The sequence below is a fragment of the Marinobacter sp. DSM 26671 genome (assembly GCF_900112835.1).
GTDB classification, from domain to species: Bacteria; Pseudomonadota; Gammaproteobacteria; order Pseudomonadales; family Oleiphilaceae; genus Marinobacter; species Marinobacter flavimaris.
The window spans coordinates 56,016-112,687 of record NZ_FONF01000006.1; the positions used below are offsets into that span (position 1 = coordinate 56,016).

The 56,672-nt window shown below is 58.9% G+C and carries 56 protein-coding genes (1 of these 56 only partly in view); 23 read left to right on the forward strand and 33 right to left on the reverse strand.

The features are described 5' to 3' along the window. The first annotated feature begins 11 nt into the window (after window positions 1-11). From BM035_RS08420 to BM035_RS08450, 8 genes are all read left to right on the forward strand, one after another. A complete protein-coding gene (locus BM035_RS08420) occupies window positions 12-623 on the forward strand; it encodes a TorD/DmsD family molecular chaperone (RefSeq protein ID WP_092031116.1) in 612 nt (203 codons plus the stop codon). A 41-nt stretch (window positions 624-664) separates the two neighbouring features. Next, window positions 665-856, forward strand: a complete 192-nt coding sequence (locus BM035_RS08425; protein WP_008177284.1) for a twin-arginine translocation signal domain-containing protein — start codon at window positions 665-667, stop codon at window positions 854-856. A 90-nt stretch (window positions 857-946) separates the two neighbouring features. Beyond that, entirely contained in the window at window positions 947-3,832 is a 2,886-nt protein-coding gene (locus tag BM035_RS08430) for a formate dehydrogenase subunit alpha (RefSeq protein ID WP_092031118.1), read from the forward strand. 15 nt (window positions 3,833-3,847) lie between these two features. After that, on the forward strand, window positions 3,848-4,456 hold the full coding sequence (gene fdh3B / locus BM035_RS08435; protein WP_008177277.1) for a formate dehydrogenase FDH3 subunit beta: 609 nt from the start codon (window positions 3,848-3,850) through the stop codon (window positions 4,454-4,456). 87 nt (window positions 4,457-4,543) lie between these two features. After that, window positions 4,544-5,716, forward strand: coding sequence for a formate dehydrogenase subunit gamma (locus BM035_RS08440; RefSeq protein ID WP_008177275.1), 1,173 nt, complete (start codon window positions 4,544-4,546; stop codon window positions 5,714-5,716). After that, on the forward strand, window positions 5,713-5,838 hold the full coding sequence (locus tag BM035_RS23130; RefSeq protein WP_264752631.1) for a hypothetical protein: 126 nt from the start codon (window positions 5,713-5,715) through the stop codon (window positions 5,836-5,838). Before BM035_RS08440 ends, BM035_RS23130 begins: the two co-directional genes overlap by 4 nt. Beyond that, window positions 5,831-6,070 (forward strand): sulfurtransferase TusA family protein, encoded by a 240-nt coding sequence (locus BM035_RS08445; RefSeq protein ID WP_053113861.1) that lies wholly within the window; start codon window positions 5,831-5,833, stop codon window positions 6,068-6,070. Before BM035_RS23130 ends, BM035_RS08445 begins: the two co-directional genes overlap by 8 nt. 403 nt (window positions 6,071-6,473) lie before the next feature. After that, window positions 6,474-6,725 (forward strand): hypothetical protein, encoded by a 252-nt coding sequence (locus BM035_RS08450; protein WP_092031119.1) that lies wholly within the window; start codon window positions 6,474-6,476, stop codon window positions 6,723-6,725. Here the strand turns inward: BM035_RS08450 and BM035_RS08455 are convergent. After that, window positions 6,722-7,336 carry a hypothetical protein gene (locus BM035_RS08455; protein WP_092031121.1) on the reverse strand — a complete coding sequence of 205 codons (615 nt, stop codon included), beginning with the start codon at window positions 7,334-7,336 and terminating at the stop codon, window positions 6,722-6,724. The genes BM035_RS08450 and BM035_RS08455 overlap by 4 nt on opposite strands. A gap of 273 nt (window positions 7,337-7,609) precedes the next feature. Between BM035_RS08455 and BM035_RS08460 the strand changes: the two genes are divergently transcribed. From BM035_RS08460 to BM035_RS08475, 4 genes are all read left to right on the forward strand, one after another. After that, complete coding sequence (locus tag BM035_RS08460) at window positions 7,610-9,535, forward strand: methyl-accepting chemotaxis protein (RefSeq protein WP_008177264.1); 1,926 nt, start codon at window positions 7,610-7,612, stop codon at window positions 9,533-9,535. A gap of 126 nt (window positions 9,536-9,661) precedes the next feature. Then, window positions 9,662-11,236 carry an NADH-quinone oxidoreductase subunit L gene (locus BM035_RS08465; RefSeq protein ID WP_053113858.1) on the forward strand — a complete coding sequence of 525 codons (1,575 nt, stop codon included), beginning with the start codon at window positions 9,662-9,664 and terminating at the stop codon, window positions 11,234-11,236. After that, complete coding sequence (locus BM035_RS08470) at window positions 11,236-13,599, forward strand: YbcC family protein (protein WP_092031122.1); 2,364 nt, start codon at window positions 11,236-11,238, stop codon at window positions 13,597-13,599. Before BM035_RS08465 ends, BM035_RS08470 begins: the two co-directional genes overlap by 1 nt. A gap of 13 nt (window positions 13,600-13,612) precedes the next feature. Further along, on the forward strand, window positions 13,613-14,602 hold the full coding sequence (locus tag BM035_RS08475) for an L-threonylcarbamoyladenylate synthase (RefSeq protein ID WP_092031124.1): 990 nt from the start codon (window positions 13,613-13,615) through the stop codon (window positions 14,600-14,602). Here the strand turns inward: BM035_RS08475 and nei are convergent. Next, a complete protein-coding gene (gene nei / locus BM035_RS08480; RefSeq protein ID WP_008177258.1) occupies window positions 14,599-15,441 on the reverse strand; it encodes an endonuclease VIII in 843 nt (280 codons plus the stop codon). The genes BM035_RS08475 and nei overlap by 4 nt on opposite strands. A 170-nt stretch (window positions 15,442-15,611) precedes the next feature. On the opposite strand from nei, the gene BM035_RS08485 reads away from it, so the two are divergent. After that, window positions 15,612-15,998 carry a hypothetical protein gene (locus tag BM035_RS08485; protein ID WP_092031125.1) on the forward strand — a complete coding sequence of 129 codons (387 nt, stop codon included), beginning with the start codon at window positions 15,612-15,614 and terminating at the stop codon, window positions 15,996-15,998. A gap of 30 nt (window positions 15,999-16,028) precedes the next feature. Here the strand turns inward: BM035_RS08485 and BM035_RS08490 are convergent, their stop codons facing one another. Continuing rightward, window positions 16,029-16,316: a hypothetical protein gene (locus tag BM035_RS08490; RefSeq protein ID WP_175497368.1), complete on the reverse strand. Its 288-nt coding sequence runs from the start codon at window positions 16,314-16,316 to the stop codon at window positions 16,029-16,031. A gap of 89 nt (window positions 16,317-16,405) precedes the next feature. Next, complete coding sequence (locus BM035_RS08495) at window positions 16,406-16,894, reverse strand: hypothetical protein (protein WP_254775439.1); 489 nt, start codon at window positions 16,892-16,894, stop codon at window positions 16,406-16,408. 298 nt (window positions 16,895-17,192) lie between these two features. On the opposite strand from BM035_RS08495, the gene BM035_RS08500 reads away from it, so the two are divergent. Continuing rightward, entirely contained in the window at window positions 17,193-17,513 is a 321-nt protein-coding gene (locus BM035_RS08500; RefSeq protein WP_008177254.1) for a hypothetical protein, read from the forward strand. Between the two features lie 11 nt (window positions 17,514-17,524). On the opposite strand, the gene BM035_RS08505 is transcribed toward BM035_RS08500, so the two are convergent. The 6 genes from BM035_RS08505 to BM035_RS08530 all read right to left on the reverse strand — a co-directional run bounded on the left by BM035_RS08505 (window position 17,525) and on the right by BM035_RS08530 (window position 24,160). After that, a complete protein-coding gene (locus BM035_RS08505) occupies window positions 17,525-19,327 on the reverse strand; it encodes an AMP-dependent synthetase/ligase (protein WP_092031129.1) in 1,803 nt (600 codons plus the stop codon). Continuing rightward, on the reverse strand, window positions 19,324-20,133 hold the full coding sequence (locus BM035_RS08510) for an ABC transporter ATP-binding protein (RefSeq protein ID WP_092031130.1): 810 nt from the start codon (window positions 20,131-20,133) through the stop codon (window positions 19,324-19,326). Before BM035_RS08510 ends, BM035_RS08505 begins: the two co-directional genes overlap by 4 nt. A gap of 8 nt (window positions 20,134-20,141) precedes the next feature. Continuing rightward, complete coding sequence (locus BM035_RS08515) at window positions 20,142-21,350, reverse strand: ABC transporter substrate-binding protein (RefSeq protein WP_092031131.1); 1,209 nt, start codon at window positions 21,348-21,350, stop codon at window positions 20,142-20,144. 71 nt (window positions 21,351-21,421) lie between these two features. Next, on the reverse strand, window positions 21,422-22,465 hold the full coding sequence (locus BM035_RS08520; protein WP_092031133.1) for a branched-chain amino acid ABC transporter permease: 1,044 nt from the start codon (window positions 22,463-22,465) through the stop codon (window positions 21,422-21,424). Window position 22,466: 1 nt separating this feature from the next. Then, window positions 22,467-23,345 carry a branched-chain amino acid ABC transporter permease gene (locus tag BM035_RS08525; RefSeq protein WP_092031134.1) on the reverse strand — a complete coding sequence of 293 codons (879 nt, stop codon included), beginning with the start codon at window positions 23,343-23,345 and terminating at the stop codon, window positions 22,467-22,469. Further along, on the reverse strand, window positions 23,345-24,160 hold the full coding sequence (locus BM035_RS08530; RefSeq protein WP_092031136.1) for an ABC transporter ATP-binding protein: 816 nt from the start codon (window positions 24,158-24,160) through the stop codon (window positions 23,345-23,347). Before BM035_RS08530 ends, BM035_RS08525 begins: the two co-directional genes overlap by 1 nt. Before the next feature lie 153 nt (window positions 24,161-24,313). Here BM035_RS08530 and BM035_RS08535 point away from each other — a divergent pair, with 153 nt between their 5' ends. Next, window positions 24,314-25,105 carry an enoyl-CoA hydratase/isomerase family protein gene (locus BM035_RS08535; RefSeq protein ID WP_092031137.1) on the forward strand — a complete coding sequence of 264 codons (792 nt, stop codon included), beginning with the start codon at window positions 24,314-24,316 and terminating at the stop codon, window positions 25,103-25,105. 43 nt (window positions 25,106-25,148) lie between these two features. Here BM035_RS08535 and BM035_RS08540 read toward each other — a convergent pair whose 3' ends face one another. The 13 genes from BM035_RS08540 to BM035_RS08600 form a co-directional block, all read right to left on the reverse strand. After that, a complete protein-coding gene (locus tag BM035_RS08540) occupies window positions 25,149-26,372 on the reverse strand; it encodes a CaiB/BaiF CoA transferase family protein (protein ID WP_092031139.1) in 1,224 nt (407 codons plus the stop codon). A gap of 23 nt (window positions 26,373-26,395) precedes the next feature. Next, the gene (locus BM035_RS08545; protein WP_302848263.1) at window positions 26,396-27,859 is read right to left on the reverse strand and encodes an NAD-dependent succinate-semialdehyde dehydrogenase; all 1,464 of its coding nucleotides are present in this window, start codon (window positions 27,857-27,859) and stop codon (window positions 26,396-26,398) included. 36 nt (window positions 27,860-27,895) lie between these two features. After that, window positions 27,896-28,579 carry a TetR/AcrR family transcriptional regulator gene (locus tag BM035_RS08550; RefSeq protein WP_092031143.1) on the reverse strand — a complete coding sequence of 228 codons (684 nt, stop codon included), beginning with the start codon at window positions 28,577-28,579 and terminating at the stop codon, window positions 27,896-27,898. A 45-nt stretch (window positions 28,580-28,624) separates the two neighbouring features. Beyond that, complete coding sequence (locus BM035_RS08555; protein ID WP_092031146.1) at window positions 28,625-29,329, reverse strand: ABC transporter ATP-binding protein; 705 nt, start codon at window positions 29,327-29,329, stop codon at window positions 28,625-28,627. Beyond that, window positions 29,326-30,108, reverse strand: coding sequence for an ABC transporter ATP-binding protein (locus BM035_RS08560; protein WP_092031148.1), 783 nt, complete (start codon window positions 30,106-30,108; stop codon window positions 29,326-29,328). The genes BM035_RS08555 and BM035_RS08560 overlap by 4 nt, the downstream gene beginning before the upstream one ends. Then, window positions 30,105-31,052 carry a branched-chain amino acid ABC transporter permease gene (locus tag BM035_RS08565; RefSeq protein ID WP_092031149.1) on the reverse strand — a complete coding sequence of 316 codons (948 nt, stop codon included), beginning with the start codon at window positions 31,050-31,052 and terminating at the stop codon, window positions 30,105-30,107. Before BM035_RS08565 ends, BM035_RS08560 begins: the two co-directional genes overlap by 4 nt. After that, entirely contained in the window at window positions 31,049-31,918 is an 870-nt protein-coding gene (locus tag BM035_RS08570) for a branched-chain amino acid ABC transporter permease (RefSeq protein ID WP_092031151.1), read from the reverse strand. The genes BM035_RS08565 and BM035_RS08570 overlap by 4 nt, the downstream gene beginning before the upstream one ends. A gap of 77 nt (window positions 31,919-31,995) precedes the next feature. Beyond that, complete coding sequence (locus tag BM035_RS08575; RefSeq protein WP_092031153.1) at window positions 31,996-33,219, reverse strand: ABC transporter substrate-binding protein; 1,224 nt, start codon at window positions 33,217-33,219, stop codon at window positions 31,996-31,998. Between the two features lie 129 nt (window positions 33,220-33,348). Continuing rightward, window positions 33,349-34,962 (reverse strand): long-chain-fatty-acid--CoA ligase, encoded by a 1,614-nt coding sequence (locus tag BM035_RS08580; protein ID WP_092031155.1) that lies wholly within the window; start codon window positions 34,960-34,962, stop codon window positions 33,349-33,351. A gap of 25 nt (window positions 34,963-34,987) precedes the next feature. Next, the gene (locus BM035_RS08585; protein ID WP_092031156.1) at window positions 34,988-35,350 is read right to left on the reverse strand and encodes a DUF6285 domain-containing protein; all 363 of its coding nucleotides are present in this window, start codon (window positions 35,348-35,350) and stop codon (window positions 34,988-34,990) included. Further along, window positions 35,347-36,372 (reverse strand): phosphotransferase family protein, encoded by a 1,026-nt coding sequence (locus BM035_RS08590; protein ID WP_092031158.1) that lies wholly within the window; start codon window positions 36,370-36,372, stop codon window positions 35,347-35,349. Before BM035_RS08590 ends, BM035_RS08585 begins: the two co-directional genes overlap by 4 nt. Beyond that, entirely contained in the window at window positions 36,372-37,577 is a 1,206-nt protein-coding gene (locus BM035_RS08595) for an acyl-CoA dehydrogenase family protein (protein ID WP_092031159.1), read from the reverse strand. Before BM035_RS08595 ends, BM035_RS08590 begins: the two co-directional genes overlap by 1 nt. A gap of 10 nt (window positions 37,578-37,587) precedes the next feature. Further along, on the reverse strand, window positions 37,588-38,388 hold the full coding sequence (locus BM035_RS08600; RefSeq protein ID WP_092031161.1) for an SDR family NAD(P)-dependent oxidoreductase: 801 nt from the start codon (window positions 38,386-38,388) through the stop codon (window positions 37,588-37,590). Window positions 38,389-38,549: 161 nt separating this feature from the next. Between BM035_RS08600 and nfsA the strand changes: the two genes are divergently transcribed. After that, window positions 38,550-39,287, forward strand: a complete 738-nt coding sequence (gene nfsA, locus BM035_RS08605; protein ID WP_092031162.1) for an oxygen-insensitive NADPH nitroreductase — start codon at window positions 38,550-38,552, stop codon at window positions 39,285-39,287. Between the two features lie 3 nt (window positions 39,288-39,290). Here the strand turns inward: nfsA and BM035_RS08610 are convergent, their stop codons facing one another. Genes BM035_RS08610 through BM035_RS08625 form a run of 4 tightly spaced genes read right to left on the reverse strand, consistent with a single transcriptional unit; the run spans window position 39,291 to window position 45,059 of the window. Further along, window positions 39,291-42,107, reverse strand: coding sequence for an FAD-binding and (Fe-S)-binding domain-containing protein (locus BM035_RS08610; RefSeq protein ID WP_092031164.1), 2,817 nt, complete (start codon window positions 42,105-42,107; stop codon window positions 39,291-39,293). Further along, window positions 42,104-42,775 (reverse strand): LutC/YkgG family protein, encoded by a 672-nt coding sequence (locus BM035_RS08615; protein WP_092031165.1) that lies wholly within the window; start codon window positions 42,773-42,775, stop codon window positions 42,104-42,106. The genes BM035_RS08610 and BM035_RS08615 overlap by 4 nt, the downstream gene beginning before the upstream one ends. Beyond that, window positions 42,772-44,223: a LutB/LldF family L-lactate oxidation iron-sulfur protein gene (locus tag BM035_RS08620; protein WP_092031167.1), complete on the reverse strand. Its 1,452-nt coding sequence runs from the start codon at window positions 44,221-44,223 to the stop codon at window positions 42,772-42,774. The genes BM035_RS08615 and BM035_RS08620 overlap by 4 nt, the downstream gene beginning before the upstream one ends. Further along, entirely contained in the window at window positions 44,220-45,059 is an 840-nt protein-coding gene (locus BM035_RS08625) for a (Fe-S)-binding protein (protein ID WP_092031168.1), read from the reverse strand. The genes BM035_RS08620 and BM035_RS08625 overlap by 4 nt, the downstream gene beginning before the upstream one ends. Before the next feature lie 217 nt (window positions 45,060-45,276). Here BM035_RS08625 and BM035_RS08630 point away from each other — a divergent pair, with 217 nt between their 5' ends. After that, the gene (locus BM035_RS08630; protein WP_008177230.1) at window positions 45,277-46,053 is read left to right on the forward strand and encodes an FCD domain-containing protein; all 777 of its coding nucleotides are present in this window, start codon (window positions 45,277-45,279) and stop codon (window positions 46,051-46,053) included. An 18-nt stretch (window positions 46,054-46,071) separates the two neighbouring features. On the opposite strand, the gene BM035_RS08635 is transcribed toward BM035_RS08630, so the two are convergent. The 5 genes from BM035_RS08635 to BM035_RS22625 all read right to left on the reverse strand — a co-directional run bounded on the left by BM035_RS08635 (window position 46,072) and on the right by BM035_RS22625 (window position 50,936). Then, entirely contained in the window at window positions 46,072-46,812 is a 741-nt protein-coding gene (locus BM035_RS08635; RefSeq protein ID WP_092031170.1) for a ParA family protein, read from the reverse strand. A 167-nt stretch (window positions 46,813-46,979) separates the two neighbouring features. Then, entirely contained in the window at window positions 46,980-47,735 is a 756-nt protein-coding gene (locus BM035_RS08640) for a putative 4-mercaptohistidine N1-methyltransferase (RefSeq protein ID WP_062783055.1), read from the reverse strand. Between the two features lie 37 nt (window positions 47,736-47,772). Next, window positions 47,773-48,603, reverse strand: coding sequence for an ethanolamine ammonia-lyase subunit EutC (gene eutC, locus BM035_RS08645; protein WP_014579193.1), 831 nt, complete (start codon window positions 48,601-48,603; stop codon window positions 47,773-47,775). Then, window positions 48,600-50,000, reverse strand: a complete 1,401-nt coding sequence (locus BM035_RS08650; protein ID WP_092031171.1) for an ethanolamine ammonia-lyase subunit EutB — start codon at window positions 49,998-50,000, stop codon at window positions 48,600-48,602. The genes eutC and BM035_RS08650 overlap by 4 nt, the downstream gene beginning before the upstream one ends. A 69-nt stretch (window positions 50,001-50,069) precedes the next feature. After that, window positions 50,070-50,936, reverse strand: a complete 867-nt coding sequence (locus BM035_RS22625) for an Nmad3 family putative nucleotide modification protein (protein WP_158254277.1) — start codon at window positions 50,934-50,936, stop codon at window positions 50,070-50,072. Between the two features lie 70 nt (window positions 50,937-51,006). On the opposite strand from BM035_RS22625, the gene BM035_RS08665 reads away from it, so the two are divergent. Both BM035_RS08665 and BM035_RS08670 read left to right on the forward strand, forming a co-directional pair. Beyond that, window positions 51,007-51,663, forward strand: coding sequence for a metallophosphatase domain-containing protein (locus tag BM035_RS08665; protein ID WP_092031176.1), 657 nt, complete (start codon window positions 51,007-51,009; stop codon window positions 51,661-51,663). Window positions 51,664-51,748: 85 nt separating this feature from the next. Next, entirely contained in the window at window positions 51,749-52,756 is a 1,008-nt protein-coding gene (locus BM035_RS08670; RefSeq protein ID WP_062783072.1) for an LLM class flavin-dependent oxidoreductase, read from the forward strand. On the opposite strand, the gene BM035_RS08675 is transcribed toward BM035_RS08670, so the two are convergent. Continuing rightward, window positions 52,753-53,304 (reverse strand): glutathione peroxidase, encoded by a 552-nt coding sequence (locus tag BM035_RS08675; protein WP_041645966.1) that lies wholly within the window; start codon window positions 53,302-53,304, stop codon window positions 52,753-52,755. The genes BM035_RS08670 and BM035_RS08675 overlap by 4 nt on opposite strands. Before the next feature lie 139 nt (window positions 53,305-53,443). Between BM035_RS08675 and BM035_RS08680 the strand changes: the two genes are divergently transcribed. From BM035_RS08680 to BM035_RS08695, 4 genes are all read left to right on the forward strand, one after another. Next, a complete protein-coding gene (locus BM035_RS08680; protein WP_425269228.1) occupies window positions 53,444-53,983 on the forward strand; it encodes a YqiA/YcfP family alpha/beta fold hydrolase in 540 nt (179 codons plus the stop codon). Between the two features lie 141 nt (window positions 53,984-54,124). Next, window positions 54,125-55,153 carry a TRAP transporter substrate-binding protein gene (locus tag BM035_RS08685; RefSeq protein WP_053113805.1) on the forward strand — a complete coding sequence of 343 codons (1,029 nt, stop codon included), beginning with the start codon at window positions 54,125-54,127 and terminating at the stop codon, window positions 55,151-55,153. A gap of 108 nt (window positions 55,154-55,261) precedes the next feature. Further along, on the forward strand, window positions 55,262-55,855 hold the full coding sequence (locus BM035_RS08690; RefSeq protein ID WP_008177210.1) for a TRAP transporter small permease: 594 nt from the start codon (window positions 55,262-55,264) through the stop codon (window positions 55,853-55,855). 35 nt (window positions 55,856-55,890) lie between these two features. Continuing rightward, window positions 55,891-56,672, forward strand: the 5' portion of a protein-coding gene (locus tag BM035_RS08695) for a TRAP transporter large permease (protein ID WP_053113803.1). It continues 502 nt past the right edge of the window; only the first 782 of its 1,284 coding nucleotides appear in the window; its start codon is at window positions 55,891-55,893; its stop codon lies beyond the right edge, outside the window.

A 56,672-nucleotide genomic window follows, 5' to 3' on the forward strand; every position in this document is an offset into this window, starting at 1 on the left:
AGGAACATGAGTTGAGCAACACTGCGGAAATCCAGTGCCCGCGTTCCGTCTCCGAAGAGGATCGTGCCAGGGCCCAGATCTATCAACTGCTGGGCGTCCTGCTAGTGGACCCACCCTCCAGTGAACTGTTGCAGGGATTGGCGTCTTTGCAGGGCGACGAGACACCTTTGGGTTCAGCCTGCAAAAATTTGGCTGCTCTCGCCGAACGTACCAACCCCTACGATGCCGAGCGGGAATTCAACAACCTGTTTGTTGGCCTCGGGCGTGGTGAACTACTCCCCTACGCCAGTTATTACCTTACCGGCTTCCTGAACGAGAAACCCCTGGCAGAACTCCGAACCGACCTTCGGACCAGGGGCATCAAAGCCCGCAGTGACGTGAAAGAACCAGAGGACCATATCGGCACTCTGTGTGAAATCATGGCGGGCATTATCACCGGCGGGTTTCCATGCGACAGCGGACTGCCGTCGCAAAAAGCATTTTTTGATGCCCACCTGGCAAAGTGGGCAGCCTTGTTTTTTACCGACTTGGAAGAAGCGCAAAGCGCCATTTTTTACGCACCAGTGGGTTCGCTCGGTCGAGCCTTCATGGCGGTAGAAGCCGACGCCTTTGCAATTCAGTAACCGGGATCTCAAGGTCCCATAAACCCAGGGGGAGGTGTCCAATGGACAACCCGAAGCGTGAAAACAGCCGTCGCCGTTTCCTGCAAATGGCCGCTGCTGCAGCACCGGCTGCGGTGGCAATGACGGTTGCACCGAACGCCGCAGCGGAGGTCGTCAGACAAGACGCGCCGAAAAGCCGCGGTTTACGTGATACCGAACACACACGTAAGTATTTCGAATCGGCTCGCTTTTAACGGGGATTTGAGTTGATCGAGGTTGCGAAAGGCCCTTGAGAGATTCAGCTTTCCGAAAAAACGAGAATAATAAAGAGAGAGGTAAACGACATGTTAAGGAAGAAGACCAACGGGGTAGCGAAAAGCTCCCGTGCAGGCTCTTTGCTTTCTTCTCTCGCTGCCAAGACTCTGGACCGTCGTCAGTTCCTGACAACGTCTGGCGTGGCAGTGGGTGGTCTGGCCGCACTGTCGCTGTCATCGGGACGGGTTGAAGCTGCGGCCCCAACGACCGGGGGTGGCGAAGTCGTCGTCAAAAAATCCGTTTGTACGCACTGTTCGGTAGGCTGCACGGTCGAGGCTGAAGTGCAGAATGGAACATGGATCGGGCAGGAACCAGGCTGGGACAGCCCCTTCAATCTGGGTGCTCACTGCGCCAAAGGCGCTTCCGTACGGGAGCATGCCCACGGCGAGCGTCGTCTCAAGTCGCCCATGAAAATGGTCAACGGCCAGTGGCAGAAGATTTCCTGGGATACCGCCATCAACGAAATCGGCGACAAGATGCTCGAAATTCGTGAGCAAAGCGGTCCCGATTCGGTCTACTGGCTGGGCAGCGCAAAGTTCAACAACGAGCAGGCCTACCTGTTCCGTAAGTTTGCGGCCTACTGGGGCACCAACAACGTGGACCACCAGGCTCGTATCTGCCACTCCACCACCGTCGCCGGCGTAGCCAATACCTGGGGCTACGGCGCAATGACCAATTCCTACAACGACATCCACAACTCCAAAGCCATCTTCATCATCGGGGGTAACCCTGCCGAAGCGCACCCGGTCTCGCTGTTACATGTGCTTAAGGCGAAGGAAGAGAATAACGCACCTCTCATCGTCTGCGATCCGCGTTTCACACGCACTGCCGCGCACGCCGATGAGTTCGTCCGTTTTCGTCCGGGCTCCGACGTTGCGCTGGTCTGGGGCATACTTTGGCACATTTTCGAAAACGGTTGGGAAGACAAAGAGTTCATCCGCACCCGGGTGTGGGGCATGGATGAGATTCGTGAGGAAGTAAAACGCTGGAATCCGGAAGAAGTCGAGCGTGTAACCGGCGCTCCGGGCGCTCAACTCGAGCGTGTGGCCCGCACTCTGGTCAACAACCGCCCGGGTACCGTTATTTGGTGCATGGGTGGTACCCAGCACACCAATGGTAACAACAACACCCGGGCCTACTGCATTCTCCAACTGGCACTGGGCAACATGGGCGTTGCTGGCGGTGGCACCAACATCTTCCGGGGGCACGACAACGTTCAGGGTGCTACCGACTTGGGCGTGCTCGCCGACACTCTGCCCGGCTATTATGGTCTGTCCGCTGGCGCCTGGGCCCACTGGTCAAGAGTCTGGGAAGAGGATCTGGACTACCTGAAAGGCCGCTTTGCCGTGTGGGACAAGAACGGCAAATCCAAAGCCATGATGAACGAGAAAGGCATTCCGGTATCCCGATGGATTGACGGTGTCCTGGAAGCCAAAGAGAACCTGGAGCAGCCAGACAACACCCGGGCCATGGTGCTGTGGGGCCACGCGCCCAACTCCCAGACCCGTATGACGGAAATGAAGGAAGCGATGGAAAAGCTCGACCTGTTGGTTGTAGTGGATCCCTTCCCGACCGTTTCTGCCGTACTCCACGATCGCAAAGAGGGTGCCTACCTGCTGCCCACGACCACCCAGTTCGAAACCTACGGCTCGGTAACCGCGTCGAACCGTTCTCTGCAGTGGCGAGAAAAAGTAGTAGAGCCGCTGTTCGACTCCAAGGTCGATCATGAAATCATGAAGCTGTTTGCGGACAAGTTCGGCTTCACCGATCGCATGTTCCGCAACATTGCCATTGATGGAGACGAACCGTCGATTGAGGACATCACCCGCGAGTTCAACCGTGGCATGTGGACCATCGGCTACACCGGCCAGTCCCCTGAGCGCCTCAAGAAGCACATGAAATATCAGCACCACTTCGACAAGACTACGCTGCGTGCAGTCGGTGGACCTTGTGATGGTGATTTCTACGGCTTACCGTGGCCTTCATGGGGCACACCGGAGATGAACCATCCGGGCACTGCCAACCTGTACGACATGTCGTTGCCGGTTTCCGAAGGCGGCCTGACGTTCCGGGCCCGCTTCGGAGTCGAGCGTGATGGCGAAAGCCTGTTGGCAGATGGCGTCTACTCGAAGAACTCCGAGATCAAGGACGGCTACCCGGAATTCACCATGCAGATGCTAATGGATCTGGGCTGGGATGGCGATCTGACGGCTGAGGAGCGGGCCAGTATTGAAGCCGTGGCCGGCCCGGAAACCAACTGGAAGACAGACCTGTCTGGCGGCATTCAACGTGTGGCAATCAAGCACGAGTGCGCACCTTTCGGTAATGCCAAGGCCCGCACCGTGGTCTGGAACTTCCCGGATCCGATACCGCTGCATCGCGAACCGCTATATACCAACCGTCGTGATTTGGTTAAGGATTACCCGACATACGAAGACAAGACTTTCTGGCGGGTGCCTACCCTGTACGAGTCCATTCAGAAGAACGACTTCAGCAAGGAGTTCCCGATCATCCTTACCTCCGGCCGTCTGGTCGAATATGAGGGTGGTGGTGATGAGACTCGCTCAAACCCCTGGCTGGCTGAATTGCAACAGGAAATGTTCATCGAGGTTAACCCACGCGATGCCAACAACCTGAACATCCGTGACGGCAATGATGTCTGGGTTTCCGGCCCCGAAGGCGCGCGGATCAAGGTCAAGGCCATGGTGACCGAACGTGTCGGAGAGGGGGTGGCCTTCATGCCATTCCACTTTGGCGGGCACTATCAAGGCAAGGACCTGAGGGACAAGTATCCCAAGGGCGCAGACCCCATCGTTCTGGGCGAATCCACCAACACGGTTCAAACATACGGGTATGACTCGGTCACGCAGATGCAAGAGACCAAAGCCACCCTGTGTTCGATTATGCCGGCATAACAAGAGGTGTAAATCATGGCACTTGAGGGAAAAGCACGCGCAAAATTCCTGGTCGATGCCGAACGCTGCATCGAATGTAATGCTTGCGTAACGGCCTGTAAGAATGAGAATGAAGTCCCCTGGGGTATCAACCGCCGGCGCGTGGTGACCATCGGAGATGGTAAGCCTGGCGAACGCTCGATCTCGGTAGCTTGCATGCACTGTTCAGACGCGCCTTGTATGGCCGTTTGCCCTGTGGATGTCTTCTACCAGACCGAAGACGGTATCGTGTTGCACTCCAAGGATCTGTGTATTGGTTGTGGGTATTGTTTTTATGCCTGCCCCTTCGGTGCGCCTCAGTTCCCCCAGGCGGGCAACTTTGGCAGCCGGGGCAAGATGGACAAATGCACGTTCTGTGCAGGCGGCCCTGAAGAAGACAATTCAACAGCTGAGTTCACCAAGTACGGCCGCAACCGCATTGCCGAGGGCAAGCTGCCAATCTGTGCCGAAATGTGCTCGACCAAAGCGCTGCTGGCCGGTGATGGCAGCGAGGTGGCAGACATCTATCGCCAGCGTGTGGTGAGCCGTGGTTTCGGTTCCGGCGCCTGGGGATGGGGCACGGCCTATGGGAAGAAGGTCCCTTAAGCCCGCCATGAGTTTCGGGGCCCCCCGGGCCCCGCAAAACTCATGGCGGCAACGAACTCTTCTTCTTGATTCTTTTGGGGTGCTCGCATGAAGCGTAAGTTGTTAGGTGCTGTCGTCCTTGCACTGGCGACACTGGTGTTTAATCCTGTCTGGGCGCAAGAGGCCCCCGCGGTTGATCGCACGTCTACCGGGGGTGCTCAAACCCTGGAAGACATCCTGGCTCGTCAAAAACAGTTGGAAATTGACGAGTCTTTTCGCTCGGAAAACCTGGGTAATCCTGCCAATGCGGCACCGATCAGTGGTCGACTCGGCACCCTGGGAGGGCGCTCGGATTCCGACATCTATCGTGCCATTCGATACAACAAGATTGACCCCAGTACCCAGGCCCGGGGGCCTGCCGCTGACGTCCTGATCCAGGACGGAGGCATACCCTGGTACAAGTTACGAGAGGGGCCGGTCATCACTTACGGTGGCAGTGCAATCCTGGCTATCATTGCGCTACTGGCAGTGTTCTATTTTGTGCGCGGAAGAATCAAAATCACAGGCGGCCCTGCGGGCACCACGGTTGAACGATTCAAAGCCATCGAACGATTTGGTCACTGGCTGTTGGCGGGCTCGTTTGTCGCATTAGCTATAACGGGGTTAATCACCTTGATGGGTCGCAGTTTCCTCATTCCGGTTATGGGGCCCGAGGCCTTTGCCACTCTGGCTGCCGGCTCCAAATGGCTTCACAACAACATTGCGTGGGCCTTTATGTTGGGGCTGGTGATGACCTTCTTCATGTGGGTGGCGCACAACATCCCCAACAAGCTCGATTGGCAGTGGCTCAAAGTGGGCGGCGGCATCTTCACCAACGCCCATCCGTCAGCGAGGAAGTTCAACGCCGGTCAGAAAATTGTTTTCTGGACCGTGATGTTGCTGGGTTTTTCAGTCTCGTTGTCGGGCCTGTCATTGTTGTTTCCGTTTGAAATTCCAATGTTTGCCAAGACGTTTGGCGTCGTGAACACTGTTTTGGGAACGGATTTGCCGACAGTGCTGACGCCGCACGAAGAGATGCAGTATGCCAACATCTGGCACTCTATCGTGGCGTTCGTGATGATGCTGGCCATCATTGCCCACATCTACATCGGCTCGGTCGGCATGGAAGGTGCCTTCGACGCTATGGGTAACGGCCAGGTTGATCTCGAATGGGCTCGTCAACACCACGATCTGTGGGTCGCTGAGGTTGAAGCCAAACAAGGCAAAGGAGGTTCGTCGTGAAGGTAATGATTTCGGCTTTTATCGCGGCCCTGCTCATTGCCACGGCTGCACCAATGGTGCTGAACCAATTTGGCTGGTCGTCGGCGGAACAAACCAGCGCAGAGAGCGTTCGCCTTGACTGATCAGTCCGAGGTATACCAGATCGACGCCGTCGGTCTGGTATGTCCTCTCCCCATCCTGCGCTTCAAAAAACGGACCAAAGACCTGCCCGGCGGAACACTGGTCGATTTCCTGGCGGATGACCCCACCGGCCGAAAGGACCTTCAGGCCCTCTGTGATATCACCGGCCACCGGATTGAATGGACCAGAGAAGAAGAAGCTGGCGTCACTCGTTACCGCATTTCCCTGGCATAAAACGGCATCGAAATCGTCAATCTTTTCCTACACTTCACCACGCCCTCTTGGAAAATCAGGCGCCAACCCCCTATCTTAAATTAGGACTCCTAATAATTGGAATTCCGATGAGTTCAGACCCACTGTGGGAAATGATGATGCCTGAAAATGTCGAGGGACTGGCCCGGTCGATTCCTGGTGCTGCGGAAACCATGACCTTCTGGAGGCACGAGTGGCGGATCAAGTCAGCATCCGGTGTTGTGAAATGACTGAGTGGTACCGGCACTCCCAAACAGCGTGAAAACGGAGACATATGCTGGAATAGCGTGATCATTGATGTAACACGGGAACGTCAGATCCATAGCAAGCAAACCACCGTAAGCCTACCCTCATTTCTATTTAATACAGACTAAAAGGCCAAACAATGAGCGACAACAGTCGACCGGTAATTCTGACTGCCCGGCAAATAAGATTCCTGCAGGACCTGATCCTCGAAAAGCAGTACCAGCTTGCCGCTAAGCAGTCAGAGAATCAGCAGAGCACTGATTACAGTCAACTCAGCGAGCAGATGAGCCACACAACAGATCTGCTGATGCAGCTGACCGACGCATTGCCGGAAGATTGCGCAATTCCCCTCCAGGAAACTCCGGAAATCCCTGCGAGCACCTGCCCCTAGTGACCACCTCGTGGATGCTTGCGGGCTTCCAGGTTACCCAGCGACAATTTCACGTCTCGATCCGAAATTTCTGGAAGATCGTCAAAATCCGAAACTCGCGGAAATTTCGAATCGATCACAGTCGCCAGCGTATCGTCGATGCACAGGGTGTCTGCCACGGCCTGATGACAACCGGGCATCAGGATTGCCCTGATCTCGCCGATTTCTCTTGTTCCCGTCTCAACGTCTCCGGAGCGACTGGCGCTGATCACGGTGAGCTTTTCGGCCCAATCCACAGCGCGGCCATCAACAGGTTTCGCCTCAATCCGCTCACAGGCTGTCAGGGTTGCTTCAAGCAACGTTCGGAAGTTAGCTGATTCAGCCAGCCGCTCGGCCTTTTCGCGAGCACTGCGATCTTCGTCAGGCACCAATAGTATGTAGGGCGTATTATCAACAAAGACACCCCAGTAGTCGGCCGCAATGGCTTCGGGTTTCGGGTAATAAACCCCAGCGGTCAGGGTCGAATGCTTTTTCCTTCTAGCCAGGAAGGCGCCTTTTTTTTCACAATCCAATTCTTTGCCTCGGTCTTTTCCGGTTTTCACTTCTTGCACGGGTCGTCCAGCAATGGCCATTGAACGATAGGCTCGAGCCCCATCGGTGGATCATTTCGTGGACGCAGAAATATGGTGATTGCAAGAAGGTTTTACAAATCCGCAGCCAGGCCTGTGCCTGCCGAGCGACATTTCCGCTCTTTTGGCAGCACATATGCGTCGTAATCTCTGGAATGATTCACGAATGACGCAATAATGATTAAGGAAGCATCGATCCCGGCCGATATAAAAAAAGATCGCAGTAATTTGCGTGCTCCAATAGTCCGTAAAGCTTATAGATTCTGGGGAATCAGCATGTCTATCAGAAAACTGTTCATCGTCTCGATTGCCGCTGTTCTGCTGGTCATCGCAATACTCGCAAGCGTTGTGATCGCTTTAAACACGCAGAAAACGATCACGGCAGATGTCGCTGAAAGGCAGAGTGATCTTGTCGAGGAGATCACCGGAATGCTCTCCATCACCGACGAGCTCATGTCAAAACGGGTGAAGAATTCGCTGAATCTGCTCATTGAACGCGGCCAGCAACTCGGAGCCGCCAGGATCCAGGGAACCGAACCGGTCGCAGGCAAACCCGTTCCGGCACTGTTTCTCGGCGACACCATGATCAACAACAACTTTGACCTGGTGGATGGCATAACCGGGATCATGGACGGCACAGCCACTCTATTCGTCAGGGATGGACAGGACTTTGTCAGGGTTTCCACAAACGTAAAGAAAGACGATGGATCCCGTGCCATCGGCACCAAACTGAATATGGCGGGCGCGGCCGGGCAGGCCATTAGCCGGGGCGAAGCCTACTTCGGACAGGTCGATATTCTCGGCAATCCCTACCTCACCGCTTACAGCCCTATCCGTAACGCCTCAAACCAGATTATCGGCATCTGGTATGTGGGCTATTCAGCGGACCTTGAAGAACTTGAAGCGGCCATCACCTCATCCAGCCTGCTGGAAAGAGGATTTCTCGCCCTGGTGGACGACAAGAATCGACTGCGCATGCACTCCAGCTCCATTGAGTCCGATCCACTGCAAAACCTGCTGGAATCTGAGCCGGAAGACTGGAACCTTGCACGTACTGCGTTCGATGCCTGGGGGTACCAGATTATCACCGGCTACTCGGAAGACGAAGTGGCAGCCATGGTTCGCAATCAGACCATCAAGACGGTCATGGCAATTCTGATCGGCGGACTGGTGCTGATCGGCTGCCTGAGTGCCCTGGCACAACTGGTTGTGGCTCGACCTCTCCAAAAAATGATCGATGCCATCAACGACATTGCCAGCGGCGAAGGCGACCTGACGGTGAGGTTCAATGCAACCGGCAAGAGCGAATTGGACGTCATGGCCCAAGGCTTCGATCGCTTGCTAGACCGGTTACAAACTACAATTTCAGAAACCAAAAGATCCTCGGAAAGCCTGCTTGAGGCCTCGTCGAGTCTAAGGGGCATAGCATCAGACTCCGCCACCGTCGTCTCGCAACAAACCGAGGAGACCGAGCAGGTTGCAACCGCCATGAATGAGATGACAGCAACCGCTCAAACTGTTGCCGAAAGCGCCTCCAGGGCTGAAAACATTGCCAAAGAGGCGGATGGTCTGGCCGAAAGTGGCCAATCGCTCATTGCCAAAACCACGGCGAAAATACAGAGCCAGCTCGACAACAACCAGAGCTCAGTGCAAACCAGTGCTTCGCTGAGAGCTGCATCGGATAACATCGGCAATATTCTTTCCGTCATAGAAAACATTTCGGAACAGACTAATCTCCTGGCGCTTAATGCAGCGATTGAGGCAGCGCGAGCCGGAGAACACGGCAGAGGTTTTGCGGTGGTGTCAGACGAAGTCAGAAACCTGGCCCGTCGGACCCAGGAGTCCATCAAAGAGATCCAGGACCAGATCAATCACCTGCAGGAAGGCGTTGCCGGTGTTACCGACGTTATTGAGGTGGGCAGTCAGCTAGCAACTGAAACCAACGACATGATCCGCGAAACCGGCAACGCGATCGAGGCACTGCGCGAGGGCGTTCGAACCATTCGGGACACCAACATTGAAATGGCAAGCGCCGCCGAGCAGCAGAGCCAGGTTTCTGAGGACATCAACCAGCGCCTTGAGCACATTCGGCAAATGGCTGGTAGCAGCCAGGAGAACGCCGCATCAACCAATGAGGCGGCAGAAACGTTGAAGCAACTAGCGGAAAAACTGAAGTCTCAATTGGACTCTTACAGGACCTGACCCAGTTTCCATACCCGGCAATCATTCTTAAATAACGAACGAATAGATCGGATATATATATTTTTGTTCACAGCAAAAGCCTCGGATACTACGCGTATTAAATACTCCTGATTCCGAGGCCCTCGCATGTTCGATGTTCAGGCGATCGAATCCTTGTTCTCACTGCTGGTACCGCTGCTTTTCGGTGCCGGAGCAGTCGCGACCGGATTGGCAACCAACCAGAGCAACCTTCTCGCACGGTCATTGACCTTCAAGCTTGCCTTTGTATCGGCTTTGGCCGCCGCAATCGGAAGTTGGTGGTGGCCGGTCGATGGCGTCTGGTTCAGTCACGCGCCTCTGGCCTCAATCATGTTGCTGCTTATCACTTTGCTGGGAATGGTGCTGGGACGCTTCTCGGAGAGGTATCTTGCGGGGGATCCCGGCCAGCGCCGATTTATGATCTGGCTTCAGGTGATCCTCGCCAGCGTGGCCATGATCGCCATCACCAATCATTTGCTGGTGTTCCTCGTCAGCTGGATTGCCATCAGCGTAAGCCTGCACCAGTTGCTGATGTTCTTTCCTGATCGCCCGCGCGCCGCCCTGGCGGCGCACAAAAAGTTCATTTTTGCCCGAATTGCGGAGCTCTGCCTGGCACTGGCGTTCCTCCTGCTTTATGTCCAGTACGACACGCCCTTTATTGATCGGATTCTGGTCCAGGTATCCGGTGCAACAGAGGTGCCCGCCGGCGCCCAGATCGCTGCGGTTTTGATGGCTGTGGCTGCTTTGCTCAAATGCGCACAGATGCCTTTCCACGGTTGGCTGATTCAGGTGGTGGAATCACCCACGCCGGTTTCCGCCCTGCTTCACGCCGGCGTTGTAAACCTTGGCGGTTTCCTGATGATTCTGATGGCACCGCTTATTTCAGAAGTAAGCGCAGCCCAGTGGCTTTTGCTGGCCGTGGCAGGCCCCACGGCGGTGTTTGCCAGCCTTGTTATGATGACCCGTATTTCCATCAAGGTAAGGCTGGCCTGGTCAACCTGCTCCCAGATGGGCTGGATGCTGGTTGAGTGCGCTCTGGGGCTGTACGAGCTGGCGCTCCTGCATCTGGTTGCGCATTCCGCTTACAAGGCACACACCTTCCTGAACGCCGGCAATACCGTTGAGTTGTCGATGAAAAAACGCCTGGTTGCCGTCAATGAGCCCGGGCCAAAACAGTGGCTGGCCGCTGCCGCCCTGGCGGGCCTGTTCATGCTGCCGACTGTTTTCCTGTCCAATGAGGCCGGCACGGCGCACATGTTTTCATGGATTGTGCCAGGCATCGCCCTGACGATTCTGCTCTCAGAGTTCCTGTCAGCCGGCGGCGGCGTTCTCACCGTTGCCCGTGGCCTGGTTATTGGTGCTGCCTTCTGGGCACTGTACTGGCTACAGAAAACCTTCTTCGGTTTGCTGCTTGCGCCACCGGAAAGCCAGGCAAGCCTGCTGGAAGTGGTTTTTGTCGCTGCCCTTATCGCAATACTGGTACGCGGCTACTACCAGATTCGCTACCACCGTTTCTCACCCGCAGGCGCCAGGCTTTACCGGTTCCTGTTCGCCGCGGGCTACCTCGATGAGTGGTCCACCCGTCTGACCCTGAAAATATGGCCTGCCAAACTGCCTGATGTCGTTCGGCCGCGAGCCGTGGTCAGCGTCTCTTCAACCTCTGGTTCCAGGGAGTCCGCATAATGTTAGCGTCGAGCCTTAATCCCACCACCGAAGCAACCACCCATACACCAGATTGGCAGGCGGCCGTCACCGATGCCTGCGCGCGAATCGCGCCCTCCTGGCCATTGGATCAGATGATCGCCGTGAATCCGTTCTGGGAAATGCGGGACCTGCCATTCACCAGGGTCGCTTCACGCATGGCGGCACTCAATGGCACCTGCTGCCAGAATCAGGCCGCGCTTGCCGGACAGGGCAACGGCCCGGCGGCCGCGGAGACCGCCAGCATGCCCGAACACTGGCAGAACCTGAGCGCCCAGCTGGATCGCAATCGCGACACCGCCCATCAGGTAGGCTGGCAGGATGAAGTTGTGCATCAGATAAGCCAGTTCTGCGGCGACTATTTCCAGCGTCTGGATGCCGGTGATTTCAAGGCGGATGCCCAGGACCTTTACCATAGCTGGCTGCAAATGACCCGGGCTGACCGCGGCATTGCCATTGTTATGGGAGAACCATCCCTGCCCTCCCAGTTTCAGGTGTTGCCGGATCAGCATGAAAAACTGATTACCGATGCCCTCGAAGCCCTGGCATCCCAACCGGACTATGCGCCAGATTATGCCCATGCGCTCCTCCTGGATATCAACGGCTGGTCATCCTGGGCCGCCTACTTGCGGTGGCAAGCGCGACTCAGTGGCCACGAGGAAGACCTGCTGCCGGGTCTACTGGCCATCCGACTGGCCTGGGAGCTCGCCATATGGCGGCACGTCCAACACGTTGGCGGGGCCATCTTTGCCGAACTGAAACAACGCTGGCTCAAACAGTGGGATGGCTGGCCAGAGATGCTCCAGACCCACGAGCAATCTCAAACCACAGGTTGGCGCCAGCAAACAGAGGCTGAGTCGGCCTACCAGTCACAGATGGCTGAAAAGCTTCTTACCAGGCCTGAAAATCCCTCGTCGGACGATCAGCCGCTGAAGTTACAGGCGGCCTTCTGCATCGATGTTCGGTCGGAGGTCTATCGTCGTGCGCTGGAAGCCCAGAATCCAGCTATCCAGACCCTCGGGTTTGCCGGCTTCTTCGGCCTCCCGATCTCGTATCGACCCAAGGGCACCGGGTTTTGCCGGCCACAATTGCCGGGCTTGCTGGCGCCGGCGCTCGAGGTTACTGAGGCCGAACCCGCCGACAGCTTCAGCCGGCAATCATTAGCCAACCACTCCCACTGGTCACAGTTTTCCAACGCCGGCCCGGCGAGCTTCAGCTTTATCGAGAGCATGGGCCTCGCAGGTCTGGGACGCATGGTTCGCAAAACCTTTTTTGGCAAGTCCTCGGATAACCCGGTCGATCAACTCCATAAGGGACAGACCGAGTTCGAGATCCGCCAGAACGGGACCCTGCTGGGCGCTGCGGAGAAAGCGGAGTTGGCCGGGGGTATTCTCCGGGCCATGACCCTGACTCATGATTTTGCGCCCACCGTTCTCCTTGTTGGGCACGGCAGTAGTACGCGTAACAATCCCCATGCAGCGGGCCTCGACTGCGGCGCCTGCGGCGGACAGACCGGTTCGGTAAATGTTCGCGTACTTGCCGGCATCCTGAACGACAAGGACGTGCGTGCGGCCCTGGCTGAGCAGGGGATTTTGATCCCCTCCGAAACCCGGTTCGTGGGGGCACTGCATAACACAACCACCGACGAGGTCGAGTGCTCAGGTGATGTTCCCGACGAGATCCGGGGTTTCCTGGCCAATGCCGGCGCCCAGGCACGTCGTGAACGCGCCCTGCGGCTTGGTATCGCAACCGAGAGCGATGTTGACAGCGCCATCAAAAAGCGCAGCCAGGACTGGTCCGAAGTTCGGCCGGAATGGGGTCTTGCCGGCAACGCAAGCTTTATCGTGGCGCCTCGTTCGGCCACGCGACACCTGGACCTGGGTGGCCGCAGTTTCCTCCACGACTATCGCTGGCGCGAGGATGAAGGCTTCAACATCCTCGAACTGATCATGACCGCGCCCATGGTGGTCACCCACTGGATCAACCTTCAGTACTTCATGTCTGTTACCGACAATCTGCATTACGGTAGCGGCAACAAGGTCCTGCACAACGTGGTTGGCGGCCACCTGGGGGTTTTCGAGGGCAACGGCGGCGATTTGCGAATCGGTTTGCCGCTGCAGTCGGTACACGATGGCCAGCGTTGGGTTCACGAGCCCCTGCGCCTGAGCGTTTACCTGGCCGCACCGAAAGAAGCGATTGCCGAGATCGCCCGGAAACACAAGGTCGTAAAGGATTTGATCGGTAACGACTGGCTGTATCTGTTCCGGATCAACGACGAGCACACCTCGATAGAGCGTTTTTATCAGAATCAATGGCAAACTGTTGCCTGTGACTCCAATCGGTAAACCCTGAGACCTTATGCCCGCAACCATCAAGTTAGACGCGACCCAATCCGCTGACGTTGAGAAAGCCGCCAGCCTGCTTCTTGCCGGCCATCTCGTTGCTGTGCCCACCGAGACTGTCTATGGCCTCGCGGCCGACGCCAGCAACGAACAGGCGGTCAGAAAAGTGTTTGAAGCAAAGCAGCGCCCGGTCGGACACCCTCTGATCGTGCACGTTGCGTCACCTGACAGGGTCAGACTCTGGGTCGACCACCTGCCGGAGACCGCCAGGCAGCTGATCCAGGCATTCTGGCCGGGGCCACTCACACTGCTACTGCCAAAGAAAAGCGGCGTCAGCGATTTCATTACCGGCGGCAACCCGGGCGTGGCGGTCAGGATGCCGGCGCACCCGGCCACGCTGGCAACCATGGAGCAGCTCGGCCGGGATCTGGTTGCCCCATCTGCGAACCCCTATGGCAGGATCAGCCCGACCACCGCAGAGCACGTGCTCGCGGGCCTGTCCGGAAAGATCGAGGCGGTTCTGGATGGCGGGGACTGTTCAGTGGGCATTGAATCCACCATTGTCGACCTCACCGGCGACACGCCAGTTATCGCCCGGCCCGGGCAGATCGCACAGAGCGATATCGAAGCCTGCTTGGGAATCACGCTCGCCCCGGGCAAAAGCGCCAGTCAGGCGGTGCCGGGGAGCGTAAAGCGCCACTACCAGCCTGTTACGCCTACGGTTGGAGTGGCCACGGATCAATTCGCCCGGCTTCTGCCCGAAGTTACATCGGCAGGCGAAAAGATTGGCGTGATCTGGTGGCAGTCGCCCCCAGACGAGCGGGCATCCGAGGCCATTATGCTCAGCGCCGATCCGAACGAATACGCTCGCATGCTCTACACCGCCATGCACTCGATGGACAAGGCAAACGTCGATCGGATCGTGATTGAGCTTCCGCCCAGGGAAAGCCAATGGCTGGCCGTCCACGATCGGCTGGGACGGGCCTGTACCGAACAATTCGCCTAAGCCGGCGTGCCCTGGCATGCAGGGCAGTAATACAGGCGCCGGCTGGCCATCATGGTTTTAACTAGCGGCGACGCGCAATCGTGGCAGCGTTGGCCATCGCGGTTGAACACCATGTGTCGGCGCTGCCCGAACGTCCATCCTTCTTTTTTGAGCCGCTCTGCCCGCTCGGGCGGATTGGTGATGCCCTTCAACCGATAGGTTCGCTGCACCAGGGTCAGGATGGCCTCGGCCAATTTCGACTGCTGATCGGCGTCCAGATCACGGGGCCGTGCCCGGGGTGAGACACCCGCTTCAAAGAGGATTTCCGAGCGGAGGTAATTACCGATTCCGGCAACGAACGCCTGGTCCAGCAGCAAACCACCCAGGTTCCGGCCCCGGAAACGCTTGTCGTCAAACACCGCCAGAAGCTGATCGACGCTGACATCCTGATTGAGAGGGTCCGGCCCGAGCCGTGACAGATAAGGCACCTCGCTCAATTCATCGGGCCGAACCAGTTGGATGTCGGAGGCGCTGTACAACCGGGCCGCTTTCTTCGGACCGATAATGGCAAATCGCAGCTGCCGGTTTGTACTCGGTTCCCGATCGGGTTTGCCCATGCGCCACTTGCCATACAGCTGGTTATGGCTGTAAACGCACCACGGCCCGTCTTCATCTGTGGCCTCAAAAAACACCAACACGGCTTTGCTCCGCGCCTCCACTCTCTCGACTCTGCGTCCCCGAAGGGCACTCTCGAAAGGCTTCAGGTGTTCAAAGGCAAAAAACACAGATTGCGCTGTCTTGCCGCCAATGGCCTTATGAATGTCATCGACCATGCGGCGTATTTCGGGACCCTCGGGCATACTTGTTTCCGCTCCTGACCAGTCTCTCTGCATCACGGGTAAGCTAAACCCTACGTTGCTTCCAGCAATTCGGAGTTGTCGGGTCACAAAGTTTTGCCCGGATCCAGGTAAGCCCTTTGCTCAACCTGCTCGTAGGTTCTGATGTATTCAACGTAAGAGCAAGGTGAGTCATGAAGGACACCAAGCTGGCTCTGTTCATCGCAGCAATCCTGATTGTGCTGGCGGCCGCGACGCGGGAGGAACCGTCTGCCTCTGAAAGCTGGGCGAAGACCCAGGTTGTCCCTCTGGTATTTGCCGAAGCGCTGGGCGCTGATCAGTGGCCACCCTCGATGAAGGAGCGGTTTCTGGAAGACCCGGAGAACCAGATCAGAATGAGTCAGACTGACAAGACATTGAGGGATGGACGTGGCCCAGATGAGTGGTTGCCGGCTTCGGGTCAATGCGATTACATGGGCAGGTTCATGGCGGTGATGGAGCGTTACCGGCTCCATCACCGCGAGCCCCAATGGCGGGGCTGGCAAACCAAACGACAGCGCTGCTACACCCAGTTTCAGTAGACGCAGCCTGCCGCTCCTCAGCCAAGCGGCCTAGCGCTTGTTGTCAGGGCCAATCAGATCGGAAAGCCGCTCGCGCAGGCTGTCGATGTTGTCTTCACCGCTCTGTTTGAGTTCGTCCAGTTTTTTGCGGCCTTCCGAGATTTTATCTTCCACCGAGCGCACTGCATCGGAGGCGCTCTGCTGAATGTCAGCACTCGCCTTCTCGTTCTCGGCTTCAGCTTCTTTGGCTTTGGCCTTGGCTTTCAGGGAATCGGCTTGCTTTTCCCATTCTTCCAGCTGGGTTTCGGCCTTTTTGATCAATTCGTCTTTCAGTGACATAAATGCCTCCATTGCGCAAATAGCGAGCGATCGCCCATCCTCAAGAAATAAAAGTGGAAACGCAACCCGGACCCAACTGAATAGCTGCCTCAGTCCGATTTTGACGATTGATCCGAGCTATCGGACTCAGAACTGCCCTTGCGCTCGGGCTGCAATTCCTCTTCAACCCAGCGTCTCACCTGGTGTCGATCCTTCCGGCGCACCAGCTGCTCGCTGTGAATGTTCCGCGGGAAGATCTGGGGCCAACCCTCGTGGTTAAGAGAAAAGCTGCGCCGTACACCCACCGGATACTTCGTGGGCCCGTGGATCACGGCGGCCCGGATTTCAACGCCGGTGATGTCCTCGAACAGGTAATCGCTTTCGCTTTCTTCACTGCGACGTCCCAGGATGATGTTCCTGAACGAGCCCAGCACCAGATACCCACCGGGCTGTAACGGGCCCTGGCGCAGCACCTGATGCACGTTGGCATCATCCGCGCCGACACGGCGATAGTCGGTCACCGTCATGATTTTCTCTTCGCCCGCGCGGGTGTAGAGAACCACCTGCACACACTGCACGTGCACCGTTTCCTTGCCCATGTTCACCAGCAGACACAGGGCATCCGGGTTTTCGTTCTGGGCGTGATGAATAATAAGGTATGGGCGATTATTTCGTTTTTACTGCAGGAAAAACAGCTGGAAGTAGACAATCCAGACGATCGCCATGATTGCGCTGCTGACAGGCGCGATGTAATCCATTTATTAATTCCCTCCCGATTCCAACACTCCGAAAAGCCAGCTTGCTTTGAACCTTCCATACTCAACTGGATAACAGGATCCCAATCGGAGATAATAAACGCGATTATTTAACACCAGTGCCATTCGTTAGTCTCTGGTCATGACCATTTACAGCGTTATTCAATTAGTCATTTTTTCGGTTCTGTTGCTCAATACCGTGCACCTGATGCCAGCTTTTGGCCGCTGTCTGAAGGGTGCAGAATCGGCATTCCAGTCCGGGTATCTCTGCGCCATGCTCACCATGCGCCTGGCCCGCAACATTCTGGGCCTGATCCTGGTAACCGCCAGCACCGCGCCCAACCCGGAAATTCACGCCCTGGTGCCCAAGGGTATCCTGCTGTTCCTGGTTCTGGCACTCATTAACGCCGCCCTGACCCAGTACATGGAACGAATCCGGGTGGAAGAGGGCGCCCGTTTCTAGGCGCCTCGCTGTCAGGCGTAAAGCGACTCGATCACCTCGGTATATTTCTCGTAGATATTGCTCCGGCGGACTTTCATGGTCGCCGTTACCTCGTCATCGTCGTGGTCCAGTTCCTTCGTCAGCAAGTGGAAGCGTTTGATCTGCGCCACCTGTGGTAGCTGCTCGTTGCCCTTGTTTACTTCTGCCTGGATGAGGTCATTCACCTGCGGCTGCTCGGTCAGGCTCCGGAAGGTGGTGTAGGCAATGCGCTCCTGCTCTGCCCACTTTGCCACCGTATCGAAATCAATCTGGATCAGCGCAGACACATATTTTCTGGCCTCACCGATCACAATGCATTCCTTGATATAGGGACTGGCCTTGATGGTGTTTTCGATTTCCGTTGGTGAAAGATTCTTGCCGCCGGCGGTGATCATGATGTCTTTCAGACGGTCGACGATCTTTAGCTGGCCATCCCGCCATTCACCCACGTCACCGGTGTGCAGCCAGCCATCCTTCAAAGTTGAAGCCGTGGCCTCGTCGTTCTTGTAATATCCCTTGAACATGCTGCCACCGCGCATGATGATCTCGTTGTGCTCCCCAAGCGTTACCTCAACCCCGGACACAGGCACACCCACGGTTCCCAAGCGCACGTCATCAACGGGTTGCGCCGTGGCAACGCCGGTGCTTTCCGTCTGGCCGTATACTTCTACCAGGGGAATGCCGATGGTCCGGAAGAACTCCAGTATGCCGGTTGATATAGGGGCTGCCCCGGTGAGCGCAATACTGCATCGGCGCAGGCCGATAAAATTCTGCAAGGCGCGCAACACAAGCCAGTAACTGATGCCATACAGGCATTTCTCCTTCAGGTTCCAGTCTGCGCGGGGTTTCGTGGCCATAGGCGAACACACCCGGATTGCCCATTTGAACAATGCCTGTCGCAAACGCCCGGTCTCCTGAATCTTGATGTAGATGGACGAGTGCAGTTTCTCCCATATCCTCGGTACCCCCAGGAAAAAGGTCGGTGCAATTTCCCGCAAATCTTCCTGAATGGTCCGCAGGCTCTCACCAAAGCTGACTGTACTGCCCACATACACCGGCGCAATATTGGTAAAGGCCTGCTCTGCAACGTGGCAAAGCGGCAGATAGGAAAGGCTCGAGCCGTGTTCGTCCGCCTGCAACAGCTCAATAAGCCCCGGCGCCGCGGCATGAAGGTTGTGCCAGCTGATCATTGCCCCCTTGGGTCGGCCGGTGGACCCGGAGGTATAGATCATCAGGGCGGTGTCATCCATTTGCTGGCTGTCCAGCAATTCATCCACCAGGTTGGGATGCTGCGTTTCGAATTCCCGGCCCCTCGCCTCGATATCCTCGAATGCCGACGGCGGCTCCGGGTAATAGCGCAGGCCCTTCATATCGATGGCAATGCAGTGTTTCAGCTTGGGCAAATCTGGCCAGGCCTCCAGCACCTTGTCGGTCTGTTCCTGATCTTCGCAGATCACAAATTCCGCGTCGCTGTGCTCCAGAACATAAGCCACTTCGTTCCAGGGGCTGGTGGGATAGACCCCGACACAGATGCCCTGCACCAGGCCGATGCCCATCTGGCCGATGACCCACTCCACCCGGTTTTCCGAGATAATGGCCACATGGCCACCCGGTTCGAGCCCCATGGCACGCAGCCCCAGCCCGAAGTGCCGGGCCCGTCGGTAATAATCCTGCCAGGAATAGGCCTGCCAGATACCGAAATCTTTCTGGCGCAGTGCCAAGGCGTCCGGCCGCTCGCGGGCGTGGGCGCGCAACATTTGAGTGAGAGTCAGGTCAGGTATGGCAGGGGTTGTCATGACAGCCACCGTTTACGGCGTTTGTAGTGCTTGATGTCGCGGTAACTGCGGGCTTCGCCTTCCTTGCCACCCACACCCAGATAGAATTCCTGAACATCTTCATTGGACGTGAGCTTGTCCGCCGGGCCATCGATCACAATCTTGCCGTTTTCCATGATGTAACCGTAGGATGCGATCGCCAATGACACCGCGGCGTTCTGTTCCACCAGAAGGATGGCAGTGCCCTGCTCCCGGTTGATTCTGGCCACGATGGTAAAGATCTCTTCCACGAGCAGCGGCGCCAGACCAAGCGAGGGCTCATCCAGCATGATCAGGTCCGGCTGTGCAATCAGCGCCCGCCCCAGGGCCAGCATCTGCTGCTCGCCGCCTGAGAGATAACCGGCCAGCTGCATACGGCGCTCCTTCAGTCTGGGGAAATAGTTATAAACCAGCTCGTAGCTGTCACTCAGGGAAGGCTTACTGCCACTGAGCGCGTAGGTGGCGGCAATCAGGTTCTCCTCAACCGTGAGGTCCTCGAACACTCGTCGGCCTTCCATGACATGAAAGAGTCCGTCGCGCACAAGCCGCTCCGGCGGAACACCTTTTACATCCTTACTCCTGAAGCGTACTTCGCCGGCAGTGACCTCTCCGTCTTCCAGGGTCAGCAGCCCTGAGACGCTTTTGAGGGTGGTGGATTTACCAGCACCATTGGAGCCGAGGAGCGCTACAATGGCCCCCTTCGGAACCCGCAGTGACAGGCCCCGGAGGACCTGCACTGACTTGTTGTAGACCACCTCGATATTATCGATTTCCAGTAAGGCTTCCATACAGCCCCTCAGTCGAGGTGGATCCAGTCCGATACCGGCTCATAACGGCCCGCCTCGGCATTCACACGCCAGATACGGCCCACCGGGAACGACATATCCTTCACTGTGACCGGAATGCCGATGATGCCGCCGGTGTCCCAGTCCTCAATGGAAGCCAGGGCTTCGGCCATGTTATCCCCGGTCAACTCCTTACCGGCATCGAGGGTGCGCTTGATCACTTCGGTCCAGACCATGGCGTTGAACCAGCCCTGGATGTACCCGGTGGGACGGTAGCCCGCCTCCGGATCACTTTTCTCAGCCTGAGCCCTCAGGGCATCCAGCATCGGGCCGGTTTCCTCACTGTCGTAGTAGTTGTAGGGCATGACGCCCATGTAGCCGTCGGCATCCGCGCCCATCTTGTCGATGATCAGCTTGTCGGAAGACCAGAAAGTCCCCATGAACTGGGTATCCAGTCCCATCTGACGCATCTGCACCATGAATTCGTTGATCGGTGACAGCACATAGCCGTGGAACACCACGTAATCGGGGCGTACCCGACGCAGCTTCAGCACCTCGGCAGAGACGTCGACACTGCCGGGTTTGGTGACAATTTCTTCTACCACTTCGATGCCCAGTTCGGCAGCGCGGGCCTTGCCATTCTCGATCGGATCCTTACCAAATTCGGTATCGCTGTAGACAAACGCCACGTTCGGCATATCGCCGCCTTCACCCTGGGATGCGATGTACTCGAGAATAATCCCGAACATCTGGCTGTAGTTGGGGCCCGGGATGAACTGGTACGGGTAGGTTTCGTTGTCAGTCAGCACAGTGGCGAAGGACGCCCCGCTCATAAGGGTGTTGCCCTGGCTGTTGAGCTCCGAGGCGATCGCCTTCATGAAACCGGTGCTGTCGCCGTAATAGGTGGCAGGGGAACTGCTACCGGAAATCTTCTTGAACGCCGCAACCGAGCGGTCCACCTCATAGGCAGTGTCTTCCATGACATATTCCACCGGATGACCATTGATACCGCCCTGGCTGTTGATCCAGTTGGTGTAGTCCGTGAGACCGGCATGGAGGTGAATACCGGCGAAGGCAAAGACACCGGAGAGCGGTATGGAGCCACCGAACACGATCGGCTCTTTATCCTGAGCCATCGCCGGGGCGGCGACTGTCAGCGCAGCGACCAGGCTACCCAGCCCGGCAAGCCGGCGACCTTTTTCGAGGATGTTTCTGAACATGTTTCTTCTCCTTGCTGCTTCTTGTTGTTGGTGGTGCATGGGCTCTTTAGGACAGGCCCGTTGAAACACGATTAATTCCGGAATGGCCAGAGGCGGAAAAACCGGCGGATCCGGTGCCAGATCTCAGCCAGGCCGTGAGGTTCAAAGATCAGAAAGCCCACGATCAGGGCGCCAAAGATGATTTCCAGCATCGGCGACATGAACACCGGCGCATTCGGATAGAAAGGCGTCAGCGCGGCGGTCAGCAGCTTCAGGGCTTCCGGCACCAGGGTCATGAAGGCAGCGCCAAGAATGCCACCCAGCAAGTTCCCCATACCGCCGACGATCACGGCGGCCAGATAGAAAATGGACATGGAAAGCGGAAAGCTCTCTGGCGTGACCACCCGATAGAAGTAGGCGAACAGGCCGCCGGCGATCCCGGCATAGAACGAGCTGAGCGCAAAGGACATCAGCTTGTAACGCAGCAGGTTGATCCCGAGAATCTCGGCGGAAATATCCCGGTCACGAATGGCGATAAAGGCCCGGCCAATCCGGGTTCTGAACACGTTGCGGGCCGCCAGCACCATCAACACCGCCAGAGGCACGATGATGAAATACATGCTGAAGTCGCTCTGGAAGGTCAGTCCGAACAGGTGCGCAGGCTCCAGGCTGAGGCCGCCCATACCCCCGGTTACCGACTCCCACTCGGCAAAGATGAAATGCAGGAATACGCTCGCAGCCAAAGTGGCAATGGCCAGATACAGGCCTTTGACGCGAAGCGAGGGCAGGCCCACGAGGATTCCAACGGCAGCAGCCATCAGACCGGCCAGCATAAGAGTGACCGGGAAGGGCAGCGTGGTGTTAATCGACAGCCAGGCCACGGTGTAGGCACCCACCCCCATGAACCCCGCCTGCCCCAGGGAAATCAGGCCGGTAAAACCGGTCAGGATATTCAGGCCGGTAGTACTGATCACGGCAATGCCGACCAGGCACCCCAGATACAGCAAGTAGGAATTCACCGCAAAAGGGAAAACCAGCAACACCAGCAGGAAGAATCCCAGCCACAGCTTCTGGGTCTGGCTGGTCCAGATTGCCTCATCGGCCTCGTAACTCTGTTTTGCGTCACCGATGCGCATCTTACACTCGCTCTATTTCATGGGTGCCAAACAGGCCGTAAGGTCGAATCACCAGGATGATCGCCAGCACCAGGAAGGTGGCCGGCATCCGGTATTCACCGCCAAGATAGGCGCCCGCCACGGTCTCCAGCCAGCCAATGAACACGCCCGCCACCAGGGCGCCGAGAATGCTGTCCAGGCCACCAACGATCACAACCACAAGAACGCTCAGGCCAATGATCCCGAATTGCGGGCTCAGACCACCGGTGGCCGCCACCAGCACACCTGCCAGGGATGCCGCCAGAGAACCAAAGACCCAGGCCATGTTGAACACCCTGCGCACATTGATGCCCATTGAATAGGCTGCCGCCTGATCCGAGGCGGTGGCTCGGAGGGCCACGCCACCCCGGGAGAATCGGAAATAGAGCAGATAAACAATGAGCAGGCCCGATCCGATAAGAAAGCCGTAGGCAATTTTGGGGGCCAGATACAGTTCGCCGATAAACACCGGCTCGCGAGGCAGGAAATTGGGCAGCAGCTGGGGATCCGCTGTCCAGATAAACTCCACCAGGCCCACCAGAATGCTGGCGATGCCGATGGTCACCATCACTACCGAAATCGGTGACTCGCCCAGCATTGGCCGGATCATGGTCTTTTCAATCACACCGCCGAGAATACTACCGCCGATAACCGCCAGCGGCAGGGCAATCCAGGGCGAAAGTTCCATGCCACCGGCAAACGCCAGGAACAGGTAGGCCGCAAACATCATGATCTCGCCGATGGCAAAGTTAATGACTTTCGTGGCCTTATAAATGATCACAAAGCCCAGGGCGATAAGGGCATAGAGGCCGCCCATGGCCAGGCCCGCCAGGCTGATTTCGCCGAAGAACAACCAATCCATCAGGCGGCCTCCCCCTCGGCATTGAGCTTCTTGCGAAGGCTCTCGATATCACTGTTGCCCAGGTACGCCTTGATCACCTCGGGGTTGTTCTGAACGTCCGCTGGCAGGCCTTCGGTGATGACCTGGCCAAAGTTGAGCACGGCAATGTGATCAGAAATATCCATCACCATGCCCATGTCGTGTTCCACCATCAGGATAGTGACACCCCACTCTTCCCGGATATCGAGAATAAAGCGGGCCATGTCTTCCTTTTCCTCCCGGTTCATACCCGCCACCGGCTCATCCAGCATCAGTACTTTCGGCTGCATGGCCAGCGCCCGGGCCAGCTCGACCCGCTTCTGAAGGCCGTAGGAAAGGCTCGCAACCGGCTGGCGGCGGATGTGGTCTATCTCGAGGAAATCGATGATGCGCTCTTCCACATCCTGACGGACGGCCATTTCCTCACGCCGGGCCGGGCCAAAATAGGCCAGCGCACTGAGCAGTCCGCTCTTCATATGCACATGAGCGCCCAGCTTGATGTTGTCGAGTACGGTCATACCCCGGAACAGGGCAATATTCTGGAAGGTTCGGGCCAGGCCCAATGCGGCTCGTTTCGGTGGCTTGATATTGCCCGGCAGTGGCTGCCCCTGATAGTGAATCGTGCCCTGCTGGGGTTTGTAGAACCCGGAGATGCAGTTGAACAGCGACGTTTTGCCAGCGCCGTTGGGGCCGATAATGGTGGTTACGGTGTTCTCAGGCACCCGGAAACTCACGTCCTGCAGCGCCTTCACCCCACCAAAAGACAAGGACAGGTCACTGACCTCGAGGATACTCACGTATAACACGCCTCAAGATTTATGTTTGTTGTTATTCGTTGGTCTGGACGCGTCTGGAACGTCCAGAGTTAAAAATAGTCGACGCGGGCCCCTCGCGCCAGAAAACCGTGTTCTATATTCAGGAGTCAGGTCCGGTAAAAAAGAGGAACAACAATGACCTCCCCTGTGATCCTGCAGTTCGATGACAACAACGGCGTGGCAACCCTGACCTTCAACCGTCCGGAAGCCCTTAATGCCATCAATGTGCCGATGGCAGAGGCTTTCCTGGAGGCCACCAGATCCCTGCGAGACAGACAAGGACTCCGGTGCGTCGTGCTGACCGGGGCGGGCCGCGCATTCATGGCCGGCGGAGATGTGGCGAGTATGGCCGGCAGCCACGTTCAGGCTCGGGAGGCGGTCAATGCCCTGCTGGACGCCCTCAACCCGGCGATACTGATCCTGCGCGAACTGAACGCCCCGGTCATTGCCGGTGTCCGGGGCTTTGCGGCAGGGGCCGGCCTGAGCCTGGCCATGGGCGCCGATCTGATCATTTCTGACGCCAACGCGCGCTTCATGGTGGCCTACGATGGCATCGGCACGGTACCGGACTGCGGGGGCACCTGGTTCCTGAACCGCCGGATCGGCGCCGGGCGAGCCAGCCAGCTGATGCTGCTGGGCCAGACGTTGACGGCTCAGGAAGCTTTGGCCTGGGGACTGATCAATCAGGTTGCCGTGAAGGGCGAGTTTGACGAAACTCTCGACGAACTCACGCGCAAGGTCGCGGCCGGTCCATCCCGAGCCTATGCGGCTTTCCGGCGGCTCTCGGATGAGGCCTTCGGGGCAGATCTTTCCGGACATCTTGAAGCCGAGAGGCACGCTTTCCTGGAGGCGGTAGGGACCTCAGACTTCCAGGAGGGGGTGGCCGCATTCCTTGCCAAACGGCCGGCACAATTCCGAGGCCAGTGACGAAATCACGAGACCCGGTTACACCAGCCACCCTGCCTTCCGATCAGGAGATAACTCCACGCTCCCGGAGCGCCTTGACCTCAGCGGGAGACAGGCCGGCAATTTGCCGCAACACCTGTTCCGACTGCTCCCCCAGCAACGGTGGCGCCATGCGGTAGGCTACCGGCGTCAGTTTCAGTTTGATCGGATTACCAACGGTAGGCACCTCGCCGAGGTCGGGGTGGCCGACGCTCTGCTTCATGCCGCGTGCCAGAACCTGGGGATCCTCAAACACCTGGTCCAGGGTGTTCACCGGGCCACAGGGCACTCCGGCCTGCTCCAGAATCCCGACCCACTCCTGGGTAGAGCGCATCACCGTGGCCTGCCTCAGCTTCGGAATCAGCTTCCTGCGATTGGCCACCCGTACCCGGTTGGTGGCAAAGCGTTCATCCCTCGCCCATTCCGGATGCCCGAGTACCTCACACAACCGGACAAACTGTTGGTCATTGCCCACGGTTAACACCATGTTGCCATCAGCTGTCGGAAAATCCTGATAAGGAACAATGTTGGGGTGGGCATTGCCCATTCTCGACGGCGCCTTGCCGGTGGTCAGGTAATTCATGGCCTGGTTTGCGAGGCAGGCTACCTGCACATCCAGCAGTGCGGCTTCCACATACTGCCCTTCCCCGGTCCGGTCCCGGTGACTGAGGGCCGCAAGCACCCCAATGGTGGCGTAGAGCCCGGTCATGATGTCCGTCAGCGCAACACCGACTTTCATCGGCCCGGCCCCGGGCTCGCCGTCCGGCTGCCCGGTGATGCTCATCAGCCCGCCCATGGCCTGGATCAGGAAGTCATAGCCCGGGCGGCTGGCGTAGGGGCCGTCCTGGCCGAAGCCGGTAATGGAGCAATAGATCAGTTTCGGGTTGATTTGCTTGAGGCTGTCGTAATCCAGGCCGTAGCGTTTTAGGCCGCCGACCTTGAAGTTTTCCAGTACCACATCGGATTCGGCCACCAGCTTGCGGACCAGCGCCTGCCCCTCGGGATGGGCTATGTCTACGGCCAGGGACTGCTTGTTGCGGTTGGCGGTCAGGAAGTAGGCGGACAGCTCGGCGCTGCCGTCCGCCCCTTGAAGATAGGGCGGCCCCCAGGACCGGGTGTCATCCCCGGTGCCCGGGCGCTCGATCTTGATCACCTCCGCGCCCAGATCCCCGAGGATCTGGCCGGCCCAGGGGCCAGCCAGTACCCGGGATAGGTCCAGCACACGCAGGTGCGACAGCGGGCCTGCCATCCGACTCTCCTCGCAACCGTTTTTTAGCGCATACCGCCAAGGCACAGGTATTTGAGTTCCATGAACTCGTCCAGGCCATAGCGGGAACCTTCCCGGCCAAGGCCGCTTTCCTTGACCCCGCCAAAGGGCGCCGCCTCGGTGGAAATGATGCCCTCGTTGATCCCGATCATGCCGGTTTCCAGCGCCTCAGCCACATGCCAGATGCGACGGATATCGTTGCTGTAGAAGTACGCCGCCAGCCCGAATTCCGAGTCGTTGGCCATGGCAATCGCCTGCTCCTCGGTCTCGAACCGGAACAGCGGTGCCACTGGCCCGAACGTCTCCTCGCTGGCCACCAGCATGTCCTGGGTGACGTCCGTGAGGATAGTCGGCTCGAAGAAGGTGCCTCCCAGGGCATGAACCTGGCCACCCAGGGCCACCTTCGCGCCCTTGGCGGTGGCGTCGGCGATGTGCCGCTGGACCTTGTCGAGGGCCGCAGCATTGATCAGTGGGCCCTGCTGGGTTTCGCCCTCGAGGCCGGCACCTACCACCATCTTGCTGACAGCGGCCTTGAGCTTTTCAACAAACTCGTCATAGACGCCGGACTGGACATAAATGCGGTTGGCACACACGCAGGTCTGGCCGGTGTTGCGGTACTTGGAAGCCATCAGCCCGGCCACCGCGGCATCGAGATCGGCGTCGTCGAAGATGATGAAAGGCGCATTACCCCCCAGCTCCAAACTCACTTTCTTGACCGTACCGGAGGCCTGTCGCATCAACAGCTTGCCCACCGGTGTGGAGCCGGTGAAAGACACCTTTCGGACAACCGGGTTGGTGGTCAGTTCTTCACCCACCGCCGGCGCCCGGCCTTTCGAACAGGTCACGATGTTGAGAATCCCGGGTGGAACGCCGGCTTCCTCCGCCAGCGCCGCGAGGGCCAGCGCGCACAGCGGGGTATCCTCCGCCGGCTTGACCACCACCGGGCAGCCGGCGGCCACGGCCGGGGCGACCTTGCGGGTGATCATGGCCACCGGGAAGTTCCAGGGTGTGATGGCCGCCACCACACCGATGGGCTGCTTGATCACTACGATGCGCTTGTCACGGCCGTGACCCGGGATCACGTCGCCATAGGCCCGCTTGGCTTCCTCGGCAAACCATTCGATAAAGCTCGCGCCGTATCCCACTTCGCCCCGGGCTTCCATCAAGGGCTTGCCCTGCTCGGCAGTCATCAGTCGGGCCAGGTCTTCCTGGTGCTGCATCACCAGATCGAACCAGCGGCGCAGGATGCCCGCGCGCTCCTTGGCCAGACGCGCGCGCCATTCGGGCCAGGCTGCCTCGGCAGCCTGGATCGCCTGCCGGGTATCGTCGGCACCCATGTTCGGCACGTTGGCCAGGTGTTCGCCATTGGCCGGGTTGGTCACCGGCAACACATCACCGGAACCGGCCTGCACCCACTCGCCATTGATATAGGCGCTTTCGCGCAGCAGTTCCGGATTCGTCAAGCTGATAGTCATCACAGTCCTCACAGGAAAGAGTCAACGCCCTCAGAGCAGATAGCTTTCAATCACATCCCTGACAAAGGCAGCATAGTCGTCAACGGCCACATTCTGATCACGGTATTTCCGGCGCTTGAGGTACCAGTCCTGCAACAGGGCCTTGATGCTCGAAGCCACCAGGCGGGCATTCCTGGGCTGGTATACTCCCGCCTTGATGCCATCCTCGATGACCCCCAGGAAGATATCCTCGATTTCCAGTTCGATGGCCACCGCATCCCGCTTTTCCGGCGCCGGCAGGCTTTTCGCTTCCATGTAAGAGAAATAGAACCAGGCCCGCATCAGTTCGCTCAAGTACAGGTGCGCCTTGATCGCCGAGAACAGCTTGTCACGTACGTCATCCACCTCGCCAGTGTAGTGCAACAGGGTGCGGCGGGTGATGGTGAAGCCGTGGCTCTGGATCAGATGGATCAGGTCATCCTTGTTGCGAATGTAGGCATAAAGGCCGCCCATGCTCATGCCCGAGTCCGAACACAGGTCTCTCAGGGTCATGGCATGGAAGCCCTTGGAGTTGGCCAGTCGCAATGTCGATTCGATGATCCGGATCAGGTTCTTGACCGCCGTTGCCTCCTTCTTGATGCTGATTCTGTCCTTGTTCTGGCGGAATACCTCACGGACGACGCCTTCCTTGGACAGACTCAGCTCGTCGCGAAACGCTTCGTAGTTTTCAATCATTGCTGCCACGCCTATCTGCTCCTGCGGCGGGGATTATAAGCCAGATCACGCCACCGACAGGAACCGATCCTGGGTTGCCTGATCGGAACGCAACTCGTCACTGGGTGCCTCGTGTACCACCTGCCCCTTTTCTAGGATGTACGCCCGCCGGGCATGCTTGAGGGCGAACTGTACGCTCTGGTCAGTAAACAGAATGGTCGTGGTCTTGCTCAGATCATCGATCAGTTCACCGATCTGCTGCACAATTACCGGCGCCAGCCCCTCGTTCGGCTCATCCAGCAACAACAATCTGGGCTGGATCATCAGTGACCGGGCCACCGCCAGCATCTGCTGCTGGCCACCGGAGAGGGTTGCCCCGTCCTGGTCAGCCCGTTCTCCCAGCATTTCGTACTTCTTCAGGATACCGTCGACGGTCCAGCGCGCCGCACTGCCCTTGCGTTGATAGGAAGCCACCTCCAGATTGTCGCGGACGGTCAGGCCCGGGAAAATCCGCCGGTCCTCCGGCACGTAGCCAATCCCGGCCCGGGCAATCTGGTGGGCCGGCAAACCATGGATCGGTTTGCTGTCAAAGACAATCTCGCCTGATCTGGGAGGTGTGAGCCCCATGATGCTTTTCAGGGTCGTGCTCTTGCCGGCCCCGTTTCGACCCAGGATACACACCGTCTCACCCTCGTCGAGTTGCAGGGTCACACCCTGAAGCGCCTGGCTCTCACCGTAGAAGGTCTGGATATTGCGAACATCAAGAATCATGGGTTGGCCTCCTCGACCACTTCGTCTTCTTCCTCACCCAGGTACGCAGCACGGACTTCCGGATGACTTTTCACTTCCTCCGGTGCACCCGCAAACAGCTTCTCGCCACGGTGCATGACCAGGATGCGATCGGCCAGATTGAAGACCACGTCCATATCGTGCTCGGTGATCAGGAAGGTGTAGTCACCGCTGTCTGCCAGGCTCTTGACCAGCTTCGTGGTGCGCCGGGTTTCGTCCGGGGTCATGCCGGCGGTGGGTTCATCCAGCAACACCAGCTTGGGCCGCGTAGCCAGCACCATGGCGATCTCCAGCAGGCGTTTGTCACCGTAACTGATGATCTCGGCACGCTGGTCCTTGAGACCATCAATACCGAGGCGCGCCAGCAGTTCAACGGCTTCTTTCTGGATACCGGTATTACGGGAGGCAATGTTGAACAGCTTGCGGCTGTGGCCATGATAGGCCGACAGCACCACTTCAACGTTCTCCTGCACCGTCATCTCGGGAAAGATGTTGTTGATCTGGAACGAACGGGATATCCCCAGCCGACTTATCTTGTGCGGCGGCAGCCCGGTGATGTCCTCGCCGTCGAGAGTGATCTTGCCCTCGGTCGGGAGCATTCGTCCGGAGACCATGTTGTAGAAGGTGGTCTTGCCGGCGCCATTGGGACCGATGATCGCGATGGTTTCCTTTGGCATCACTTCCAGGTTGATGCCGTTGACTGCGTGGACACCACCAAAACGCTTGGTGAGGTTGTCTATGGTCAGGATCGGCTTGCTCATTTCTTCACCTCCATCCACCAGTCAAGGGCAGTACCTAGCAGACCTTTGCGGAAGAAAATCACCATCATCGCGAGGATGATGCCCAGAACCAGCATCCAGGACTCGGTGTAGCTGGTGATCCAGGTCTCCAGCAGCACGAACACTGCAGAGCCGACAAACGGGCCCAGGAAGTAACCGGTGCCACCGAGAATGGCCATCAGTACCGGTTCGGCCGACATGGACCAGTGCAACAGCTCGGGGCTGGCCACCCGCAGGAACGGCGCAATCAGGCCACCGGCCAGACCGGCGAAGGTACCGGCAATTACGAAGGCCACCAGACGGTAGGTACGTACGTTCAGCCCCGCGAAGGACACCCGCTCGGGGTTCTGACGGATCGCCTTGAGGATCATGCCGAAGGAGCTGCGGCAGATCAGGTACAGCACCACCGTGGCGATAGCGACAATGGCCAGCACCACATGGTAGTAAACGGCCGGGTTGCCAAGCGTCAGATCCAGGCCAAGCCCGAAGGAACCCAGAGTGAAGCCGGCCAGGCCGTCACTGCCGTTGGTGACAGACCGCCACTGATAGGCGATGGCGAACACCATCATGCCGAAAGCCAGGGTCAGCATGGCGAAATACACCTCGTTGAGGCGAACGCTCAGGAAGCCAATCACCAGGGCCAGCAGCGCCGAGGCACCCATGGATACCAGCAGACAGGCCAGGAACGGCCACTCCAGATGGATCAGCACCAGCGCCGTGGCATAGGAACCGATGCCGAAGAAAGCCGCGTGCCCGAAACTGAGCATGCCGGTATAACCGAAGATCAGATTGAAGCTGGCCGCGAACAGACCAAGGATCAGGATCTCGGTGAGGATAAAAATATAGAAGTAGGAGGCGATCCAGGGCACCGCAATCAGCCCCGCAATCACCACGGCCAAAAGGCCCATCAGAATCTTGGTCTTCATGCGGTCGCCCCCTTGCCCATGATGCCGTTAGGTTTGAACAACAGAACCAGCGCCATGCCCAGGAACGGCAGCAGCAGGTTCACTTCCGGCAGATAGCGGCCGCCAAAGCCGTGAATCAGGCCCAGGATGATGGCGCCAAGCAAGGCACCCGGAAAGCTGCCGAGGCCGCCGATAACCACCACAATGAACGACTCGATGATGATCTTGTCGCCCATGCCCGGGTCCAGAGCACGCATCGGCGCGGCCACCACGCCACCAACAGCGGCCAACCAGGCACCGAAGGCAAACACACCGGTGACCACCATGCGGGTGTTGATACACAGGGCTTCGGCCATGTCCCGATCAAGCGCCGCGGCGCGCATGATGCGGCCCACGCGGGTGCGGTTGAACAGGTACCAGAGACCGGCCAACAACAGTAGGCCGATGACGATCACGAACAGGCTGTAAGTGGACACGGAACTGCCCAGCAGTTCGACCGAACCAGACAGCAACTGGGGTGGCTGTACCACCTGGATACCGCTGCCCCAGATGGTGCGGACACTCTCGTTGATGATGAGCAGGATCGCGAAGGTCAGCAGCAGGCTGTCCGCCACATCCCGACTGTAGATGAATCGCAACAGCAACCGATCAATGATGACCGCCAGGATGGCCACACCAATTGGTGCGAGTAGCAGGGCCGCCCAGAAGGGCATTCCCACCAGGTTGATCAGGGTGAACGCCAGGTAGGCTCCCAGCATATAGAGAGCCCCGTGGGCAAAGTTGATGATGTTCAGAACACCGAACACGATATTCAGACCCACTGCAATGATGAACAGCAGCAGTCCGATATCAAGACTGTTTAGCAACGCCGCTCCGATGCCAGACATGGATTACCTCATTAGGTTAGGGCCGGTTACGTGGCGCCCCGAAGGCCGCCACGGCAAGCTGGTGAAAGATGTTCAGATCAAAGCTTGCAACCGGTTTCTTCGATAGTGCGGGCTACTTTCTCGCCGTTGAAGATCTGCAGGTTGGTCAGGGTCCGGATACCGTGCTCGGGATGCATCGGGCCGGACACCCCCCAGTTTGGGCTGACCATGGCCTGGTTGTCCCCTTTGCGGAAAGTAACCGTGCCGTTCGGAGCTTCCATGCTCATGCCGCTGAGTGCCTTGGCTACAGCCGGGCCGTCGGTGGTTCCGGCCGCTTCCATCGCCTGCTTGTAGGCATAGATGGCAGCATAGGCACCTTCGGCGTTGTAGCTCGGCGGATTGCCGTAGGCATCGATATAGGCCTTCACGAAACGGTCATTCATGTCGTTGTCGTAGGCCTCGTACCAGTAGCGGGTGGACAGGTGCACACCCTCGGGCATTTCCTCACCCAGGGCAGACAGCACTTCGGTGGCCGCGCCCACGGTGAACATCAGCTCCATGTCTTTCTCGAAGAAGCCACGGGTGTTGGCCTGCCGGATGAAGTTGACCAGGTCGCCGCCCCAGACGGAGATCAGCACACCGTCAGCGTCCGAGTTCATCACCCGGTCAATGAACGGAGTGAAGTCCTCGGCACCGAAGCGGGGGAAGTTGGTCTCCGACATCAGATTCACGTCCGGCTTGATGTCCTTGAGGTAGTTGCCGAAGAACTCCCAGGACTGGTGGCCGAAGGCGTAATCCGGACCGATGGTGGTCCAGTTGGTGGCATCGGTTTCCGCGGCGACCAGAGCGGCAGCCTTCATGTTCTGGGCCACGTTGACGCTGATACGGTAGGTGAACGGATTACACAGCTTACCGGTGACATCCGGCGTCGCGGCGTGGGTAATGATCAGGGGCTTCTGCAGCTCCGGCATGGTCGGCACCATGCCCTGGGCGACACCCGAGCTGTCCAGGCCGACCAGAGCATCCGCCCCTTCCGAGTAGACCAGCTTGCGGGCAGCCTGGATGGCCACCGAGGCCTTGCCCTGGCTGTCCTCGTAGATCATTTCCACCTGCCGGCCAAGAATACCGCCGGAGTCATTGATTTCATTGACCGCCAGGTCGATGCCCTTCTGGGCAAATTCACCATAGGTGGCAGCACTGCCGGAGAGAATGTAGATACCGCCGATCCGGATCGGATCCTCGGCATAGCTGGTGCCGGCTGCACCAAGTGTGGCGGCCGCGGTCATCGCAACCAGCAGTTTCTTCATACTTGTTTTTTTCATGGTATTGCTCCTGCGTTCTTGTCTTTGTTGTCACTGGAACTGTCAGGCCCGTTACATCGGGGCCCGGTTTTTGGGTCTGAATGCGTTGTTCGCGCTATCGCAACCTCCTGCTGACCATGGTCAGCCCAATCATCGGGACAGAGAGTCCCGGAGAATGTTCTTGCGGATCTTGCCGGTGGCGGTCTTGGGCAGTTCGCCCAGCACCACCTTTCTCGGAGCCTTGAAATGCGCCATGTTGTCCCGGCAAAAGGCAATGATGTCTTCGGCGGCCAGCTCTTTGCCGTCGTCCACCGGATTGACGAAGGCGCACGGCACCTCGCCCCACTTCTCGTCCGCCATGGCGACGACCGCCGCTTCGGAGACTCCCGGGTGTCGGTAGAGCACCTCCTCCACCTCAAGGCTCGAGATGTTCTCGCCGCCGGAGATGATCACATCCTTGGCCCGGTCCCGGATTTCAACGTAGCGGTCCGGGTGCATGACTGCTAGGTCGCCGGTATGGAACCAGCCATCCCGGAAGGCCTTGTCGGTGGCGTCCGGATTCTTCAGGTAGCCCTTCATCACCGTGTTGCCCCGGATGCAGATCTCGCCCATGGTCTTGCCATCGGCCGGCACCGGCTCGCCACTGGTCATATCGAGAATGTCCACGTCGTCCAGTCCGTGGGTGGGGACCCCCTGCCGGGACATCTTCACGGCCCGCTCTTCCAGCGGCAGTTCCTGCCATTCCGGCTGAGGAACACACAGGGTGGAGGGGCCGAAAGTTTCGGTCAGGCCATAGAGGTGAGTGATTTCGAAACCGATTTCCTCCGCCTTGCGAATCACGCTGCTGGGGGGCGCAGCGCCGCCCAGGGCGAAACGGGCACGCCGGGAGAGGGTGAGGCTCTCGCGGCCGAGGTCCTGCACCAGCATGTTCATCACCACCGGGGCGCCGCACATGTGGGTCACGCCGTAGTCCTCGATCCGGCGATAGATTTCCCGGGTATCGACCTCCCGCAGGCAGACATGGGTGCCACCGACGGCGGTGATCGCCCAGGTGTAGGCCCAGCCGTTGCAGTGGAACATGGGCAGGGTCCACAGGTAGACGGTTTCAGCGGTCATATCGAAGGCCATGGCGTTCGACATGGCGGCCAGGTAGGCCCCGCGATGGTGGTAGACCACGCCCTTGGGGTTACCGGTGGTACCGGAGGTGTAGTTCAGGGTGATGGCGTCCCACTCGTCGTCCGGTTGTGACCACGATGCCTCCGAGTCGCCCTCCGTCAGCAGAGACTCATAGTCGAGCTCGGCCAGGCCTTCGCTGGGGCCAGCCTTGCGCTCGATGGCCACCAGCAGCGGCGGCACCTCCAGTTCGGCAATCGCGGCCCGGACCTGGTTTTCCCACTGGGTGTCGTAGAACAGGACTCGGGCCTCGCCATGGGCCAGAATGAATGACAGGGTGCCCGCGTCCAGACGGATGTTCATGGCATTCAGTACCGCCCCGGCCATAGGCACCGAGTAGTGGGACTCGAGCATCTCATGGCTATTGGGGCACAGGATCGCGACAGTATCACCAGGCGCAATGCCCCGGGCGCGCAAGGCTCCCGCCATCTGCCGGCAACGGCGATACAGGTCCCGATAGGACAGGTTCATGTCATCGTCGATGACTGCCTGCTTGTCCGGGTAGACCCGCGCTGACCGCTGCAGCAGGGTCAGCGGTGTCAGGGCGGAATGATTGGCGGCGGTCTTGTTTAGGTTCTTGTACTTGTTCATATCGCACCGTGTTGGACTGTCCGGATTACTTCAGAAAGCCCGGATTGTTGATTCGCAAACGGGCCTCCGTAAGGCCCCTCAAGACCGATCTCAGTTTCGGATCATCGCCATCGAGGCTGCGCTCGCGGAGGGCCCGGGCCAGGGTCTCCTCACCCTGCAAGGGGTCATCTGGCAACTGGTGGCCCGCCAGGAACTGTGACAGCGCCCGGTCGGTAGCTTCTGGCTCACACTCAGCCCGCTGCTCGATTTCCCGGATGGCCATGCCCATGGCGTTGGCAATCATCAAAGCCTGGTATTTCTGCTCACCCGCCAGTCCCGGCGCCAGCGAATCCAGGAGTACCTGGCGGGCCTCGGTCAGCAGATCTCGGGTATCCGGCTCGTTGATCATTGCCTCTCCTCCAATTCCGGAATCTGGTTCAGCAGGTCGTATTCCATCTGGGCCACCATGCGCCCGGTGAGAGCCAGCTCCAGCGAGCGCTGCTCGCCGGACATATGCCGGCGCGCCTGCTGCAAGGCGATCAGGGCCCAGCGTACCAGTGCCATGACTTCCCAGTAGCTGACAGTGGCCGGGTCAATGTCAGCGCCACTCACTTCCCGGTAACTGTCCAGCAGGTCCTGCTTGTCTCCAACCCCACCAACTTCACAATCATCGCCACCAAAACGCCAGCTGCTGCAACAAAGCCAGCCCAGGTCCTCGCAGGGGTCGCTCCAGGACGTGAACTCCCAGTCCAGCACAGCGGTCAGCTCGTCACCATCCACCATGTAGTTGCCGGTGCGGAAATCGCAGTGGCACAGGACGATCTGGCCCGGTTCGGGAGCGTTGTCTTCCAGCCAGTTCAGCGCCCATTCGAGTACCGGGTGCGGCTCATCGATTTCCTCGAGGTAGCGACGATACAGCGCTACCCGACTTAACGCGGGATTGTTCCCTGCCGGCATCTCGAGAAAAGCCAGCGAATCCATTGGTGGCCGCACCGTGTGCAGCCGGGCCAGCTCGGCACCGAGACGACGTACCAGGTGCCGGCGTTGGTCTTGGGTAAGATCACCTTTGACCAGCTTGCGTGGCGAGGCACTGCCGGACGCCCGGGTCATGACGTAGAACACCCGGCCGCTGATTTCCCGGTCCTCGCATAGCCACAGCGGTTCCGGAGCCGTCACGCCGGCCCTGAATGCCGCCTGCAGCACCCGGAATTCCTCGGGCCGCGACAGGCTTTCCGCCACGCCGGAGGGGGCGTCCTGACGGACCACGAATGCCTGCCGACCCGGCCGGTTGCCGCCCTCCAGTTCCAGGGTCAGGCCAAAGTTGTCCTGAATGGCACCCCCGGACAACTTGTCGAACTCGATGACCCGCGCATTGCGGGCACCGGTCTGCCGGGCAATAAAGTTGCTGAAGCTGTCGGCCAGGGCAGACATCAGGGCTTCACTCCCCAGTGCCAGAAGTCAGTACGCTCGGCCAGCAACAACTTCGAGAACACCATCTTGTGCACTTCCGAGGCGCCATCCACCAAGCGGGCCTGGCGGGCATAGCGGTAAATCCACTCCAGCGGGGTGTCCTTCGAGTAACCCCGGGCACCACACAGCTGGATTGCCGTGTCCACCGACTTGTGCAGGGTGTCCGCCACAGCGACCTTGGCCATGGACACTTCCTTGCGGGCAAAGTCGCCCTGATCCAGCTTCCACGCGGCATGCATGGTCAGCAGCCGGCCGATCTGGATCTCCATGGCGGCTTCACCCAGCAACCACTGGACCCCTTCGCGCTGGGCCAGGGTCTGGCCGAATGACTCGCGCTTTTCAACATAGTCGGTGGCGATCTCCAGTGAACGACGGGCCAGCCCCAGCCAGCGCATGCAATGGGTCAGGCGGGCCGTGCCCAGACGGATCTGGGTCACCTTCAGGCCGTCACCCACTTCCATCAGCCGGTTTTCGTCTGGAATTTCAAGGCCATCGAAGCGGATCTCACAGTGCCCACCATGCTCCTCCGGGCCCATGATCGGAATGCGACGAATCACTTCCCAGCCTGGATCGTCCTTGTGGAACAGGAACGCCGTGAGCCCCTTGCGGGTATCATCGGAGGTGCGCGCGATCAGGATGAAATGGGAAGCTTCACCGGCCCCGGTAATGTAATGCTTGTGGCCGCGGATGACCCAGCGATCACCTTTTCGAGTCGCAGTGGTCTGCATCATGCCCGGGTCCGAGCCGCAACCGGGAGGTGGCTCGGTCATGGCAAAGGAAGAACGCACTTTGCCCTCAACAATGGGCTTGAGCCAACGCTCCTGCTGGGCCTCGGTGGCGACTTTGGCCAGCACAATCATATTGCCGTCATCGGGTGCCGCCGAATTGAAAACCACCGGCCCGAAGATGGACCGGTTCATTTCCTCGTAGCAGGCCGCCATACCCTGGATATCGAGGCCCTGGCCACCGAGATGCTCCGGAATCTGCAGGCACCAAAGGCCCTGCTGCCTGGCCTTGGTACGCATCTGTTCCAGATACTCCGGTGCAATGTTCTCGTGCTCGTCATATGCCTCCGGGTTCTGCTCCAGCGGCAACAGCTCCTGTTCCACAAAGTCCCGGATACGTTTCCGGTACGAGTCGTTTCTGGGATCCAGATTGAAGTCCACAGCCTGCTCCTTACAGCGAGGATTGAAGATGGCCGCCATCCACCACAAGGGTGCTGCCAGTCATGTAGTCGGAAAGATCTGAGGCCAGAAGCAGTAACGGACCACTGAGATCATCGGCCTGCCCCAGACGGCGCTGGGGAATACGGCGGATCATCTTCTGGCCGGGCTCGCTGGCGAAGAAGTCACGGTTCAGATCGGTCTCGATGTAGCCGGGCGCCAGGGCGTTGACCCGAATGCCATAACGGGCCCATTCCAGCGCCAGTGCCCGGGTCAGCTGCTCGACACCGGCCTTGGCCGCCGCATAGGGCGCCACATTGCCGGCCACGCGATGACCCAGAATCGAAGAAATCATGATGATGCTGCCGCCCTTGTTGATGGCAGAGAGACGGCGTGCGGCCTCGTTGGCGACGAGCCAGCAGCCCTTGAGATTGGTATCGACCACCCGGTCCCAGTCCGAGCCAGTCAGGTCCAGCGCCTTCTTGGTGGTAGCGACACCGGCATTGGACACCACTACATCCGGAATACCGACGTCATCGGCCATGGTGTCGAAGGCTTCGGTGACACTCGCCTCGTCGGTGACGTCCATGGTGACCACGTGGATCCGGCCGGCGTGATCAGGATATTCGTGCTTCAGAGATTCAAGTGCCTCGCGGCGGCGGCCACTGACAATCACTGTGGCACCGGCCTCAAGCAGGCAGTGGGTAAAGCTGTGGCCCAAACCACCAGCGGCGCCGGTGACCAGCGCAATCTTGCCGTCAGCACGCAGGGACCAGTTTGTATTGCCAGGGTTCGCGTTATTGGAATTGTTCATGTCTCGACCTCCGGAACATAAAAATAGAACGAGCGCTCGAAATATTCAAGTTTAGTATGTAGTCTCCAACCAAGAAATTTTGAAAGCAGAGGAACCCCCGATGTAATTGGCATTACAAGTCATTTATCGCATGCTGGCTGCAACCGACTGAGAGAGATCCCATGAATCCAACCATAGAACTCCTGAAATCCCACCGCTCCATCCGCAAATTCACCAGCGAGAAGATTCCGCACGAACTGCTCAGGGAACTGATCCGCTCTGGACAGTGCGCCGCCACCTCGAATCATGTGCAGGCGTATTCAATCATTCACGTGATTGATCCGGATAACCGCCGCAAAATCGCCGAACTCGCGGGCGGACAGGACTACATCGCCGATTGCTCGGACTTTTTGGTGTTCTGTGCCGACATGCGGCGCTCTACCGATGCCGCCGGACGGGCCGGGGCCGAAGTGGTGCGCGGGATGACTGAGCAGCTTCTGGTTGCCACCATCGACACCAGTCTGATGGCCCAGAACGTGGCCATCGCCGCGGAATCAGAGGGGCTGGGTCTGTGCTACATCGGGGGCATACGCAACAACCCCGCGGAAGTTAGCCAAATTCTCCGGCTTCCCGACCATGTCTATCCGGTGTTCGGTATGTGCCTGGGCTACCCGGACCAGAACCCGGAGGTGAAGCCCCGACTGCCGGTGGAGGCGATTCTCAGGGAAGATTACTATTCCGATGCCCGGGACGAGGAGCTGGTCGCCGGGTTCGATCGCACCATGAACGAGTACTATCGGGTACGCACCGGTGGCAACAAAGACACTACCTGGTCGGAGCAGCTCAAGCCGCTGTTCACCTCAAAACTGCGACCGCACATGCGCGACTTCCTGCGCAAATGCGGCTTCGAGATGAAATAACCGCTAGGCAGTTGCTCGCGGCCTCGTGACCCGGTCAACCAGATACACGAGGCCGTGATAGTCGATACCGCTGTGCCGGCTGAGTCCGATTTCGCAGGTTCGGCTGGTGGATATTCCTTCCTCGCAGCCGGCCGTCTGCTCTACCAGTGTCTTCAGAGAATGGGCATTCAGCTCGGGCACATTGAAGCCCTTGTCGCCGGCAAAGCCACAGCAGTGGATGCCCTCGGGCACCACCACCTGTGTGCTGCACCGCCGGGCAATATCGACCAATCCCTGCGACTCCCCCAGATGCTGGGTGCTGCAGGTAACGTGCACCGCCAGCGGGGTCTGCTCGGGCTCGAAATCCAGGCGCTCGTAGAGATGATCACGAATGAACCGGACCGGATCAAACAGCGTCAGGCCGGCTTCCTCGGCGGCTTCGCGGACTTGTAGGGTGCAGGGACTGGTGTCGCAGTAGATCGGATCGACGCCATTGCGGCTGGCCCGCAACAGCGCCGAAATCAGCTCATCTTTCTTGGTCGCCGCCTGGTCCGGATAGCCTTTGGAGGCGAACGGCTGGCCACAACACAGGCTGTCCAACGCCTCCGGATACACGACCTGGTAACCGCCCTTCTCCAGCAGCCGTCGGGTGACCTCGATCAGCGGTTCCTGCGCCTTGTCGCCCCGCGCCGGTCCCATGGTCCGGGATACACAGGCGGCCAGATACACCACCCGTGGCCGACCATCGGACGGTTCCGGCGCTTTCGGTGAAACAAACCGCACCGGCTGGGGCAGGCTCGGATCCCACTGGGCCACCCGGCCACCAGACACCTTGCGAACGCCGGCACTGAGACGGGTCAGCAGTGGCGCGCCTAGCAGTCTTTCGGCTGTGGATGCGCCGGCCAGGACAAAACGGGTCGCTTTCAAGGCGCCGGCAAAATGCTTAGCCAGCTGATTGGCCACGGACTGGCCGGTGGCCTTCTCGCTGCGCAGCTTGCGCACCAGATCGCCGGTATTGATTCCCACCGGACAGCGCTGGGCACAGAGGCCGGTCGCGGCACAGGTATCCAGGCCATGGTACTGATAGGCTTTTTCCAGTTCGGCAGTGTCTTCGCCGGCACGGCGGCGGGCCTGAATATCCCGCCAGATCACAATGCGCTGGCGCGGCGAGAGGGTCAGCCCCTCCGAGGGACACACCGGCTCGCAGAAGCCACACTCGATGCATTTGTCCACCAGCGGATCCGCCTCCGGCAGAGGCTTCAGGTTCTTGAGATGGATCTGCGGATCCTCCGAGAGCACTACATCCGGGTTGAGCAAATTCTCCGGGTCCAGCAACCGCTTGATCTGCCACATCAGTTGCCAGGCATCGTGCCCCCATTCCAGTTCCACGAACGGCGCCATGTTGCGACCGGTACCGTGTTCCGCTTTCAGCGAACCACCAAACTCCACCGCCACCAGCTGCGCCACGTCTTGCATGAAGGCTTCATAACGGGCAACTTCCGCGGGGTCGTCAAAGCCCTGTGGAAACACGAAGTGCAGGTTGCCTTCAAGGGCGTGGCCAAAGATGATCGCGTCGTCATAGCCATGCTTCACGAACAGCGACTGGAGGCGGGTGACCCCCTCGGATAGCTGATCAATCGGGAAGGTCACATCCTCGATGATCACGGTGGTGCCGTTCGGTCTGACTGCCCCCACGGCAGGGAAGGTACCCTTACGAATGGCCCACAGCTGATCAGACACTCTGGCGTCGCGGGTAAAGTCCACCTGCTGCTCCAGCGGGAATTCAGCGAGGCACGCCCTGATCCGGGTCAGCTGCTCATCCAGAACCTGCGAAGACGACGCCCGGGTCTCCACAAGCAGCGCGCAGGCGCTTTCCGACAGATCATGAATCCAGTCCGGCAGGCCCGGCTTGTCCTGCACCGAACGAAGACTGCGTCGATCCAGCAGTTCCACCGCCGCCACCGGTTGTGAGCGCAGCGCCGACGCTGCCCGGCAGCAGCTCTCCGCATCCCGGAACACCAACAGGGCCGTGGCTTTGTCAGGGTATTCGGGAACGGTGTTGTAGGTTACCGCGCTGACGAAACCCAGCGTGCCTTCGGAGCCCACCATCAGGTGCGTCAGGATGTCGAGTGGACAGGTAAAATCCACCAGGGCGTTCAGGGACAGGCCGGTGGTGTTTTTCAGGCGGTATTTATGTCGAATACGCTCCGCCAGGTCGGGATTCTCCCGGGTATTGATGGCCAGCTTTTTCAGGGCCGCCAACAGATCACCGTGGCTGTCGCGAAACGCCGAAACGCTTGCCGGATCCTCGGTATCCAGCACTGCCCCGTCGGCCAGCACCAGCCGCATTCCGGCCAGCGTATGGTAGCTGTTCTGGGCCGTACCACAGCACATACCGCTGGCATTGTTCGCAACAATGCCGCCAATCTTACAGGCGTTGATGGACGCCGGATCCGGTCCGATCTTGAAGCCCTTGGGTGCCAACCAGGCATTCGCCTGAGCGCCAATCACACCCGGTTGCAGACGAATCTGGCGGCCTTCTTCCCGGATGTCGTGGCCGTTCCACTGATCGCCCAGAACAATCAGGATCGAATCACTGATCGCCTGTCCGGAAAGGCTGGTACCGGCGGCCCGGAAGGTCACCGGGACCTTGTGGCGGCGGGCGATGGCCAGGAGATCGACAACCTCTGCTTCATCCTGAACCCGCACCACCACCTTTGGGATCAGGCGGTAGAAACTGGCGTCGGTTCCGAACGCAAGGGTGGACACCGGATCGTTAAAGACCCGGTTTTCGGGAATCCGTTGCCGGATATCGGCCAACACTTCCGGGGTAAAAGTCATGCATCCTCCAGAACCAGCACAATGAGCTCACGGGGGCCGTGGGCGCCATAGGCCAGCACCTGTTCGATGTCCGCGGTCTTGGACGGGCCAGACACCAGCAGAACATTTGTTGGCAGCCCCGCCGCCCAGTCCTGAGCCACCATCATGTCATACAGATTGTCGTGAATCTCGCTGGCCTTGAGCAGGGCAATGTGTACCGGCGGCACCAGGCTCATCAGCCGCGGTTCATGGCGATCCGGCCAGAGCACGAGCGTGCCGGTGGCGGCAATACCGCCAAGGGTACCGGTCAGGCTGGCCTCCACGTTCCAGAACAGCTCTTCTTTCCAGGCTTCCACCGGCTGATCGTAGGCCAATAACTCGACCTTCTGCTCCGTGGCCTCGAAGTAAGCCTGCAGCGCCCGGCCATGTTCTCTCGACGGGGCGCACAACAGGTTGGTGAGGTTGCGTTTGTTCAGCAGCTGCGTCACCAGGTCCGGCCAGCTGTCAGAATGGCACTGGTGCACTTCCGTGTGGACCGCTTCCATCAGGCTACGCAACCGGTCGATCCGGTCTTCCGGCGCGTACCGCCAGGGGACCGTAACCAGCCGCTCATCAAATTCGTCGGGGCGGGGCGTGGTGCCGGCGAGGCTGTTTCTCAATTTGCCAAGGATGTTCGCGCGGGCGCTCATGATGGCCGACCTCCGTTCTGGTCAAGGTGCCGGGCCGCCAAATCATGCAGGGAGCGGCGGGCCGGCACCGGCGCACTGTGATTCTCGGTCCAGGAGCCGGCTTTTTTCGGGGCCAGCACCCGGAATCGGGTCGCGGCCCAGAGAAAACTGCGATACAGCGCCGGCCGGGTATTCAGCATCTGCCAACCACGCCAGATCCACCTTTCCGTCCGGGAATATTTGGCGCCGCCACCTTTCACCTGCTGCGGTTGCTCCGGGTTTTTCACGTTCTCCTGACGTAGGCGCTGCAGAAGTTCAGGAATGGGAATCTTGACCGGACAGACCTCGCCGCAGGCTCCGCACAGAGAGGAAGCACTGGGATGGTCCGGCACCTTGTCCAGTCCAGCCATGTGCGGCGTGATGATCTTGCCAATGGGGCCTGGGTAGACCTCACCGTAGGTGTGGCCGCCCACCCGGGTATACACTGGGCAGTGATTCATGCAGGCGCCGCAGCGGATGCAGTTCAGGGTCTGGCGCATCTGGGCATCGGCAAAAGCGCCGGTGCGGCCGTTATCCAGCAGCACCAGGTGCACCTCTTCCGGACCATCCAGCTCGTCGGGCTTGCGGGGGCCGGAGATCAGGTTCACGTAGGTGGTAATGGGCTGACCGAGGGCCGAGCGCGTCAGCAGGGACACCAGGGGCACCACGTCCCTCAGGTTCGGCACCACTTTTTCAATGCCTGTTACCGCAATGTGCACGGGCGGCGCCGTCGTGCTCATGCGCCCGTTGCCTTCGTTTTCCACCAGCAGCAAGGTGCCGGTTTCGGCGATGGCGAAGTTCACTCCGGAAACACCCACATCCGCTTCCATGAATTTCCGGCGCAGGGTCCGGCGACCAATCTGGATCAGTTGGTTAACGTCTTCGGTCTCCGGCTCGCCCAGTTTGTCGTGGAACAGCTTGGACACCTGCCGCGCGTTCTTGTGGATCGCCGGCATGATGATGTGGGAGGGCTTTTCGTTGTCGAGCTGAACAATGTATTCCCCCATGTCGGATTCCAGGCATTCGACGCCCCGCTCCGCCAGGTAGTCGTTCATCTCCATTTCTTCGCTGACCATGGACTTGCCTTTCACCACCTGGCTGCCCTTGCGGGCTTCGATGATGCCATGCACCAGGCTGTTGGCTTCCTCGACGGTCTCCGCCCAGTGAACCTTGACGCCGTTCTCCGTCAGCTTCTGTTCAAGCTGCTCCAGCAAATCCGGCAGACGGGAAAGGGCACCGGCCTTGATCCGGTTGCCCAGTTCCCTCAAGCCTTCACGCTCGTCGGCATCCGGAAAGGCGTTGGCCCGCTTGGTCATCAGCGAGTCCATGGCCACACGGAAATTGTTGCGCAGCTGACCGTCCGCAAGGGCTTCTTCGGCGCGGCCCCGGAAGTCCGGGGTCAGCTCGGTAACCGGAATACGCTGACTCATGCCACCTCCCCTGCGTTGGCGCCGTTGGTACGCTCCCAGAGGAAACTGGCCAGGTGCCGGCCCCGGAAGCTCTTTTTCTGTTTCTCCAGCGACCCGTTGATGTTCATCAGGCAGCCGCCGTCGGCGGTCACCATTTCAACCGCGCCGGAGTCGATCAGTGAACGGGTCTTGTCTTTAACCATGGCCCCTGAAACTTCCGGCATTCGCACCGAGAAGGTGCCGCCAAACCCACAGCATTCGCTTTCATGGTCGTGATCGATACGTTCGACACCTTCAAGCTGCTGCAAGAGCTCGCGGGCGTGCAGGTGGGTGTTCATTTCCCGGCGGGCCGAACAGGAGGTGTGCAGTGCAATCTTGCTGGGCGCGCCCCGGTCCGCCAGCTGCACCCGGCAGACTTTCAGCAGGAACTCGGTCAGCTCGAAGGTGCGCTCGGCGAGCGCTTCTACCCGCTTGAGCGTGTCCGGCTCATCGGCAAACAACGCCGGGTAATGGTGCCGGAACATCCCGGCACAGGAGCCGGACGGCACCACGACCGGCAGACCCGATCGATCGAGGATATCCAGCTGGGCGCGGGCCACTGCCTTGGCCTCATCCCGATATCCGGAAGTCCAGGCGGGCTGCCCGCAACAGCTCTGCTCCTGGGGGAAATGCACGCGAACACCTTCCCGCTCCAGCAGGCGAATGGCATCCAGCCCGGCCTCAGGAAAGAACAGATCCACCACGCAGGTACCGAACAGAGTGACCGCTTCCGGCTTCTCCGGGTAATGCCGGTCGGCTTCCCGCTCGGGCGATACCCGGGTGGCATTGGGAGCGGCATCGTAAAACAGCTGACTCATTGATTGCGCCTCAAGACAGTCTCAGACAGACAAACTGAAAATTGGTAATACCAATTTACACACAGTAATAACCAAGGTATTCGAGACCGCTTGCTGATGTCAAAGTTTTCCGCAGCAGACTTCAGTCTAACCATCGCAGATACACCGGGGCTTGGCCTGAATCGCGCACTATGGTATTGGTATTACCAATAAATTCTTGGACAGGAAATTCGTTCTTATGGACGTCGGACAGATCGCCCCACGCAGACTCGCGGACACCATTGTGGAACAGCTGGAAACCATGATTCTGGAAGGCACCCTGCAACCGGGCGAGCGGCTGCCCCCGGAACGGGTATTGTCGGAGCAGTTCGGCGTGTCCCGCCCTTCCCTGCGGGAGGCCATTCAGCGGCTGACCGCCAGAGGCCTGCTGATCAGCCGCCAGGGCGGAGGAAACTATGTCACTGAGTCCCTCGGCGGCAGTTTCAGCGATCCGCTGATTCCTCTGCTTGAAAACCGGCCAGACGCACAACGGGATCTGCTGGAATTTCGCCGCACACTGGAGGCGGACTGCGCCTATTACGCAGCCTTGCGAGCGACAGAGGTCGACAGGGCTCACCTGAAAACCGCTTACGAGGCACTGCAAGCCTGCTATGGCAGCGACAGGAACCGGGACCTGGAAGCCGAAGGGGCAGCCGATGCCCGGTTCCACCTGGCGATTGCCGAGGCGAGCCACAACGTGATTCTCCTGCATACCATACGAAACCTGTTCAACATGCTGAAAAGCAACGTGGTTACCAACATCGGCGGCATGTATCGAAGAGAGGCGGAGACCCGGCAGGGTCTGGTGGAACAGCACCGGATGCTGTACGAAGCCATCACTGAAGGCAGGGCCGAGGAAGCCCGGGAACTGGCCGGCAAGCACATCCAGTACGTTCAGCAAGTACTCTCAGAACGCAGTGAGAGCCACCGCCGACTGGAGCGCTCCCTGCGGAGGGACAAGCTCGCCCGATCCTGAGCCCATGCGGTGAGGGCCTCAGAGCAGGCGATTGATCTCTTTCCACAGCCTGCGATAGGCATCGGCGGCAACGGAGCTGGGCGCGAGCAGCTCTACCGGCGTGCCCTCTTCGCCCATCTTCTCCACCACGCTGGCGTTCGGAATGATGGTTTTCAGGCCTTTGGGTAAAATCTCATCCTGCGCGTTGATCAGCTCCCGGTGCAGCCCTTTGCGCCGGTCGGCCATGGAATAGAACGGGTGCAGCTTACCCGGCTTCAACTTCTTATCCTTGGCAAACTCCAGCAATTGCTTCCAGCTGTTGAGAGACAGCCAGGTGGGAATCACCGGCACGAACACCTCGTCTGCCGCCTTCAGCACCTGCTCGGAAAGCCTGGAAAGCGACGGCGGGCAATCCAGTACCACGAGACTGGTTTCTTCAGACAGCGGCGCCAGCCACTGTTTGATCAGGTTGCTGCCATCCTCCTGATCCAGCTTTACATCCAGGTTGCGGAAACTGGTGTGAGACGGGATGAAATCCAGGTTTTCATAGTCACTTTCGTGAATGAATTCGGCGATGGGCGTCTTGCCCTTGAGCAGCTGCGATAACTTGTGCCCTTTGATTTTGTCGGCCCCAGCCAGATACCAGCTGGAGGCGCCCTGGGGGTCAAGATCCCAGAGCAGTGTGGGATAGCCGGCCTGGCTGGCCAGATAGGCGATATTCACGGCGGCGGCGGTTTTGCCAACACCGCCCTTCAGACTGTAAAACGCAATGGTCCTCATCCTGTCAGATCCCTTAATCCAGGCATAAAAAAACCGGGGAAGTCCCCGGTTAAAGCATTCACACGATGCACAACACAATGCATGTCGTCCTGATGAGTTTTCAGGCTATGCTTTCCCGGTGACAGTTTGATGACAGCCTTCAGGCCATCCTCAAAATTCCCGCATCCTTACTGGCTTACTTTCTCCCAGACGGTCAGCTCGGAGAAGCTGTGCTGGAACTTGTTTCTCGTTTCCCTGATGACAAACGGCAGGCTCCAGGGTTCGAACAACAGCCGGAAATGGGGCGCCAACATCTCCTTGAGGCCGTCGAATGTCGAGAAATCTTCTCCGTTCTTCTTGAACCCGCCAACCCAGTGTTCCTTCGGCGTGTACTCTTCCAGCCAGGTATAGGGTGAGGCAATCACCAGAAGCCCGAGTTCGTTAATCCGCTCATGAATGGTCTCCAGAAACAGAGATGGCTGGTACAACCGGTCGATCAGGTTGCCTGCGAGTACCAGATCATACCCGGTGAACTGCGATGGCAGATCGCAGGCGTCGCCCTGATGAAAAGACACGCGCTCAGCGGCCTCCTCCAGCCCGAGGGACGCAAGAGACTGGTCCTGAAAGGTTACCAGCTCCCCCTCCTCCGGGCGCGCATAACGCACCCTTCTGTCACTGGCGACTTCCTGGCATTTGTTGACGAACGCCCTGGAAAAATCAATGCCGTCCACGTGCCGGAAATGGCGGGCCAACTCAAGGCTGGTGCGGCCCACGGCACAACCAATATCCAGCGCACGATCCAGGGGCCTGCCATCCATCGCATGCATGGCAGCATCCGCCAGCGCCTTGGGGAAGTTGGCCTCTCCGTGCCACCGCTCGCCAAAGTGAAATTCCAGGTATTGGGCGAGTGTGGTGTCGTTTTCATAGTACTCGGCTTGCTGCAAGAGAATTCTCCTACCCTGAATGGTTCAACGGCTTCATCTAGCGTAACAGGAAGTTGCCAATACCCTGATCAATAACCGTCTCTTCCGAGCGATCCTTGAGAGGTACGCCGGAAACCTCCTGACGGCGAGCCTCCCTGAGCAAATACCCGAGCCGCCGGCTCGCCTCTTCGAACGACAACCCAGCCGGGCGGATATTGGATATGCAGTTTCGGCTGGCGTCAGTCAGTCCGGGCTCCGGCGCCCAGGTCAGGTAAAGCCCGAGGCTGTCTGGAGAACTCAGGCCGGGGCGCTCACCAATCAGCACCACAACACATCGGGCGTTAAGCCGGTTACCGACATCATCACCAATCGCAACCCGTCCCTGAGAGACAACGATCAGGGGCGCCAGTTCCCAGGTCTGATCATCGGCCTCAAGATTCGCCAGCAGCGCCTCGAGAAACCCCACGGCGTTTTCCTGTACGCCATAGGAGGACAAGCCGTCTGCGACCACGAGAGCCAGGTCGACCGGTGAATCACCGGTGTGGCCCTGGCGGTCCAGCGCCTCACAGGATTTCTGGCTGAGCCTGCGCCCGAGATCCGGGCGTTGCAGGTAGGTTATCCGGTCGCTGGCCTGACTTTGCAGATGAACCGGCTCATGGGGCAATAACGCTTTTCTCCGCTCGGTCAGTTCGGCCAGGTCCTTCATCAACGCTGAGGTATCCAGTGGCAGATGGACCGCATCCCTTGCCTGGGCATGGGCGAGCTGAAACGCCAGCATCTCATGCGTGGGCAGGCTGATACCGGCCCGGCCAAGACCAATCCGTGCATCGGTCCAGGCTGAGAGCCGGCGCCAGGGGTTGGCGATTACTGATGGCTTATGGTCAGTCATGATCCGACCCCTCCGGGCAAACTGGCCAGGCTTTTCCGGAAGGCTTCTGGTAACCCGTCTGCGGGCACCTTGCCCGCGCCATCCTGGAAAATCTGCATGCGGGTGAGCCACTGTTCGAATTCCGGCGCCGGCCGTTTGTCGAGCACCCGGCGAACGTAAAGGGCATCGTGAAACGAGGTGGTCTGATAGTTCAGCATGATGTCGTCGGAGCCGGGTATACCCATGATGAAGTTACAGCCGGCCACGCCCAATAAAGTCAGCAGGTTGTCCATGTCGTTCTGATCGGCCTCGGCATGATTGGTGTAGCAGATATCACACCCCATTGGCAGGCCCAGCAACTTGCCACAGAAATGGTCCTCCAGCCCGGCCCGCGTGATCTCCTTACCGTCAAACAGGTATTCCGGCCCGATAAACCCGACCACGGTATTCACCAGAAGCGGCTCGAATTTGCGGGCCACGGCGTACGCCCTGGCCTCGCAGGTTTGCTGATCGACACCGTGATGGGCATCGGCCGACAGCGAGCTGCCCTGGCCGGTTTCAAAATACATCACGTTGTTACCCACTGTGCCGCGGTTGAGAGACAACGCTGCGTCCCGGGCCTCGGCCAGGGTGGCCAGATCAAACCCGAAACTCCTGTTCGTGGCTTCGGTGCCGCCAATGGACTGGAACACCAGATCCACCGGAGCCCTGTGCTCGATGGCTTCCAGGGTATTGGTTACATGGGTCAGTACGCAGGACTGGGTGGGAATCTCGTACTTGCGGATCACCTCATCCATCAACTGCAGCAGCCGGACACTCTGGGCCACGTTGTCCGTGGCAGGATTGATTCCGATCACCGCATCGCCGCTGCCATACAGCAACCCGTCCAGGATGCTGGCGGCAATACCTGTTATATCATCCGTGGGATGATTGGGCTGGAGCCGCGTCGACATCCGCCCCGGCAGGCCGACGGTGCTTCGGAAAGCGGTTTGCACCCGGCATTTCTGCGCGACCAGGATCAGGTCCTGGTTGCGCATGATCTTGCACACAGCCGCCGCCATCTCCGGAGTTATCCCGGCGCGGATGCGCACCAGCATCTCGGGCGTGGCCAGATCGCTCAGCAACCAGTTCCGGAAGTCGCCCACGGTCAGGTGGGAAACCGGCTCAAAGGCCCCGACATCGTGGTCGTCGAGAATCAACCGGGTAACCTCATCCTGCTCGTAGGGGACGAGGGCTTCAGTCAGAAAGGTCTTCAGGGGCAACTCGGCCAGAGCCATCTGGGCCACCACCCTTTCCTCGGCGGTATGGGCGATGACGCCGGCCAGCCGGTCACCTGAGCGCGCGGGCGTTGCCTTCGCCATTAACTCTGCCAGCGTTGCAAACTGCCATCGCCGGTTTCCCAGACTGTACCGATACATTGCCCTCTCCCTGAGGTTCAAACTCCTACTATCTTAGGTGAATATCACCCGGGCAGATCAATAGCACGGTTAGTTTTCGGTGGGCGACCCTGTTCTGAGCAATCCCGTGAGCCAGTCCGTCAGCTCGGGATAAGCGTCGAGATCGAGCACGAATTCCTGCCCCCTGGCAGCACAAGACAGATAGCACCAGGGCGGTTCCAGGCACCACCGGTCCGGCCTGGTGTGATAGCTCAGGGGAGGCCGTTTATCGCCAGGATAAAACCCGGCGGGCAGGCGCCACCGGGTGGGCAGACGGCTCTGGGGGTCGGTCAGGACCAGCTCCTCGCGAAGCTCTGGAAACACGCCACTGCCGGACCAGACCTCTGCGCCGCCTGCCAATCGAAACGACAGTGAGGACGTGTAGAGCGTATTGCCTGGATCCGGCTCACCGTGGCGGTGCGGATGATACCGGGCCCATGGCAGGGCATCCGGAGCCAGTTCGTCAACAGTATGAACCCGGTCGATATGAAGCCACCCCCAGAGGGCATGGAACGGCCGGGTTCCGGGCACAAAACGCCAGCGCCGGTTATGCATTTCGGCGTGGCGGAAAACGCCGAAGAACAGAAAAAGATCTCCCGGCTCAACGCCCTGATTGCGAAGGTGCCCCTGGGCTGAGCCAGTCTGACCCAGCAGAGGTCGCCAGCCTTCTCCGCGGGGGTAGGCACTCGCTATCAGATCCGGATCCAGGTGGGCACCGTGACTACCCCGGATTCGGCCACCGGTGAGATCCCGGGCAATCTTGCCGAGCCTGCGTTTGTGGAAAACCACATCGTCATAGCGGATTCGGGACCGGGTATCAGGAATAGGCAAAACGCACAGCGAGCCATCCGGCAGGACCGGGCTGGGACATCCACCGGCAGAAGAATCAAATCCTTTTCGGCTGAGGATCAATCGCATGGCATTACTCGAAAAGCATGAAGGCTGAACGGGCGGTAAATGCTATCTTAGACAAAACAAAAATGCGCGAATGTCACTGACCGGAACCGCCAACACCATGAGAATTGTCTGCATCTCCGACACCCACAGCATGCACCGCCAGATCCAGGTTCCGGACGGCGACCTGTTGATTCACGCCGGGGATTCCCTCGGGGTTGGCACACTGGACGAACTCGAGGATCTGGACCAGTGGTTCTCGGAGCTGCCCCATACCAACAAGATACTGATTGCCGGAAACCACGACTGGTGTTTCCAGGACGAACCGGCAGAGGCCCGGGAACTGGTGCGTAACGCTCATTATTTGCAGGACAGCCCGTTGGAGCTTGCCGGCCTGAAGTTCTGGGGCAGCCCGTGGACGCCAGTGTTCTTCAACTGGGCATTCAATCTGGAACGGGGCGATGCCATTGCCGAGCGCTGGGCCCGCATCCCCGGAGACACCGATGTCCTGATCACCCACGGGCCTCCCGCGGGTGTTCTCGACAGAATCGAGTCTCCCTCTGGCATCGTGCGCCCTGGCTGTGAGGCCCTGGCCGAGCGGATCGCAAGACTGTCCCTGAAACTCCATATCTTTGGCCATATTCACGAAGGCCACGGCGAAGAACAGATTGGCGATTGCCTGTGCGTAAACGCCAGCACCTGTAACGGCAGTTTCAAACCGCTGAACCCGCCGATTGTGATCGATCTATAGCACCGTTCGCGGCTAATCTTGAAACAGGCGCCGGCAGACACCATGTTTTCTATCTCTCGAATTCCACTTTTACTGCGGGAGCTCCATGCCTGACTGTCCAGATTACTCGCTGCTCGAACTGGCCTCCGTCCGCGAGGGCGATTCGGTAGGCACCACGCTTGCCAACAGCGTGGCCTATGCCCAACGGGCCGAGAAACTCGGTTTCAAGCGCTTCTGGCTGGCCGAGCATCACAACATGGAAGGCATCAGCAGTTCCGCGACGTCTGTCCTGATCGGACACATCGCGGGTAAAACAGAGTCTATTCGGGTCGGTTCCGGTGGTGTCATGCTGCCCAACCACCCGCCACTGGTCATTGCCGAGCAATTCGGAACACTGGAGAGTCTGTACCCGGGGCGGATTGACCTTGGACTGGGCCGCGCGCCGGGCACTGACCCGGTGACCGCGCGGGCCCTGAGGCGCGACGGTCTGGGTGCTGAACAGTTTCCTGAGGATGTCGCCCGGCTTCAGTCCCTGCTTGGCCCCCTGCAGCCAGGACAGCCCGTGAAGGCCATTCCCGGCGCGGGCACCAATGTGCCGCTCTGGCTGCTGGGATCAAGCCTTTACAGCGCCCAGCTGGCCGCCATGCGCGGTCTGCCCTATGCCTTCGCCGGACATTTCGCACCCCGGCTCTACAGGGAAGCGCTCAAAGTTTACCGCGACAACTTCCAGCCCTCGGAAACACTTGAACAACCCTATGCCATGCTTGCCCTGCCAGCCGTTCCGGCCGATTCCATTCAGGAGGCAGAGTTTCTTGCTACCACCAGCTACCAGCGCATTCTCGCCCTCTTCCGCGGACAACCGCTGTGGATGAAACCGCCTGTAAACAGCATGGACGGGCTCTGGAACGCGGGCGAGAAAGCCAGTGTGAAGGATTTTCTGGGTCTGCAATTGCTTGGCGATGCCGAAACGATCGGGAGACAGCTGCGGCAGATTCTCTCGGACATTGAGGTCGAGGAGCTGATGTTCACGGTGGATATCTACGACCCCGAGAGGCGCCGGCATGCGCTCGACATCCTGGCGCAAACCAGAAATGCCGGGCTGGCATTGTCCTAAAGCACAGATTCCACCGCGTCGATCAGCTCCGGATCCTGTGGGCGCACCCGGCTCGGAAAGGAGTCGACGACCGTGCCGGAACGGTCAATCACATACTTGGTGAAGTTCCAGCGCGGGGGTTGGCTCTGCTCATTGATGGCCCGGAACACCGGGTTGGCCTCGGCCCCGGTCACCGCTCCCGGTGCGATCATGGTGAAGGTCACTCCGAAGTTCTTGAAACAGACGGTGGCCGCCTCGGCTTCGGAATCTGCCTCCTGCCGGAAATCGTCGCTGGCGAAGCCGACCACAACCAGCCCTTTCTCCGAATACTGTTTGTGCAGGGCCTCGAGCCCCTCGAACTGCCCTGTGTATCCGCAACGGCTGGCGGTGTTGACCACCAGCATGGGTTTGCCAGCCGCGAGATCACAGAGGTTTACCGTGTCTGTTGAGTGAAGCTTGCGTTGTTCATGATCGAGAAACGCCGGACAACTGTCCGCCATGACCACCTGCGCTCCTGAAAGACCGAGAATCAAAGCGGTGATTATCAGACCTCGTTTTACCTGTTTCATGGATCCGGATTCCCTGTTCAACTAGGTTGATGTATACGCCGCAACCGGACCGATGGCTCAGCCAGCACGGTGGACAGAGCAGGCCCTGCCGCTCATCATTCAGGTGATTAAAGCGTTCAGCACCGGAGCAACATTCATCATGACAGACACCCCGATCCACGTCTTCCTTTCCCACGGCCTGGAGAGCGGCCCCGGCAGCACCAAGATCCAGGCCATGAAAGCCGAGGCCGAAACCTTTCCGGGCATTCAGGCCCACGCCATTGATCACAGCAGCACCCGGGATCCAGCGACACGGCTGGCCCAGATGCGCGAGGCAATGGCTGAATGCAATGCCAAGCCGGAAAACACCATCCTTGCCGGTTCCAGCATGGGTGGCTGGGTCTGCGCCCAGACATCCTCGGAAACGCCTGTTCTGGGATGCTTCATGCTGGCGCCAGCCCTGGCGATGGCCCGGTATCCCCAATCCAGCCCGCTGATCCAGGCGGACCACCGTCAGATCATTCATGGTTGGGATGACGACGTGGTAGCGGTAGCGCCGGTGCTTGATCTGGCCCGTGATCAGGGCCTTCCGATTCTGGTCCTGCCGGATGGGCACCGACTGGAAAACAGTCTTGATCGGGTCGTCAGTGAGTTCCGCGAATTCCTTCAAACCTGCCTTTCAGATATGAATCGACCGTGAATTCATGGACTTGCGAAACCGACAAAACCTCCGTTGCTAAAATGATTGTTTTGGCCATTTTCTTGCGAAAACCGCTTTGTTTTGCCAGTCTTTATTAATGTAACAATACATTACGGTAAAAACACGAACGGAGAAAACCCGATGAGCAGCATGAGTAAGTTCAAGAAACTGGCCGGAATTTCAGCGTTCGCGTTCGCTGCGATGACCATGGCGAACTCTGTAAACGCCGCTAACTGGCGCTATGCGCACGAAGAGTACGAAGGCGACGTTCAGGACGTATTCGCGTACAAGTTCAAGGAATACATTGAGGACAACTCTGACCACACCCTGCAGGTATACCGTTTCGGCGAGCTGGGTGAGTCTGACGACATCATGGAGCAGACCCAGGCAGGCATCCTGAACTTTGTTAACCAGTCACCCGGCTTTACAGGCTCCCTGATTCCGGAAGCGCAGATCTTCTTTATTCCTTACCTGATGCCGACCGACATGGATACGGTGATCGAATTCTTCCGCACCAGTAAAGCCATCAATGAAGACTTTCCGGAGCTTTACGCAGAGAAGGGACTGGAGCTTCTCAAGATGTATCCGGAAGGGGAAATGGTTGTAACGGTTGATGAGCCGGTCACCCAGCCCGAGGACTTCAACAACAAGAAGATCCGGGTCATGACCAACCCGCTGCTGTCAGAAACCTATTCTGCCTTCGGCGCGACACCGACCCCGCTGCCCTGGGGTGAAGTCTATGGTGCGCTGCAGACCAACATGATCCAGGGGCAGGAAAACCCGATCTTCTGGATCGAGTCCGGCGGTCTTTATGAAGTGTCCCCGAACCTGGTCTTCACCAAGCACGGCTGGTTCACCACTGCCATGATGGCCAACCAGGATTTCTATAATGGCCTGTCTGACGCCGACAAGAAACTGGTTCAGGACGCTGCAGACTTTGCCTTTGAAGAAATCATTGTGCACATCGACGGTCTGGCTGACGAAGCCCTGGCCAAGATCCAGAAAGCCAGCGATGAAGTCACCGTCACCCGTCTGAACGACGAACAGATCGAAGCCTTCAAGGCCCGTGCGCCCCAGGTGGAAGAGAAGTTCATCGAAATGACTGGCGACAGTGGCAAAGAACTGCTGAACCAGTTCAAGGCAGACCTGGAAGCAGTTCAGAACAATTAAGACTAGTGGAACCACTCCCGCCGGCTCTGGCCGGCGGGCAGCTGTGCTAACCCCGCCCCGCCGGGGATTCCCTACCGGCAGGGAGCGACATGCTCTGGAGCAGACCCCATGTCCGAGAATTCCCCGGATCTTGAAGACGACACCGGCACCTACGAGTCCGGCCTGCCCGGATTTCTGGGGACCATCGATGAAATCATTGCCAAGGTCGAGGCGTTCATGCTGGCCGCTGGCGTCATCCTGATGGCAATCAATACCTGTGTGAATGTCATTGCGCGGTATGTATTCGGTGAAGGCCTCTTTTTCTCAGGTGAAATCAACCGGATCCTGATTATACTCATCACCTTTGCCGGCATTGGCTATGCAGCCCGCCACGGCAGGCACATCCGGATGTCCGCAATCTACGACGCACTGCCAGTCAAGGGCCGCAAGGTTTTGATGATCATCATCGCCCTGTTCACGTCTCTTGTGATGTTCTTTCTTTGCTACCACTCCTTCGGATACATCGAAACTCTTTACAGTCGTGGGCGTATTCTGCCCGCCCTGGGCTTTGAGATCTGGTGGATTTATATCTGGGTCCCGATCGGTTTTGCCATTACAGGTATTCAGTACCTCCTGACGGCCATCAAGAACTTCACCAGCAAGGATGTTTATCTTTCCACTGGGGTTGTCGACGGCTACGCGGATACAGAATCGGAAGTATGAACCCTGCAGCTGACGTTAAGGAAGGATAGGAAATCATGGCAACTATAATGATGTTGATCATGATCGGGTTGCTGCTGCTGGGCTTCCCGATGATGGTTCCGCTGATCACAGGTGCGGTGGTCGGCTTTGTAATGATGTTCGATGGCTTCGGCCAGATGGGCACCTTCGTCCAGCAGATGATGGGCGGTATCCGGCCCGCCTCACTGATTGCTGTGCCGATGTTTATTCTGGCGGCGGACATCATGACCCGCGGTCAATCCGCTGACCGGCTGATCAACATGGTCATGGCGTTCATCGGCCACGTAAAAGGCGGCCTTGCCATCAGCACCGCCACGTCCTGCACGCTTTTTGGTGCCGTGTCCGGATCGACCCAGGCTACGGTGGTAGCCGTTGGTTCGCCTCTGCGGCCCAAATTGCTCAAAGCGGGCTATTCAGACTCGTTTTCGCTGGCACTGATCATCAATTCCAGTGACATTGCCTTTTTGATACCCCCGAGTATTGGCTTCATCATCTACGGGGTTATCTCCGAGACGTCCATTGCCGAGCTGTTCATTGCCGGTATCGGGCCAGGCTTGATGATTCTGGTCATGTTTTCCATCTACTGCCTGATTTATGCTCGCGTCAACAACCTCCCGACCGAGGAGAAGTCCACCTGGCGCCAGCGGGTCATATCCATGCGCGAGGCTCTATGGCCGCTGTTTTTCCCAGTTATTATCGTCGGCGGGATCTACGGGGGTATCTTCAGCCCGACAGAAGCGGCGGCCGTTTGCGTGCTCTACGCCTTCCTGCTGGAATTCGTAGTGTTCCGCTCACTCAA

Bases quoted from the DNA above. Each gene is read 5' to 3' on its own strand.
- BM035_RS08425 (WP_008177284.1), top strand. From the start codon at position 665: ATGGACAACCCGAAGCGTGAAAACAGCCGTCGCCGTTTCCTGCAAATG.
- BM035_RS08430 (WP_092031118.1), top strand. From the start codon at position 947: ATGTTAAGGAAGAAGACCAACGGGGTAGCGAAAAGCTCCCGTGCAGGC.
- fdh3B (WP_008177277.1), top strand. From the start codon at position 3,848: ATGGCACTTGAGGGAAAAGCACGCGCAAAATTCCTGGTCGATGCCGAA.
- BM035_RS08440 (WP_008177275.1), top strand. From the start codon at position 4,544: ATGAAGCGTAAGTTGTTAGGTGCTGTCGTCCTTGCACTGGCGACACTG.
- BM035_RS08450 (WP_092031119.1), top strand. From the start codon at position 6,474: ATGAGCGACAACAGTCGACCGGTAATTCTGACTGCCCGGCAAATAAGA.
- BM035_RS08455 (WP_092031121.1), bottom strand. From the start codon at position 7,336: ATGGCCATTGCTGGACGACCCGTGCAAGAAGTGAAAACCGGAAAAGAC.
- BM035_RS08460 (WP_008177264.1), top strand. From the start codon at position 7,610: ATGTCTATCAGAAAACTGTTCATCGTCTCGATTGCCGCTGTTCTGCTG.
- BM035_RS08465 (WP_053113858.1), top strand. From the start codon at position 9,662: ATGTTCGATGTTCAGGCGATCGAATCCTTGTTCTCACTGCTGGTACCG.
- BM035_RS08470 (WP_092031122.1), top strand. From the start codon at position 11,236: ATGTTAGCGTCGAGCCTTAATCCCACCACCGAAGCAACCACCCATACA.
- BM035_RS08475 (WP_092031124.1), top strand. From the start codon at position 13,613: ATGCCCGCAACCATCAAGTTAGACGCGACCCAATCCGCTGACGTTGAG.
- nei (WP_008177258.1), bottom strand. From the start codon at position 15,441: ATGCCCGAGGGTCCCGAAATACGCCGCATGGTCGATGACATTCATAAG.
- BM035_RS08485 (WP_092031125.1), top strand. From the start codon at position 15,612: ATGAAGGACACCAAGCTGGCTCTGTTCATCGCAGCAATCCTGATTGTG.
- BM035_RS08490 (WP_175497368.1), bottom strand. From the start codon at position 16,316: ATGTCACTGAAAGACGAATTGATCAAAAAGGCCGAAACCCAGCTGGAA.
- BM035_RS08495 (WP_254775439.1), bottom strand. From the start codon at position 16,894: ATGGGCAAGGAAACGGTGCACGTGCAGTGTGTGCAGGTGGTTCTCTAC.
- BM035_RS08500 (WP_008177254.1), top strand. From the start codon at position 17,193: ATGACCATTTACAGCGTTATTCAATTAGTCATTTTTTCGGTTCTGTTG.
- BM035_RS08505 (WP_092031129.1), bottom strand. From the start codon at position 19,327: ATGACAACCCCTGCCATACCTGACCTGACTCTCACTCAAATGTTGCGC.
- BM035_RS08510 (WP_092031130.1), bottom strand. From the start codon at position 20,133: ATGGAAGCCTTACTGGAAATCGATAATATCGAGGTGGTCTACAACAAG.
- BM035_RS08515 (WP_092031131.1), bottom strand. From the start codon at position 21,350: ATGTTCAGAAACATCCTCGAAAAAGGTCGCCGGCTTGCCGGGCTGGGT.
- BM035_RS08520 (WP_092031133.1), bottom strand. From the start codon at position 22,465: ATGCGCATCGGTGACGCAAAACAGAGTTACGAGGCCGATGAGGCAATC.
- BM035_RS08525 (WP_092031134.1), bottom strand. From the start codon at position 23,345: ATGGATTGGTTGTTCTTCGGCGAAATCAGCCTGGCGGGCCTGGCCATG.
- BM035_RS08535 (WP_092031137.1), top strand. From the start codon at position 24,314: ATGACCTCCCCTGTGATCCTGCAGTTCGATGACAACAACGGCGTGGCA.
- BM035_RS08540 (WP_092031139.1), bottom strand. From the start codon at position 26,372: ATGGCAGGCCCGCTGTCGCACCTGCGTGTGCTGGACCTATCCCGGGTA.
- BM035_RS08550 (WP_092031143.1), bottom strand. From the start codon at position 28,579: ATGATTGAAAACTACGAAGCGTTTCGCGACGAGCTGAGTCTGTCCAAG.
- BM035_RS08555 (WP_092031146.1), bottom strand. From the start codon at position 29,329: ATGATTCTTGATGTTCGCAATATCCAGACCTTCTACGGTGAGAGCCAG.
- BM035_RS08560 (WP_092031148.1), bottom strand. From the start codon at position 30,108: ATGAGCAAGCCGATCCTGACCATAGACAACCTCACCAAGCGTTTTGGT.
- BM035_RS08565 (WP_092031149.1), bottom strand. From the start codon at position 31,052: ATGAAGACCAAGATTCTGATGGGCCTTTTGGCCGTGGTGATTGCGGGG.
- BM035_RS08570 (WP_092031151.1), bottom strand. From the start codon at position 31,918: ATGTCTGGCATCGGAGCGGCGTTGCTAAACAGTCTTGATATCGGACTG.
- BM035_RS08575 (WP_092031153.1), bottom strand. From the start codon at position 33,219: ATGAAAAAAACAAGTATGAAGAAACTGCTGGTTGCGATGACCGCGGCC.
- BM035_RS08580 (WP_092031155.1), bottom strand. From the start codon at position 34,962: ATGAACAAGTACAAGAACCTAAACAAGACCGCCGCCAATCATTCCGCC.
- BM035_RS08585 (WP_092031156.1), bottom strand. From the start codon at position 35,350: ATGATCAACGAGCCGGATACCCGAGATCTGCTGACCGAGGCCCGCCAG.
- BM035_RS08590 (WP_092031158.1), bottom strand. From the start codon at position 36,372: ATGTCTGCCCTGGCCGACAGCTTCAGCAACTTTATTGCCCGGCAGACC.
- BM035_RS08600 (WP_092031161.1), bottom strand. From the start codon at position 38,388: ATGAACAATTCCAATAACGCGAACCCTGGCAATACAAACTGGTCCCTG.
- nfsA (WP_092031162.1), top strand. From the start codon at position 38,550: ATGAATCCAACCATAGAACTCCTGAAATCCCACCGCTCCATCCGCAAA.
- BM035_RS08610 (WP_092031164.1), bottom strand. From the start codon at position 42,107: ATGACTTTTACCCCGGAAGTGTTGGCCGATATCCGGCAACGGATTCCC.
- BM035_RS08615 (WP_092031165.1), bottom strand. From the start codon at position 42,775: ATGAGCGCCCGCGCGAACATCCTTGGCAAATTGAGAAACAGCCTCGCC.
- BM035_RS08620 (WP_092031167.1), bottom strand. From the start codon at position 44,223: ATGAGTCAGCGTATTCCGGTTACCGAGCTGACCCCGGACTTCCGGGGC.
- BM035_RS08625 (WP_092031168.1), bottom strand. From the start codon at position 45,059: ATGAGTCAGCTGTTTTACGATGCCGCTCCCAATGCCACCCGGGTATCG.
- BM035_RS08630 (WP_008177230.1), top strand. From the start codon at position 45,277: ATGGACGTCGGACAGATCGCCCCACGCAGACTCGCGGACACCATTGTG.
- BM035_RS08635 (WP_092031170.1), bottom strand. From the start codon at position 46,812: ATGAGGACCATTGCGTTTTACAGTCTGAAGGGCGGTGTTGGCAAAACC.
- eutC (WP_014579193.1), bottom strand. From the start codon at position 48,603: ATGACTGACCATAAGCCATCAGTAATCGCCAACCCCTGGCGCCGGCTC.
- BM035_RS08650 (WP_092031171.1), bottom strand. From the start codon at position 50,000: ATGTATCGGTACAGTCTGGGAAACCGGCGATGGCAGTTTGCAACGCTG.
- BM035_RS22625 (WP_158254277.1), bottom strand. From the start codon at position 50,936: ATGCGATTGATCCTCAGCCGAAAAGGATTTGATTCTTCTGCCGGTGGA.
- BM035_RS08665 (WP_092031176.1), top strand. From the start codon at position 51,007: ATGTCACTGACCGGAACCGCCAACACCATGAGAATTGTCTGCATCTCC.
- BM035_RS08670 (WP_062783072.1), top strand. From the start codon at position 51,749: ATGCCTGACTGTCCAGATTACTCGCTGCTCGAACTGGCCTCCGTCCGC.
- BM035_RS08675 (WP_041645966.1), bottom strand. From the start codon at position 53,304: ATGAAACAGGTAAAACGAGGTCTGATAATCACCGCTTTGATTCTCGGT.
- BM035_RS08680 (WP_425269228.1), top strand. From the start codon at position 53,444: ATGACAGACACCCCGATCCACGTCTTCCTTTCCCACGGCCTGGAGAGC.
- BM035_RS08685 (WP_053113805.1), top strand. From the start codon at position 54,125: ATGAGCAGCATGAGTAAGTTCAAGAAACTGGCCGGAATTTCAGCGTTC.
- BM035_RS08690 (WP_008177210.1), top strand. From the start codon at position 55,262: ATGTCCGAGAATTCCCCGGATCTTGAAGACGACACCGGCACCTACGAG.